60 protein-coding genes and 1 other RNA gene (2 of these 61 cut by a window edge) are annotated in these 54,048 nt (G+C 61.2%); 29 read left to right on the plus strand and 32 right to left on the minus strand.

The genetic code is table 11. The features are described 5' to 3' along the window. From BLW69_RS02905 to BLW69_RS02915, 3 genes are all read right to left on the minus strand, one after another. Window positions 1–826, minus strand: partial view of a 5'-nucleotidase C-terminal domain-containing protein gene (locus BLW69_RS02905; RefSeq protein ID WP_092659831.1) — the 5' end (the start) only. The gene continues 1,355 nt to the left of window position 1, outside the view; 826 of the gene's 2,181 nt are visible here — the first part of the coding sequence; it begins with the start codon at window positions 824–826; the stop codon falls past the left edge of the window. Window positions 827–1,048: 222 nt separating this feature from the next. After that, window positions 1,049–1,411, minus strand: a complete 363-nt coding sequence (gene omp10 / locus BLW69_RS02910; protein WP_062460929.1) for an outer membrane lipoprotein Omp10 — start codon at window positions 1,409–1,411, stop codon at window positions 1,049–1,051. A gap of 286 nt (window positions 1,412–1,697) precedes the next feature. Further along, window positions 1,698–3,146 (minus strand): homospermidine synthase, encoded by a 1,449-nt coding sequence (locus BLW69_RS02915; RefSeq protein ID WP_092659833.1) that lies wholly within the window; start codon window positions 3,144–3,146, stop codon window positions 1,698–1,700. Between the two features lie 313 nt (window positions 3,147–3,459). Here BLW69_RS02915 and BLW69_RS02920 point away from each other — a divergent pair, with 313 nt between their 5' ends. Beyond that, window positions 3,460–3,669: a hypothetical protein gene (locus BLW69_RS02920; RefSeq protein WP_092659835.1), complete on the plus strand. Its 210-nt coding sequence runs from the start codon at window positions 3,460–3,462 to the stop codon at window positions 3,667–3,669. Window positions 3,670–3,675: 6 nt separating this feature from the next. On the opposite strand, the gene BLW69_RS02925 is transcribed toward BLW69_RS02920, so the two are convergent. Next, window positions 3,676–4,566, minus strand: coding sequence for a LysR family transcriptional regulator (locus BLW69_RS02925; RefSeq protein WP_092659837.1), 891 nt, complete (start codon window positions 4,564–4,566; stop codon window positions 3,676–3,678). Window positions 4,567–4,678: 112 nt separating this feature from the next. Between BLW69_RS02925 and BLW69_RS02930 the strand changes: the two genes are divergently transcribed. Beyond that, window positions 4,679–5,398 carry an SDR family oxidoreductase gene (locus BLW69_RS02930; protein WP_092659839.1) on the plus strand — a complete coding sequence of 240 codons (720 nt, stop codon included), beginning with the start codon at window positions 4,679–4,681 and terminating at the stop codon, window positions 5,396–5,398. A gap of 89 nt (window positions 5,399–5,487) precedes the next feature. Then, a complete protein-coding gene (locus BLW69_RS02935) occupies window positions 5,488–5,745 on the plus strand; it encodes an Atu4866 domain-containing protein (protein WP_244508765.1) in 258 nt (85 codons plus the stop codon). A 10-nt stretch (window positions 5,746–5,755) separates the two neighbouring features. Here the strand turns inward: BLW69_RS02935 and BLW69_RS02940 are convergent, their stop codons facing one another. Continuing rightward, the gene (locus BLW69_RS02940; protein ID WP_162759472.1) at window positions 5,756–6,409 is read right to left on the minus strand and encodes an aminotransferase class IV family protein; all 654 of its coding nucleotides are present in this window, start codon (window positions 6,407–6,409) and stop codon (window positions 5,756–5,758) included. Window positions 6,410–6,445: 36 nt separating this feature from the next. Next, window positions 6,446–8,290, minus strand: coding sequence for a M3 family oligoendopeptidase (locus tag BLW69_RS02945; RefSeq protein ID WP_092659843.1), 1,845 nt, complete (start codon window positions 8,288–8,290; stop codon window positions 6,446–6,448). A gap of 190 nt (window positions 8,291–8,480) precedes the next feature. Between BLW69_RS02945 and BLW69_RS02950 the strand changes: the two genes are divergently transcribed. After that, window positions 8,481–10,064, plus strand: a complete 1,584-nt coding sequence (locus BLW69_RS02950; RefSeq protein ID WP_062460905.1) for a sigma-54-dependent transcriptional regulator — start codon at window positions 8,481–8,483, stop codon at window positions 10,062–10,064. Window positions 10,065–10,259: 195 nt separating this feature from the next. Beyond that, a complete protein-coding gene (locus tag BLW69_RS02955) occupies window positions 10,260–12,239 on the plus strand; it encodes a peptidoglycan L,D-endopeptidase MepK (RefSeq protein ID WP_244474091.1) in 1,980 nt (659 codons plus the stop codon). On the opposite strand, the gene BLW69_RS02960 is transcribed toward BLW69_RS02955, so the two are convergent. The 4 genes from BLW69_RS02960 to BLW69_RS02975 form a co-directional block, all read right to left on the minus strand. After that, entirely contained in the window at window positions 12,223–13,491 is a 1,269-nt protein-coding gene (locus tag BLW69_RS02960; protein WP_092659845.1) for a flavin monoamine oxidase family protein, read from the minus strand. The genes BLW69_RS02955 and BLW69_RS02960 overlap by 17 nt on opposite strands. A gap of 94 nt (window positions 13,492–13,585) precedes the next feature. Further along, on the minus strand, window positions 13,586–13,858 hold the full coding sequence (locus BLW69_RS02965; RefSeq protein WP_062460899.1) for a DUF2312 domain-containing protein: 273 nt from the start codon (window positions 13,856–13,858) through the stop codon (window positions 13,586–13,588). Between the two features lie 97 nt (window positions 13,859–13,955). After that, window positions 13,956–14,264, minus strand: coding sequence for a DUF1244 domain-containing protein (locus BLW69_RS02970; protein WP_062460896.1), 309 nt, complete (start codon window positions 14,262–14,264; stop codon window positions 13,956–13,958). A 23-nt stretch (window positions 14,265–14,287) separates the two neighbouring features. Continuing rightward, window positions 14,288–15,085 (minus strand): N-formylglutamate amidohydrolase, encoded by a 798-nt coding sequence (locus tag BLW69_RS02975; RefSeq protein WP_092659847.1) that lies wholly within the window; start codon window positions 15,083–15,085, stop codon window positions 14,288–14,290. A 281-nt stretch (window positions 15,086–15,366) separates the two neighbouring features. On the opposite strand from BLW69_RS02975, the gene BLW69_RS02980 reads away from it, so the two are divergent. Together BLW69_RS02980 and pyk are read left to right on the plus strand one after the other, a co-directional pair. Further along, window positions 15,367–15,750: a DUF1036 domain-containing protein gene (locus tag BLW69_RS02980; RefSeq protein WP_082472039.1), complete on the plus strand. Its 384-nt coding sequence runs from the start codon at window positions 15,367–15,369 to the stop codon at window positions 15,748–15,750. Then, complete coding sequence (gene pyk, locus BLW69_RS02985) at window positions 15,750–17,189, plus strand: pyruvate kinase (RefSeq protein WP_062460890.1); 1,440 nt, start codon at window positions 15,750–15,752, stop codon at window positions 17,187–17,189. The genes BLW69_RS02980 and pyk overlap by 1 nt, the downstream gene beginning before the upstream one ends. A 62-nt stretch (window positions 17,190–17,251) precedes the next feature. Here the strand turns inward: pyk and BLW69_RS02990 are convergent, their stop codons facing one another. From BLW69_RS02990 to BLW69_RS03015, 6 genes are all read right to left on the minus strand, one after another. After that, window positions 17,252–18,289, minus strand: a complete 1,038-nt coding sequence (locus BLW69_RS02990; protein ID WP_092659849.1) for an alpha/beta fold hydrolase — start codon at window positions 18,287–18,289, stop codon at window positions 17,252–17,254. Between the two features lie 9 nt (window positions 18,290–18,298). Then, window positions 18,299–18,952: a tetratricopeptide repeat protein gene (locus BLW69_RS02995; RefSeq protein WP_092659851.1), complete on the minus strand. Its 654-nt coding sequence runs from the start codon at window positions 18,950–18,952 to the stop codon at window positions 18,299–18,301. 107 nt (window positions 18,953–19,059) lie between these two features. Next, the gene (ykgO, locus tag BLW69_RS03000) at window positions 19,060–19,185 is read right to left on the minus strand and encodes a type B 50S ribosomal protein L36 (protein WP_003497670.1); all 126 of its coding nucleotides are present in this window, start codon (window positions 19,183–19,185) and stop codon (window positions 19,060–19,062) included. 144 nt (window positions 19,186–19,329) lie between these two features. Continuing rightward, on the minus strand, window positions 19,330–20,403 hold the full coding sequence (locus BLW69_RS03005; protein ID WP_092659853.1) for a 5-(carboxyamino)imidazole ribonucleotide synthase: 1,074 nt from the start codon (window positions 20,401–20,403) through the stop codon (window positions 19,330–19,332). An 8-nt stretch (window positions 20,404–20,411) separates the two neighbouring features. After that, window positions 20,412–20,909, minus strand: coding sequence for a 5-(carboxyamino)imidazole ribonucleotide mutase (purE, locus tag BLW69_RS03010; protein WP_062582383.1), 498 nt, complete (start codon window positions 20,907–20,909; stop codon window positions 20,412–20,414). Between the two features lie 21 nt (window positions 20,910–20,930). Further along, complete coding sequence (locus BLW69_RS03015) at window positions 20,931–21,134, minus strand: YdcH family protein (RefSeq protein ID WP_062461867.1); 204 nt, start codon at window positions 21,132–21,134, stop codon at window positions 20,931–20,933. Window positions 21,135–21,363: 229 nt separating this feature from the next. Here BLW69_RS03015 and BLW69_RS03020 point away from each other — a divergent pair, with 229 nt between their 5' ends. Then, window positions 21,364–21,540: a YdcH family protein gene (locus tag BLW69_RS03020; protein WP_082471995.1), complete on the plus strand. Its 177-nt coding sequence runs from the start codon at window positions 21,364–21,366 to the stop codon at window positions 21,538–21,540. Between the two features lie 118 nt (window positions 21,541–21,658). Here the strand turns inward: BLW69_RS03020 and BLW69_RS03025 are convergent, their stop codons facing one another. Then, window positions 21,659–21,916: an ArsR/SmtB family transcription factor gene (locus BLW69_RS03025; protein ID WP_062460875.1), complete on the minus strand. Its 258-nt coding sequence runs from the start codon at window positions 21,914–21,916 to the stop codon at window positions 21,659–21,661. 107 nt (window positions 21,917–22,023) lie between these two features. Beyond that, complete coding sequence (locus BLW69_RS03030) at window positions 22,024–22,809, minus strand: sulfite exporter TauE/SafE family protein (RefSeq protein ID WP_092659855.1); 786 nt, start codon at window positions 22,807–22,809, stop codon at window positions 22,024–22,026. A gap of 136 nt (window positions 22,810–22,945) precedes the next feature. Between BLW69_RS03030 and BLW69_RS03035 the strand changes: the two genes are divergently transcribed. Then, on the plus strand, window positions 22,946–23,599 hold the full coding sequence (locus BLW69_RS03035) for a thiamine phosphate synthase (protein WP_062460869.1): 654 nt from the start codon (window positions 22,946–22,948) through the stop codon (window positions 23,597–23,599). Next, entirely contained in the window at window positions 23,599–24,735 is a 1,137-nt protein-coding gene (locus BLW69_RS03040; RefSeq protein ID WP_092659857.1) for a tetratricopeptide repeat protein, read from the plus strand. Before BLW69_RS03035 ends, BLW69_RS03040 begins: the two co-directional genes overlap by 1 nt. Before the next feature lie 23 nt (window positions 24,736–24,758). Here the strand turns inward: BLW69_RS03040 and BLW69_RS03045 are convergent, their stop codons facing one another. Continuing rightward, window positions 24,759–25,115 (minus strand): hypothetical protein, encoded by a 357-nt coding sequence (locus BLW69_RS03045; protein WP_062460866.1) that lies wholly within the window; start codon window positions 25,113–25,115, stop codon window positions 24,759–24,761. Between the two features lie 208 nt (window positions 25,116–25,323). On the opposite strand from BLW69_RS03045, the gene BLW69_RS03050 reads away from it, so the two are divergent. From BLW69_RS03050 to BLW69_RS03065, 4 genes are all read left to right on the plus strand, one after another. Next, window positions 25,324–26,124 (plus strand): inositol monophosphatase family protein, encoded by an 801-nt coding sequence (locus tag BLW69_RS03050; RefSeq protein ID WP_062461861.1) that lies wholly within the window; start codon window positions 25,324–25,326, stop codon window positions 26,122–26,124. 154 nt (window positions 26,125–26,278) lie between these two features. After that, window positions 26,279–27,349 (plus strand): flagellar motor protein MotA, encoded by a 1,071-nt coding sequence (locus tag BLW69_RS03055; RefSeq protein WP_092659859.1) that lies wholly within the window; start codon window positions 26,279–26,281, stop codon window positions 27,347–27,349. A gap of 3 nt (window positions 27,350–27,352) precedes the next feature. Next, window positions 27,353–28,384, plus strand: a complete 1,032-nt coding sequence (locus BLW69_RS03060; RefSeq protein ID WP_062582385.1) for a peptidoglycan -binding protein — start codon at window positions 27,353–27,355, stop codon at window positions 28,382–28,384. Window position 28,385: 1 nt separating this feature from the next. Continuing rightward, entirely contained in the window at window positions 28,386–28,607 is a 222-nt protein-coding gene (locus tag BLW69_RS03065; RefSeq protein ID WP_062460856.1) for a hypothetical protein, read from the plus strand. Here BLW69_RS03065 and BLW69_RS03070 read toward each other — a convergent pair whose 3' ends face one another. Together BLW69_RS03070 and BLW69_RS03075 are read right to left on the minus strand one after the other, a co-directional pair. Next, window positions 28,608–29,882, minus strand: a complete 1,275-nt coding sequence (locus BLW69_RS03070; protein WP_092659861.1) for a glucoamylase family protein — start codon at window positions 29,880–29,882, stop codon at window positions 28,608–28,610. Continuing rightward, the gene (locus tag BLW69_RS03075; protein ID WP_092659863.1) at window positions 29,882–31,678 is read right to left on the minus strand and encodes an ABC transporter transmembrane domain-containing protein; all 1,797 of its coding nucleotides are present in this window, start codon (window positions 31,676–31,678) and stop codon (window positions 29,882–29,884) included. The genes BLW69_RS03070 and BLW69_RS03075 overlap by 1 nt, the downstream gene beginning before the upstream one ends. 188 nt (window positions 31,679–31,866) lie before the next feature. On the opposite strand from BLW69_RS03075, the gene rpmE reads away from it, so the two are divergent. After that, window positions 31,867–32,088 carry a 50S ribosomal protein L31 gene (gene rpmE / locus BLW69_RS03080; protein WP_062460846.1) on the plus strand — a complete coding sequence of 74 codons (222 nt, stop codon included), beginning with the start codon at window positions 31,867–31,869 and terminating at the stop codon, window positions 32,086–32,088. A 65-nt stretch (window positions 32,089–32,153) separates the two neighbouring features. After that, complete coding sequence (locus tag BLW69_RS03085) at window positions 32,154–32,690, plus strand: P-loop NTPase family protein (protein WP_092659865.1); 537 nt, start codon at window positions 32,154–32,156, stop codon at window positions 32,688–32,690. A gap of 56 nt (window positions 32,691–32,746) precedes the next feature. On the opposite strand, the gene BLW69_RS03090 is transcribed toward BLW69_RS03085, so the two are convergent. The 3 genes from BLW69_RS03090 to BLW69_RS03100 all read right to left on the minus strand — a co-directional run bounded on the left by BLW69_RS03090 (window position 32,747) and on the right by BLW69_RS03100 (window position 35,188). Beyond that, the gene (locus BLW69_RS03090) at window positions 32,747–33,259 is read right to left on the minus strand and encodes a protease adaptor protein RcdA (RefSeq protein WP_062461855.1); all 513 of its coding nucleotides are present in this window, start codon (window positions 33,257–33,259) and stop codon (window positions 32,747–32,749) included. Between the two features lie 441 nt (window positions 33,260–33,700). Next, entirely contained in the window at window positions 33,701–33,892 is a 192-nt protein-coding gene (locus BLW69_RS03095; RefSeq protein ID WP_062460843.1) for a DUF1192 domain-containing protein, read from the minus strand. 18 nt (window positions 33,893–33,910) lie between these two features. Continuing rightward, on the minus strand, window positions 33,911–35,188 hold the full coding sequence (locus BLW69_RS03100) for an MFS transporter (protein WP_092659867.1): 1,278 nt from the start codon (window positions 35,186–35,188) through the stop codon (window positions 33,911–33,913). 207 nt (window positions 35,189–35,395) lie between these two features. Between BLW69_RS03100 and BLW69_RS22665 the strand changes: the two genes are divergently transcribed. After that, on the plus strand, window positions 35,396–35,560 hold the full coding sequence (locus BLW69_RS22665) for a hypothetical protein (RefSeq protein ID WP_092659869.1): 165 nt from the start codon (window positions 35,396–35,398) through the stop codon (window positions 35,558–35,560). On the opposite strand, the gene BLW69_RS03110 is transcribed toward BLW69_RS22665, so the two are convergent. The 5 genes from BLW69_RS03110 to BLW69_RS03130 all read right to left on the minus strand — a co-directional run bounded on the left by BLW69_RS03110 (window position 35,561) and on the right by BLW69_RS03130 (window position 41,955). After that, on the minus strand, window positions 35,561–36,478 hold the full coding sequence (locus tag BLW69_RS03110; protein WP_092659871.1) for a PhzF family phenazine biosynthesis protein: 918 nt from the start codon (window positions 36,476–36,478) through the stop codon (window positions 35,561–35,563). Between the two features lie 232 nt (window positions 36,479–36,710). Next, window positions 36,711–37,607, minus strand: a complete 897-nt coding sequence (locus tag BLW69_RS03115; protein ID WP_092659873.1) for a fructose bisphosphate aldolase — start codon at window positions 37,605–37,607, stop codon at window positions 36,711–36,713. Window positions 37,608–37,881: 274 nt separating this feature from the next. After that, on the minus strand, window positions 37,882–39,081 hold the full coding sequence (locus BLW69_RS03120; RefSeq protein ID WP_092659875.1) for a phosphoglycerate kinase: 1,200 nt from the start codon (window positions 39,079–39,081) through the stop codon (window positions 37,882–37,884). A 118-nt stretch (window positions 39,082–39,199) separates the two neighbouring features. Beyond that, window positions 39,200–41,026, minus strand: coding sequence for a potassium/proton antiporter (locus BLW69_RS03125; RefSeq protein ID WP_062460829.1), 1,827 nt, complete (start codon window positions 41,024–41,026; stop codon window positions 39,200–39,202). Between the two features lie 368 nt (window positions 41,027–41,394). Further along, window positions 41,395–41,955: a histidine phosphatase family protein gene (locus BLW69_RS03130; protein ID WP_092659877.1), complete on the minus strand. Its 561-nt coding sequence runs from the start codon at window positions 41,953–41,955 to the stop codon at window positions 41,395–41,397. A gap of 191 nt (window positions 41,956–42,146) precedes the next feature. Here BLW69_RS03130 and BLW69_RS03135 point away from each other — a divergent pair, with 191 nt between their 5' ends. Continuing rightward, the gene (locus BLW69_RS03135) at window positions 42,147–42,380 is read left to right on the plus strand and encodes a hypothetical protein (protein ID WP_092659879.1); all 234 of its coding nucleotides are present in this window, start codon (window positions 42,147–42,149) and stop codon (window positions 42,378–42,380) included. A 130-nt stretch (window positions 42,381–42,510) separates the two neighbouring features. Here the strand turns inward: BLW69_RS03135 and gap are convergent, their stop codons facing one another. Next, window positions 42,511–43,521, minus strand: a complete 1,011-nt coding sequence (gene gap / locus BLW69_RS03140; protein ID WP_062460824.1) for a type I glyceraldehyde-3-phosphate dehydrogenase — start codon at window positions 43,519–43,521, stop codon at window positions 42,511–42,513. A 74-nt stretch (window positions 43,522–43,595) separates the two neighbouring features. Continuing rightward, window positions 43,596–45,572, minus strand: coding sequence for a transketolase (tkt, locus tag BLW69_RS03145; protein ID WP_092659881.1), 1,977 nt, complete (start codon window positions 45,570–45,572; stop codon window positions 43,596–43,598). Window positions 45,573–45,891: 319 nt separating this feature from the next. Between tkt and BLW69_RS03150 the strand changes: the two genes are divergently transcribed. From BLW69_RS03150 to ssrS, 3 genes are all read left to right on the plus strand, one after another. Continuing rightward, window positions 45,892–46,164, plus strand: a complete 273-nt coding sequence (locus BLW69_RS03150) for a DUF4164 domain-containing protein (RefSeq protein WP_062460818.1) — start codon at window positions 45,892–45,894, stop codon at window positions 46,162–46,164. A gap of 10 nt (window positions 46,165–46,174) precedes the next feature. Then, window positions 46,175–46,546 (plus strand): cell division protein ZapA, encoded by a 372-nt coding sequence (locus tag BLW69_RS03155; RefSeq protein ID WP_062460814.1) that lies wholly within the window; start codon window positions 46,175–46,177, stop codon window positions 46,544–46,546. A gap of 99 nt (window positions 46,547–46,645) precedes the next feature. After that, a non-coding RNA gene (ssrS, locus tag BLW69_RS03160) (6S RNA) lies at window positions 46,646–46,804 on the plus strand. A 96-nt stretch (window positions 46,805–46,900) separates the two neighbouring features. Here ssrS and BLW69_RS03165 read toward each other — a convergent pair. Beyond that, a complete protein-coding gene (locus BLW69_RS03165; protein ID WP_062460811.1) occupies window positions 46,901–47,179 on the minus strand; it encodes a BON domain-containing protein in 279 nt (92 codons plus the stop codon). A gap of 223 nt (window positions 47,180–47,402) precedes the next feature. Here BLW69_RS03165 and BLW69_RS03170 point away from each other — a divergent pair, with 223 nt between their 5' ends. The 8 genes from BLW69_RS03170 to BLW69_RS03205 all read left to right on the plus strand — a co-directional run. Further along, a complete protein-coding gene (locus BLW69_RS03170) occupies window positions 47,403–48,902 on the plus strand; it encodes a sensor histidine kinase (RefSeq protein WP_174196153.1) in 1,500 nt (499 codons plus the stop codon). Beyond that, a complete protein-coding gene (locus BLW69_RS03175; protein ID WP_062460808.1) occupies window positions 48,899–49,342 on the plus strand; it encodes a response regulator in 444 nt (147 codons plus the stop codon). Before BLW69_RS03170 ends, BLW69_RS03175 begins: the two co-directional genes overlap by 4 nt. A gap of 9 nt (window positions 49,343–49,351) precedes the next feature. Further along, window positions 49,352–50,383 carry a sensor histidine kinase gene (locus tag BLW69_RS03180; RefSeq protein ID WP_062460805.1) on the plus strand — a complete coding sequence of 344 codons (1,032 nt, stop codon included), beginning with the start codon at window positions 49,352–49,354 and terminating at the stop codon, window positions 50,381–50,383. Window positions 50,384–50,638: 255 nt separating this feature from the next. Further along, window positions 50,639–51,919, plus strand: coding sequence for a hemolysin family protein (locus BLW69_RS03185; RefSeq protein ID WP_082476442.1), 1,281 nt, complete (start codon window positions 50,639–50,641; stop codon window positions 51,917–51,919). 13 nt (window positions 51,920–51,932) lie between these two features. Further along, on the plus strand, window positions 51,933–52,535 hold the full coding sequence (locus BLW69_RS03190) for a 5-formyltetrahydrofolate cyclo-ligase (protein ID WP_244508730.1): 603 nt from the start codon (window positions 51,933–51,935) through the stop codon (window positions 52,533–52,535). An 11-nt stretch (window positions 52,536–52,546) separates the two neighbouring features. Further along, window positions 52,547–53,371, plus strand: coding sequence for a TIGR00282 family metallophosphoesterase (locus BLW69_RS03195; protein WP_062460799.1), 825 nt, complete (start codon window positions 52,547–52,549; stop codon window positions 53,369–53,371). Between the two features lies 1 nt (window position 53,372). After that, entirely contained in the window at window positions 53,373–53,711 is a 339-nt protein-coding gene (locus tag BLW69_RS03200) for a hypothetical protein (protein ID WP_062582412.1), read from the plus strand. A gap of 142 nt (window positions 53,712–53,853) precedes the next feature. Then, window positions 53,854–54,048: the start of an MBL fold metallo-hydrolase gene (locus BLW69_RS03205; protein WP_092659883.1), read on the plus strand. The gene runs 669 nt beyond the window's last position; the window shows 195 of its 864 coding nt (coding positions 1–195); it begins with the start codon at window positions 53,854–53,856; the stop codon falls past the right edge of the window.

The raw sequence follows: 54,048 nt of genomic DNA on the forward strand, positions 1-54,048 counted from the left end.
CGATCGGAATATCGACGCCAGCAGGGCTTTTGACGATGGTCGGGTAGGGGCCGGATGCCTTGGGGTCGGTGCTGGACAGGTAGGTATGGCTGTGGCCGCCGACGATCACGTCGATGCCGGCAACGGCTGCCGCGATTTCCTTGTCCTTGACGTAGCCGACATGGGAGAGGAGCACGATCTTGTTGATGCCCTGCGACTGAAGGTCCGCTACGGCATTCTTCACATATGTGATCTCGTCCTCGAAGGTGATGTCGGGACCCGGCGAAGAGGTCTCGCTCGTATCTTTCGCGAGAACGGAGACGATGGCAACACGCTGGCCGCCGAAATCCTTGATCACGTAACCCTTGTACTTGTCGGCCAGCGGTGTTCCAGCCTTGGCGATGGTATTGCCGGAAATGATCGGAAACTTCAGTGCGGTAATGAACTTCAGCAGTTCCTGCGGGCCGTCGTCGAACTCGTGGTTGCCGATCGCCATCGCATCGAAGCCGATGCCGTTCATGAATTCGGCAACGGGTGCGCTCTTGTAGGTGCTGTAAAACAGCGAACCCTGAAACTGGTCGCCGGCGTCGAGAACGAGAACGTTCTTGCCCTGCAACTCGCTGCGGCGGGCGTCGATGGCCGACTTCACGCGCGCAATGCCGCCGAAGCATTCGTTCTTTTCGGTCTCGGCCGGCGTGCAGGTGGAATCGTATTTGTTGATCGGCTCGATACGGGAATGCAGGTCGTTGATGTGGAGAATGTTGAGTTCGAAGTCGGCCATTGCGACGCCGCTCGAGAGGGCAATGACCGATGCGGTCACGATCCCCAATCCGATAGTTCTCATCATCATCTCTCTCCTTTTATGATTGCGCGCGTGTGGGCGTGCATGTTCCCGATTTTTGTATCACGCCATGGTGACGATCGTTGTGCAGCGCATGTTTTCACCAAGCAAAACTGGTTTCAAGGTAAATGTGACAGGGCCAGAGCTATTCGCCCTCGCGCACAACGCGAAAGGCCCCGCATCAAGCGAGGCCCTCCCTAACTCTGGAATGACTGTGAAGCTGGGCGATCAGCTGCGGCGGGCGAGCGAAAACTGCGCGCCGCTATCCTGCGTGCAGTTCAGCTGGCTCTGGGTGACCAACGAGCAGTTGACGCGCGACTGCGTCTTGCGCACCAGCGAGGTCATGTTGATCTCGACCAGCGTCGGCGAGAGCTTGTTATAGGTGCCGGAGGCGAGAAGCGCGTTGCTGTCGCTTGCACGGGTGTTGAACGTGCCCGCCTGGAAGGTGGAGACGATACCGTTCGGATCGACCCATGCGCCCTCGACGCCCTGCGGCTGCACTGGTGCTGATACCATGCGTGGCGGCGGAGAAGAGACGCAGGCCGTGAGGCTGGCTGCCGCAATGAGCACGAGGCCCGTTTTGAAGTTCATGATCTGTCTCCCGCGATTCGGTCCGGCTTGTGGTCTGCAACCATGCCTTCTGGAGCCTATGTAAAGCAAGACTGCGGATTGGGAAGACTGGGGAAAGGCAGGAGTTTTCGCTTTGTGAAGAACGGGCGCGGGTGTGGCTTTTATACGCTCCAGCCGGTTCTTCCCGTCATGGCCTGGAAGAGGCCGCAAGTTGCCGCCGCAAGGTGCGATCGAGGCGGCGTTCCGCGCCGCGCAAGCGGGAGAGGGGGGTGGGGTCCGCGGCTGACGCGAGCCCCCTCATTGATTCCTAGCGAACCAGGATGTTCTTGAACTGCCAGGCGTCCTTTTCGTCGATGTCTTCCGGGAACAGACCCGGGCGACCTTCGAGCGGGGTCCAGTCGGTGTAGTGACCTTCGACCGGGCCGAGATACGGCATCTGCACTTCGAGGCAGCGCTTGTAATCCACCTCGTCGGCTTCGACGATGCCGGCCTTCGGGTTTTCGAGTGCCCAGACCATGCCGGCGAGAACGGCGGAGGTTACCTGCAGGCCGGTTGCGTTCTGGTAAGGCGCGATGCGGCGGGTTTCTTCGAGCGACAGGCGCGAGCCGTACCAGTAGGCGTTCTTCTCGTGACCGTAGAGCAGCACGCCGAGTTCATCGACACCGTCTTCCAGTTCATGCTCGTCGAGCACGTGCAGGACGGGCTGCTGAGTGCCGCCATTGCCGAACATTTCGTGCAGCGACAGAACCGCGTCATTGGCCGGGTGATAGGCATAGTGGCAGGTCGGACGGTAGACGACTTCGCCGTCCTTTTCGACGGTGAAATAGTCGGCGATCGAGATCGACTCGTTGTGGGTAACGAGGAAGCCGTATTGCGGACCCGGCGTCGGGCACCAGGTGCGAACGCGGGTGTTGGCGCCCGGCTGTTCGAGGTAGATTGCGGCCTGGCAGCCCTTCTTGTGCTTCTTGGCGTTCTTCGGCATCCAGTTTTCGTGGGTGCCCCAACCGAGTTCGGCCGGCTGCAGCCCTTCCGAGATGAAGCCTTCGACCGACCAGGTGTTCCAGAACACGTTGAGCGGCTTGGGGTTCTTGGTGCGCTGGGTGTCGCGCTCGGCAATGTGAACGCCCTTGACGCCCAGCTTCTTCATCAGCTTAGCCCAGCCTTCGCGGTCGTGCTGGTCCGGCTCGTCGAATTTGAGGCCGGTGTCATTGGCAAGGTTGACCAGCGCCTGCTTGACGAACCAGGAAACCATGCCCGGGTTTGCGCCGCAGGTGGAAACGGCCGTGGTGCCGCCCGGGTTCTTCTTCTTCTCGTGGCGCACGGTCTCGCGCAGCGCATAGTTGGTGCGCTCGGAGTTCTTCATGCTCTTGTCGAAATAGAAGCCGAGCCAGGGTTCGACGACCGTGTCGATATAAAGGACGTCAAGCTTGCGGCACATCTTCATCAGATCGAGCGAGCCCGTGTCGACCGACAGGTTGACGCAGAAGCCCTGGCCTTCGCCTTCGGTCAGAAGCGGCTTCAGCAGCTCCTTGTAGTTTTCCTTGGTGACATGGTCCTTGATGTGACGGATGCCGTGCTTCTTGAGGATCTCCATGTCGGAGGGCTCTTCGCGCGGGTCGATAACCACCATCCGGCTCTTGTCGAACTTGAAATGGCGTTCGATCAACGGCAGCGTGCCGCGGCCGATCGATCCGAAACCGATCATCACGATCGGACCGGTGATTTCGCCATATACCGGATAGGTCTCGTCTTTCATCGTATTCTCCCTATGGGTCGACTGCTCTTCCACCGCCGCAGCCTGCATTTTGCAGGCGTAACGGACCCGTGTGACATGCATCTGATGCCCGGCCTAGATCACAAAATTTCGTCACAATAAAGGGGTCGCGTTTGAGGCGTACGGTGGAATAACGGTCCCGAGGTTGTTTTCGCCCGACCGGCGCGCCGGCCGCCCAAAATGTGGTTTCCGCTCGGTTGGTCCGTTTTGCGTGGATAATGCTAAATCTAGCACCTGTCCCTTGGATCCGTTTTCGCGCACCCTAAAATCTGCTGGGAACGACCAGGGGAATGTCATGTTGAAATTCGGTTTGCGTTTGTCGCCGAATAGGTCAGGGCGCGGGGGCATCGGGGCGATCGTGGTGCCGTCGACGCTTAGCAGGATCCGGCGCGGCAATGCGTCGATGGCACGTGCTTTTCCGGCGTGGGGATTGTGGGTCGTGTTCTGGCTGGTGCTGGCGCTTGGGTGCACCATGGCGGTGGCTGTCGCCCGGTCGCCCGCCTGACATCACTCATCTGGTCCCTTGCAGGTGATCCACCAGAGCGCGCAGTTTTGGCGCCATGTTCCGCCTGCTCGGATAGTAGAGATAGAAGCCCGGAAACCACGGGCTGAATTCTTCGAGCACCGGCACCAGCTCGCCCGTGGCGATCGCCGGGCGGAAGCTCTCTTCCATGCCAAAGCTGATGCCCGCGCCGGCAATGGCCAGGCGAACCATCAGCGCCATGTCGGTCGTGGTGATGGTGTCAGAAACGGCGACCGAGAATTCCTTGCCGTCTTGCGAAAACTCCCAGCGATAGGGCGCCTGATGGACGGAGGCCCGCCAGCCGATGCAACGGTGAACGCCAAGTTCGCGTGGGTGAGCCGGGGTGCCGTAGCCTTTGAGGTAGCCCGGCGAGGCGACGGCGATCTGGCGCTGGTTTCCGGAAACCGGCACGGCGATCATGTCCTGCGCGATGACTTCGCCGAGCCTCACGCCCGCATCATAGCCCTCCGCAACGATATCGAATTCTTCGTCGGTCACAGTGATATGCAATGTCACCTCCGGATGTTCCTCGGCGAAGGACGCGAGCACGGGGCCGGATAGAAAGCTCTCGGCAATCGAGGAGACCGCAAGGTTCAGGCGGCCGCGCGGACGTCCGTGCAGGTTTGCTGCCGCCTCGGTGGCGCTGCGCATCTCCGACAGCGCTGGCGCGACCTCGGAATAGAGCCGCTCACCCGCCTCCGTCAGGGCAACGCTGCGGGTGGTGCGTGCAACGAGCGCGATGCCGAGCGTCTCTTCCAGCCGGCGGATCGTCTGGCTGACGGCCGAGCGGGTGACGCCGAGGCGGTCGGCGGCGGCACGAAAGCTTTTTTCTTCTGCAACCAGCGTGAAGACGGCGAGCGCATTGTAATCAGTCAGCATTGGTTAGAATTCCTTGCCACTGTGGAAACACCTGGGCGGCTTATCGCGACAATGGAGGAGGAATAGGGTCCTTGCAATCCGCAGGCAAGCGGAGAGCGAAGGAGCTAATCACATGGACAAGGTTGTTCTCATAACCGGCGCATCGAGCGGGATCGGTGCAGGTATCGCCCGCGAACTGGCAAAAGCCGGGGCGACACTGATGCTGGGCGCCCGCCGCACGGACCGGCTGGAGGAGCTCGCCTGGGAACTCCGGGACTTGGGCGCCAAGGTCGCGACACGCAGGCTTGACGTCACCGATCGCGCCGATGTGGCGGCGTTCGCGCAAGTGGCGGAAGACCAATTCGGCCGCGTCGACGTTATCGTCAACAATGCGGGCGTCATGCCGCTATCGCTGATGTCTTCGCTCAAGGTCGACGAGTGGGACCGGATGATCGACGTGAATATCAAGGGCGTGCTCTACGGCATCGCTGCCGTGCTGCCTCTGATGATGGCGCAGGGTTCCGGCCAGATCATCAATATCGCATCGGTCGGCGCTCTCAGTGTTTCACCCACGGCTGCAGTCTATTGCGCCACCAAATACGCGGTTCGGGCGATCTCCGACGGTCTGCGGCAGGAGCATGACAACCTGCGCATCACCTGCATCCACCCGGGCGTGGTGGAAAGCGAGCTTGCCGACACGATCACCGATGCCGCGGCCGCCGAAGCCATGAAGACCTACCGCGCCATTGCGCTGCAGCCGGATGCGATCGGTCGCGCCGTGCGCTTTGCGATCGAGCAGCCCGACGATGTCGATGTGAATGAGATTGTCGTTCGCCCGACGCGGGCGCAGTGAACGGTACGGCTGCCATGAACCGCCGCCATCTCCTCCTCGTTGCCGCCGCGTCTTTCGGCGCGGCGCTTCCTTCCCATGCAGAGGACATCATGGACAACAAGATCCAACCCGCGAGTCATCCCTACGTCGGAATGTGGGTAACGGCAGACGGACATATCCGCCACGAGCTGCAGCAAGATAACCGCTATGATGAAGCACGCGGCTCTCGCAAAAGCGCGTATCAGGGCCGGTATCTCGTCACCGGCGATCACATCGATTATTGGGACGATACCGGGTTCACCGCCGATGGCGACTTCATCGACGGCGTGCTGCATCATGCGGGCATGGTGCTCTACCGGGAACAGTAGGGGCTTCGCTTCAGACCAGTTCGGCCCGGATCAGGCCGCGCAGGGAATTGCCGACGAACAGGCGTTTCCCGGCAAGGTCGGTCTGTTTCACAAGGCCAGACTTCGCGCGGCCCTCGCGGATCAGATCGCCGCGCAGGATCCCCGCAAGCAGACCGGATGAGATCGGCGGTGTCGTCAGCGTGCCGTCGGCCTGCTCCACGAAGAGATTGGTGCGCGTGCCTTCGCAGACCTCTGCGCGTTCGTTGAGCAGGATCACCTCGTCCACATCTTCAGAGAATTCGGCGCGGGCGGCGTCATAGACTTCGCGGCGCGATGTCTTGTGGCGATACATCGGATCATCCGAGGGCAGGCGCGTCTGCGCGATCCCGATCCGCCAGATCGCATCCTTGGCAACGGGCGCGAACGGCGTGGCGACGATCTCGACCTTGCCGCGGAACGTCATTTCCAGCCGCACGCGAAGCGGCGTCTCTCCTTCGACCGAGGCCTGGAGCTGTTTCATCAGGTCTGGCGGGGCCGGGCGAAAGCCCAGGGCATCGGCCGAACGGTTCAGCCGACGCAAATGCTGGTCGATCCGGGTAAAACCGGAACCCGGCTCCCAGCGCATGGTTTCGATCAGCGAAAGATCCACCGGTTTTGCACCGCGACCCTTGGCCTTCACAGACATCGCAACCCCTCCGACCTGCGTTTGACCGTCCGTTGATCAGACAGCCTTGTCCAAAGCTTCCAACTCGTCGATCAGACCTTCGATCATCGACAGGCCCTTCGACCAGAAGGACGGATCGGTGGCATCTAGGCCGAATGGCTTGAGCAATTCCGAATGATGCTTGGTGCCGCCTGCCTTCAGAAGGTCGAAATACTTGTCCTGGAAGCCGGGGGCGGCGTTCTGGTAGACCGCGTAGAGCGAGTTCACCAGGCAGTCGCCGAAGGCATAGGCATAGACGTAGAAGGGCGAATGGATGAAGTGGGGGATATAGGTCCACCACGTCTCGTAGCCTTCCGAGATCCGGATTGCCGGGCCGAGGCTCTCGTTCTGGACGGACAGCCACAGTTCGCCGATCTGCTCCGACGTCAGTTCGCCCTGCTTGCGGGCCGTGTGGATCTTGCGCTCGAACTGGTAGAAGGCGATCTGGCGGACGACCGTATTGATCATATCCTCCACCTTCTGGGCGAGCATCGCCTTGCGTTCGCGCTTGTCCCTGGTCTTTTCCAAGAGTGCCCGGAACGTCAGCATCTCGCCGAACACGGAGGCGGTTTCGGCAAGCGTCAGCGGTGTCTGGCACATCAGCGCGCCCTGGCCGCCGGCGAGAACCTGATGCACGCCGTGGCCAAGCTCATGGGCAAGCGTCATCACGTCGCGCGGCTTACCCATATAGTTGACGAGAACGTAAGGGTGCGCAGACGGCACGACCGGATGCGCGAACGCGCCCGGTGCCTTGCCGGGCCGTGCCGGCGCGTCGATCCATTCCTCGTCGAAGAAGCGGGCGGCGATGGCGGCCATCTCGGGCGAGAAGGCGCCGTAGGCGGATAATACGGTGTCCTTTGCTTCCGGCCAGGAAATGAGGCCCTTCGGCGTTTCCGGCAGCGGCGCGTTGCGGTCCCAGTAGTTCAGCTGGTCGACGCCGAGCCATTTCGCCTTCATCGCGTAATAGCGGTGCGACAGGCGCGGATAGGCCTGCGTGACAGCTTCCGAGAGCGCGTCGACGACCTCGCGTTCGACACGGTTCGCCAGGTGACGGCTGTCGGCGATATCCTCAAAGCCGCGCCAGCGGTCGGAAATTTCCTTGTCCTTGGCGAGCGTGTTGGTGATCAGCGTGAAGACGCGCAGGTTCTCGCCAAAGGTTTTTGACAGTGCTACGGCCGCCTTGGCGCGGGTTTCCGGCTCGGGCTCTACCAGCATGTTGAGCGTGATTTCGAGCGGTTGTTTTTCGCCATCTACCTCGAAGCGAAGTTCCGACATGGTTTCGTCGAACAGGCGGTTGAAGGCGGCGGCCGACGTCATCGACTTCTCGAGAAAGAGCTGCTCGAGCTTGTCGTCCAGCTGGAAGGGCTTATCCATTCTCAAGTCCACCAGCCAGGGGCGGAAATGGCCGGTTGCGGGATCGCGGTCCATCGCCGCATTGATGACCGCATCGTCGATCCGGTTCAGTTCCAGCGCGAAAAACAGGAGATGCGAGGAGAGATCCGTCAGCTTTGTCTGGATGTCGCCGTAGAACTTGCCGTTTGCCGGGTTGGACGTGTCCGAAAAATAGGTGAGGCCGGCGAACGAGCCGATCTTGCCGAGGAGGTCGTCGAGCGCGTCATATTCCGACAAGGCCTCGCCAAGTCCGCCGGCACCGGTTTTTGCGGCAGCGTCTGCAAGCTTGCCCTTCCACTTTTCCTCGAAAGCGAGCGACAGCGTGCGCGCCTTTTCCAGATCGGCCACAAATTCTGGGGCATCCTTGGCAGCGTAGAGATCGGACAATTTCCAGACTGGCAGGAGACCGAGCGCGGGGTCGGCGGGCGAAGCAGCGGGCGACGCGCCGGAAAAAGCAGGAGAGGCGGTCATGGTGTGCCAGTTACGGAAATTTCTCACGGTTTTCTCCTGTCGACGGCGATCCTGTGCCAGAACCGACTGTTTTCCCCCTCGGCCGTTAAAATGCAAGCTTTTCTCAAAAGGGGATGTTCAAGCCTCTCTGACACAACTTGCAGCATAAGAGCCCATCAAGGGTGCACGATGAACGTTGCAGGAGCCGAGCATGATTGCCCATGTCCTAGTCGTAGATGACGATCCGATCCAGCGCCGCCTCTTGAAGAATGCCGTCGAACGGTTCGGACATGTCGCCCATCTCGCCGAGAACGGCCTCGTTGCTCTCGACTTTCTCCAGAACCTCAGCGGACCGGTCAATGTCATCGTGCTCGACCTGATGATGCCGGAAATGGACGGGCTGAGCTTTCTTTCAACCATCCGCAGCATGGGCATCGATACGCCCGTCATCGTGCAGACCGGCCAGGGCGGCATCGAGACGGTGGTGGAAGCCATGCGCGCCGGTGCCTTCGATTTCGTGGTCAAGCCGGTTTCGCCGGAACGGATCGGCGCGTCGATCGGCAATGCCCTCAAGGTTGGCCAGAAGGAAACCAAGTCGCGCACCGGTCGCCGCCGCGCCGGCATCGTCGGCTTCAACGATATCGTTTCGGCAAGCCCGGACATGCTGCGCGTCATCGATCTGGCCCAGCGCGCCGCGCATTCCAACATTCCGGTGGTGCTCGAAGGCGAATCGGGCGTCGGCAAGGAAATGGTGGCCCGCGCAATCCAGTCCGCGAGCGACCGCGCAGGAAAGCCGTTCATCACCGTCAATTGCGGTGCGATCCCGCACAATCTTGTCGAGAGCATCCTGTTCGGTCACGAGAAGGGCGCGTTTACCGGCGCCTCCGAGCGGCACACGGGCAAGTTCGTCGAGGCTGACGGCGGCACGCTGTTCCTGGACGAGATCGGTGATCTTCCGCTTGAAGTTCAGGTGAAGCTTCTGCGCGCCGTGCAGCAGGGCGAAATCGAGACTGTCGGGGCCGGCAAGGTCCAGAAGGTCAACGTGCGGCTGATTTCGGCGACCAACAAGGACCTGATCGAGGAAGTCCGGGCAGGGCGGTTCCGCGAGGACCTCTATTACCGTCTCAACGTCTTCCCCATCACCATCCCGGCGCTGCGTCGCCGCAAGGAAGACATTCCGCATCTGGTCCGAGTTTTCGCCGAGCGCTTTTCGGCGGAACAGAAACTCGAACGCAGTGTCGGGATCAGCGCCAGCGCGATGGCACTTCTGACCGCCTACGACTGGCCGGGCAATATCCGCCAGCTGGAAAACGCGATCTTCCGCGCCGTGGTTCTGACCCAGGGCGACAAGCTGACGGACGAAGATTTCCCGCAGATTGCAGCTCAGCTGCCGGAATTCCGCAGCGAAGAATTGGCCGCGACCGGCGCTGCTGTGCAGCCTTCATCGCTCGAGATGGATCCGCGTCCGCGTCTGCGGCACGAGGCCGTTGTCGATGGTGGCTTCCCGATCCCGGTACGGTCCGCCATGCATACCCAGCCGATGCGGCCCGATCCGCGCGCGCTGCTGGCGGCCGCCTATCCGGCTTCCGACAACGTCATCGTCAGCACGGACGACACCGGCGAAGTGCGTAAACTGGCCGACGTGGAAGAAGAGCTGATCCGTTTTGCACTGAAATTTTATCGCGGACAGATGAGCCAGGTGGCGCGCAAACTCGGCATCGGACGCTCGACTCTCTACAGAAAACTCAAGGATTATGGCATCGATCCCGACGATCCGCTGAAGGAAGCGGCCTGAATCCGCGCGAAATCGGGATTTTTATGACGATAATCTTCGCGCAAGCCTCTTCCCCTAACCTTGTCAATCTCTCATTAGCAATTCATTGACTATACGAGAGGTGCTTGTGCTTGTGTGACACATTTGCCATGCTGTCACCGCATTTAGCAGTCAGATGAGACGACGAGGGTAGTTGTCGACAGGACGGGGAACGCTTTGCCGTATTTCAAAGTTCAGAAAACGCCTTCGGGTGTGCGCTCTGACGATGACCGTGCGGCGCGCGTTGGCGCCGGATCTGGTCGTCTTGCAGGGATCAGATCGTCGATCTTCAAGCGGATCGCCAAGCGTTTCGTCGTGGCGTCGACCCTTGCTGCAATCGCATTTACGATTCTTCCAGCTTCGGTGCACGAGGCAGAGGCCGCTGGCGATACCCGCAGCCTGAAGCTCTATTTCGTCCACACCGGCGAGAAGGCCACCATCACCTACAAGCGCAATGGCCGATTCGATCCGCGCGGTCTGGCACAGCTCAACCAGTTCCTCCGCGACTGGCGCCAGAATCAGCCGACGAAGATGGATCCGCGCCTGTTCGACCTGGTTTGGGAAGTCTACCAGCGCTCCGGCGCCACCGATTCCATCCACATCGTCTCCGCTTTCCGTTCGCCGACCACAAACGGCATGCTGCGCGGTCGCTCGCGCAAGACCGGCGTCGCGAAGAACAGCCAGCACATGCTCGGCAAGGCGATGGACTTTTACATTCCGGGCGTGAAGCTCTCGACCCTGCGGGCGCTCGCCATGCAGATGCAGGTGGGCGGCGTCGGCTTCTACCCGACTTCCGGTTCCCCTTTCGTGCATCTCGATGTTGGCGGCGTTCGTGCCTGGCCGCGCATGACCCGCAAGGAACTGGTTCAGATCTTCCCGAAGGGCAACACGCTGCATCTCCCGGCTGACGGCAATCCGTTGCCGGGCTACGAGGTCGCTCTCGCCGATTACAAGAAGCGCGTTGGTTCTGACTCGATTGCGATCGCCAGCACAGCCGGCGGCTCGATCCGCGGCGAAGCACCCAAGCGTCGCGGGTTCCTTGCCGCACTGTTTGGCGGCGGTGGTGCCGACGAGGTCGAAGACAACGAAGACATGAAGGCACCAATGGTCGCCAGCCGTGGAGCACCGCGTTCCGCTCCGGCTGCCGACGATGGCGAAGAGGCACCGGTCGCGACTGCACGGGTTGCGCCGACGCCGACTGCGCCGACGCCTACTGCACCGACACTCGTTGCTGCTGCTGAGCCGGTCGAGCCGGCGATTGCAGCGCCTGTGCCGCTGTCACGGCCGGCCTTCCGTTCCGATTCCAGCACCGCGGGTCCGGGTGGGCTTGCCACGGCGCTCTATCAGCCGACCCGCAATGCGGCGCAGGACGCGCTTGCCATGCAGACGGCTGCTGCAGCCGATGTGCAGCGGGCTGAAAATTTCGCCGATCTGTCCGGTTACGCCATTCCGGTTCCGACCCTCCTTGGTCCTCGCGGGCTGAAGGGTGATGCGGAAACCAGCGTCTTGACTGCCTCCATAGAGCCGGCGCCATTCGAAAACCTTGGCTCCGTGCCAGTTCCGATCCACCGCCCGGGTGCTCCAGCAGCGCCGCTCGTTGCATCGCGCCCGCAGAGCGATCAGCAGAGCCTTACGCCGGAACTGGTGGCAGCGCTGTCGCGAAGCGTCGAAGCGCCGGTTGTTCCGGCACCGCAGGCGGCGCCAGCAAGAGCGCCAGCCCAGGCCGTCGCCGTGTCGGCACCGGTGCCGATGGCCGCGCCTGCGCAGCGCCAGATGGCGGCTCTTTCGCCCAAGGTGATCCAGCCGTCCGCCAAGCAGATGCAGTTCGGCGACGGGTTTGACGCGCCGCGTCCTGCAACGGCGTCGCTGGGTACCATGCCGAGCTACGGCACAGCCAAGAGCGGCCGCGCTGGCAAGCCTGCGACTGCACAGGGGCAGGCCAAAGCTGGCAAGAACGGCTTGACCGGTGACATGGTGGCGAAATGGGCAGTGAACAACAATCGCGCTGAAGGTCAGAACCCGGTTTCGATGAAGGCGCCTCGCGTGGTCAGCCGGACGCTCGATCGTGATTATTCGGCCGGTTACACAAGCAGCGGCTTCAAGCCTGTGAGTGCTGCCGTCGCCATCGATCCCAACCGGTTCAGCGGCCAGGACTGAGTTTCAGGACTTTGGCCGCCACCTGTTTGCCGGCGACGATTGCCCCCTCGACGTAGCCCGGGAAAGACGGCGACAGTTCCGACGATGCGAAATGTACCGGCGGCATGCCGGTTGTCAGGGTCGCTTCCGCGTCGGTAGCGTCGAGACTGGTGATCACGTCACTATAGGCGCCGTCGCTCCAGCGGTCGTCGACCCAGTCACGCATGCGAATGTCCAGACTGTGTCTGGCCTCGTCGCCCAACGCCTCCGCCAGTTTCTCAATTACGAACGTTTCAAGCTCACGGGCGGGCTTGTCGTGCCACGTCGCCGCCAAAGGTCCGCTAACGAAGACGATCAGTCCGGCGTAACCGTCGCGACTGGCGTCGCAGGCAAACAGGCCTTGCGGATCATTCCACATGGTCATGCCGCTAAGATCCCGGTCTCGCCAGAAGGGTCGCTCAAAGCGGATGTTGAGCTTGATGACCATGCCAGGGCTCCACGCATCCAGTGCTCTTGTTAGATGCGGCGGGAGTGCTGGGGCGTAGGACAGGCGGCGCGCCATGATGGGCGGCACGGCGAGCACGACCTGCGCTGCCGTCATTTTTCCCGTGCCGGTCATCACCGTGACGCCGCCACCGGAAATGGCAAGCTCAGTGACAGGCATGCCAAGCCTTAGCCGATCGCCGAGTGTTTCCGCCAGATCGTCGGCCAGCGCATGCATCGTGCCGGCGAGAAACAACTCGAGTTCGGACGTGGTGTTGGTGATGCGTCTGTCGTTTGCCGCGAGATAGGTGAAGGCAATCTCCTGCGGCGCGCGGCACCAGAGGCCGGTCACCATGCGCAGAAACCCCTGCCGTATATCGTCCAAGACCGGCTGTCTCTGCGCCCAGTCGTAAGCCGTCAGCGTTCTGAGCGCCGGATCGGAAAGATCGCTCGCGATCATCGTCTCGCGCAGTGCATCGACGCCGTTCCAGATCGCTTCTGCCCGCCCGCGGGGGACTTCGGGAAGGTATGTGGTGTCGCCCTCGGCATAGGTCTTCACAAAGGTCCTGCCGAACTCTCTTGCCAATGAGACCACTTCCGGCATGTCGCGGCAAAAAAACTGTCCGCCTGCATCGACGGCCGTGCCATCCTCAAAAACCTGCGCCTCGACGCGCCCGCCGACGCGCTCCTGCGCTTCGAGCAGAACAACGTTCACGCCCGCTTTCATCAGCTGCGTTGCAGCAGTCAGACCGGTAAAGCCGGCGCCGACGACGATGACATCATAATCCATGACCGATTCCGAGCGTCTCTGAGGAAGATGCGATGCTTGCGCCCATGAAAAAACCCGCCGTGGCCGGCGGGTTCCTTGTCGTCTTCGAAATTGTTTAAGCTGCGTCCTGTTCGGCCGGGCTTTCGATCATGCCGAGGGCGGCCAGATAGGTATCGAGGATGAGGTCCTCTTCCATCCGCTCCTGATCGTCCTTCTTGCGAAGGGCGATGACCTTTTTCATGATCTTGGTATCGTAGCCCATGCCCTTGGCCTCGCCATAGACATCCTTGATGTCGTCGGCGATGGTCTTCTTCTCTTCTTCCAGTCGCTCGATACGCTCGATAAATGCGCGGAGCTGGTCGCGGGCGACGCCATGGGCATCAGACATCGGGGCCTCCTGATCTTGATCTGTGTTGATTGGCTGTCACCTGCCGAAAAGCGGCGGCAAGGTCAAGGCCCAAATACGCGGGCCTTGTCCGTGGGCTTCAGCCATGGGTCGGCTTGTTGCCCTCGAATGCGGCTTTTTGAGCGCCTGTGGATTCTGCCTGGTGCAGATTTTTCCAGTCCTCGTAGGGCATGCCATAGACGATCTCGCGGGATGCATCCTTCGTGAGCGCAAGGCCTGCCTCGTCGGCTGCGTCCTTGTACCAGTTGGACAGGCAGTTTCGGCAGAAGCCGGCCATGTTCATCAGATCGATGTTCTGGACGTCGGTCCGCTCGCGCAGATGTGACACGAGGCGACGGAAGGCTGCAGCCTCGAGCTCGGTCTGCTGTTCCTTGGAAAGTTCGGTCATCGTGACCTCCTTTGTCTGAACGCTCACGCGGGGTAGGGGCCGGTGCGCGACGGAAAGATTTGATACGCATGCAATGTGGGGTCGGCATTGAGCGTCGTGAAGATCGGCGCCAGTCTTTGTGCCCAGTCCTCGATGCCTTGCTCGTCGCCGATAAGGTCCTGGCGCACTTCGAGCAGGGTGTGGGGAATGCCGGGGATCATGCAGTGCCGGTACATCGTGTCGCCCTTCAAGGCGCCGTCATAGGGTTCGTTGTCGCCGACGACGATATCGCCGGGAAGGCGAAGCTGCTCGATCAGCGGCACCACGACACGATCGTCGGTATCCCACAGCACGCCCGCATGCCAGGGCCGCGGCGTTTCGCGCCAGTACGGCGTGAAGGAATGCAGCGACAGTACAAGCGGTGCCCGGCCGGACGCGCTGGCTCTTGCAATCGTCTGCTCGACGGCGCGGTGATAGGGCCGGTGGTAGGTAGCAAGCCGAAAATCCCATTCTTCCTGGGTGATCGGGTGATTGCCGGAAACGATGGCGCCGTCGGAGATCTTCATGATCAGCGTCGGATCGTCTTCGCCGCGGTTCGGATCGATCAGCAGGCGGGAAAAGCAGCCGAGCACGGCCGGCACGTCCAGAATGTCGGCCAGCCGGCGGGTCAGTCCCTCGATGCCGATATCGAAGGCGATGTGGCGCCGGAATGCGTCTTCTGGCAGGCCAAGATCGCCGTAGCGGGCGGGCAGGCGGTTCATCGCGTGGTCGGCGAGAAGAACCATCCCGCCGTCATAATCGCCGTCTATGATTTCGAACGGTTGGAAGTCGTCTGTGTCCATCGGGGCTTGTACCATTGTTTTGCGCAGCCTGTCCCGGTGATATCTCGGCCGTTTCCTGCCATGGTCGCCGCGGACAAGGCAAGCGGCCCCCGGCGGGCGTTCAGAATATAATCGATTAGATTGCGTTGACTTTCAAACCCTGCCGCGCGAGAAAGTGCATCACGAATAACCATGGAGTCCTGACGGAAACCGTGTCGAAAAAATCCCTTAGAACATATCTTTCCGCCCTGTTTTCTGTGCCTGCCGTGGCATCCGCGCTCTGCGTCAGTGCGCCGCTGTTGATGGCGTCTCCGGCACTTGCGGATTTCCGCGTCTGCAACGGAACCCAGAACCTCGTCGGCGTGGCGATCGGCTACCGTGCCAAGGATGGCTGGAACACCGAAGGCTGGTGGCAGGTACCCGCATCAACCTGCGCGACGCTGATCGAAGGCGAGCTGCAGTCCCGCTATTATTATCTCTATGCCGAGGACGCGGCCCGCGGCGGCCGCTGGACCGGCGGCGTCAACATGTGCGTCGCCGAGAACGAGTTCAAGGTCGTCGGCGTCGACGACTGCTTCACCCGTGGCTTCCAGCGCATGGGTTTCAAGGAATATGACACGGGCCGTCAGGGCAGCTGGATGGTCCAGCTTTCAGACACGTCCGGATCCCAGGAAGGCCAGAATTGATGAGGCGATACCGCAAAGTTAAGATCCTTGCCACACTCGGCCCGGCATCCTCCGACGAGGAAATGATTGCCAAGCTGCACGAGGCAGGCGCGGATCTTTTCCGCATCAACATGAGCCATTCGAGCCATGAGATGATGCGGACGCTGATCGAGCGTATTCGCTCCGTCGAAAAGAAATCCGGTCGCCCGATCGGCATCCTCGCCGACCTCCAGGGTCCGAAACTGCGCGTCGGCAAGTTTGCCGATACCAAGGTGACGCTGGTCCCAGGCCAGACGTTTACACTCGACAATAACGAGGCTCCCGGCGACGAGAACCGAGTCTTCCTGCCGCATCCCGAAATTCTCGAATCGGTGAAGGTCGGCGATCGCCTGCTGATCGATGACGGCAAGCTGGCGCTGCGGGCCGAAAAGGTTGACGGCACGTCGATCACCTGCACCGTCGTGGCCGGCACCGGCATTTCCGACCGCAAGGGTGTGAGCCTTCCCGATACGCTGCTCGCCGTCGGCGTGCTCACCGACAAGGACCGCGCCGATCTCGATGCCGTGCTTGAGACCGACGACGTCGACTGGGTCGCTTTGTCCTTCGTTCAGCGACCGGAAGATCTCGCAGAAGTTCGCAAGATTGCCCGCGGCCGCGTCGGCATCATGTCTAAGATCGAAAAGCCGCAGGCACTCGAGCGGATCGACGAGATCATCGATCTCTCCGACGCCGTCATGGTGGCCCGTGGCGATCTTGGCGTCGAAATGCCGATCGAGGCTGTTCCCGGCATTCAGAAGCAGCTGACGCGCGCATGTCGCCGCGCCGGCAAGCCGGTCGTGGTCGCGACGCAGATGCTGGAATCGATGATCAGCGCGCCGGTTCCGACCCGCGCCGAAGTTTCCGACGTCTCGATTGCCGTGTTCGAAGGTGCCGATGCGATCATGCTGTCGGCCGAATCGGCGTCCGGTCAGTATCCGGTCGAAGCCGTTTCGATGATGGCGTCGATTGCCCGCAAGGTGGAAGACGATCCGCTTTATCCGAGCATCATCTATGCGCAGCGCGCGACGCCGGAAGCAACCGGTGCCGACGCAATCTCGCTTGCTGCCCGCCAGATTGCAGAGACGCTGCGGCTTGCCGTGATCGTTACCTACACATCGTCGGGCACAACAGGCCTTCGCGCTTCGCGCGAGCGTCCGAACGTTCCGATCCTGGCACTGTCGCCGAGCGTCAAGACCGCGCGTCGACTGTCGATCGGCTGGGGCATGCACTGCGTCGTCACCCACGACGCGACTGACCTCGACGACATGGTCAACAACGCCTGCCGCATCGTCGCCTCCGAAGGCTTCGGCAAGCCAGGCGACCGGATCATTATCTCGGCCGGCGTGCCACTGGGCACACCGGGCGCCACCAACATGCTGCGCATCGCCTATATCGGCGCAGATGGACAGAGTGGGGTGTAAACCCGCTTTCAACAGTGCGAAATATGAAAGGCCGTCGGAGTGATCCGGCGGCCTTTGTCGTTTCAGGTCTTCTCGATCGAGAAATCCATGTCCGGCATGGGCTCGTCGACCACCTGCGCCAGTCGCGCCTCGACCCTGCGGGCAACGGACTGCAGGTCGCGGTGGTGGCCTGCGAGCTTTTCGATCCCGGCTATGGCGAGATCGGTCGCGAGGTAATCCGGCTTGTGGCCGAGGCCGCGGATGACGACCAGTTCGGCACCGGCGACGGCGGCCGTCAGCGCCTTCGCATGGATATCCATCGAGACGATCTTGTCGCTGTCGCCGTTGATTATCAGCGTCGGTGCGGTGATCTCGCTGTAGCGCGGTGCGACCCTGGTGACGTAGTCGTTGAGATTGGCGACGTCGATCGCGTTGTTGCGGAAGTTCTCGGGCCGCAACACCAGTGCGGTGGCGCCGCCGTCCAGATAGCGGTCCGGACGGGGGTTGGGATGGAAGACGGCATGGGTTGCCTTCTCCATCAGCACCAGCCCGGCAGGCAGCGCCAGGAAGCGAGTAAACAGGCGTCCGAGATAAGGGCGGGCTGCGAGATTGTAGTACCAGTCGACGCCGCCCGGCCAGGGATGGGTGGCGGGCGCGAGAAGAAGCAGGCCTGCCGTCTTTTCCGGATGGTAGAGCGCGAAGGATGTGGCGATCGCACCCCCGAAGGAATGGCCGACGATGATCGCCTTCTCGATGCCGTAGCGATCCATGAGGCGAGCAATCGTGTCGGCCTGACCATCCGGGAAACCGTTCTCGTCTCCGCCACGCTCGGAATAACCGTGACCGGGACGGTCGACGAACAGCATTTCGGCGCGCCCTTCAAGCGGCCTGCGGAACGCTGCTTCCTGGTCCTTCAGATTGCCGCTGGCGCCGTGGATGAAGACGATGGGGGGAAGGTCGCCCTCGGCTGGGGCAGCGACATGAAGGGCGTTGATACGGATATCGCCGAGATCGGTGAGTTCACCGTCGTTCGGCAGGTTGGCCTCGATCGCTTTCGCCTTCCAGGCCGTGAAGCCGAAGCCGAATGCGATGAGAGACAAGATAAGAGGTACAATCCCCATGGCGGCCCATCAGGTTCGGTTGCCGGCGATCTTTTCAGATAGCTTGGTCACAGCCTCCTGCGCCTCGCGATCGGCGGGGTAGATGTCGAGATAACGCTCCCACGCATTCAGCGCCTGGCTGTCCCGTCCGGCTTCGGTGAGGATACCGGCAAGACCGGCAAGCGCGCCGAAATGGCGAGGCTCGCGTTTCAGCACTTCGGCAATATCGGCCATCGCCTTGCGCTGGTCGCCCATCGCGTAATGCATTGTGGCGCGGCGGTTCCAGCCTTCGACATAGGCGGGATCGATGAGAGTGACGCGGTCGAGGAAGTCGAGGGCGGCGGCGTTGCGCTTTTCCTTGGCGGCTGTGGCCGCCCAGCCCATCAGGAGATTGACGGTGGGACTTCCCGACTCACCCATGTTCATGGCGATCTGCGTGGCGATGCCGCGCGCCTTTTCCGGATTGCGCTCACGTTTCAGTGCCACAAATAGTGGGTCGACCCTGGCGTTGATAGGCTGGCCGGCATTCGGTGCTGCCTGCGTACCTCCCTGCGCCGGACTTTCCAGCGGTGGAGCGGGAGGCATCGGTTGGGATGGCGACATGGGCTGGGGCAGCGTCTGCGCAAAGGCAGGCACCGCAACACACACAGCAAGGATCACGAAGCTTGAACGAAAATAGCGCATGCGGATAAAGTAATCCGCATGCGCCGAAGGTCAAACCCGAAATTTCACGCTACCGACAATTTGATCGTCTCAGGCGTGCCCGGACAAAACGTCGATATCAGCGCAAATCAGCCCTGGCGGGCCTTGAAGCGCGGGTTCTGCTTGTTGATGATGTAAACGCGGCCCTTGCGGCGAACCAGACGGTTATCGCGATGACGAGCCTTCAGCGCCTTGAGCGAGTTCTTGATCTTCATTGTACTGGTCCAGAAGTCTGTGGGCTCAAAGAGCCGCTTGTCTCTATCAATCGAAAGCGTGCCGCCTATCTGTCGACGAGGGGCGCGCTCAGGTTGGCGTGCAGATAACCCGTGGCTGGATGCGTGTCAACCTTGTGACGCACTTTATGACCGGGTTTTCCGCCCCTTCAGCTCCGTGACATGGCCCATTTTCCGGCCCGGACGGGATTCCGTCTTGCCGTAGAGGTGGACCAGCACGTCGGTCCTGGCGAGCCAGCCGGGAACGTCGAGGATGTCGTCGCCGATCAGGTTGGTCATCACGCAATCGGAATGACGGCGCGGATCGCCGAGGCTTGCGCCGGCCACCGCGCGGATATGCTGCTCGAACTGCGAGACCACGCAGGCAGCCTCTGTCCAATGGCCGGAATTGTGCACGCGCGGTGCGATCTCGTTGGCAATCAGGGTGCCATCGGCCATCACAAAGAATTCCATGCCGATCACGCCGACATAGTCGAGGGCAGCGAGGAGCTTTTCGGCGGCACTGCGCGCGGTCTGCGCGGTCGTGTCTGGAATGGTCGCGGGCAGGGTGGAGGTATGAAGGATGCCGTTGCGGTGGATGTTCTCGGCCGGATCGTAGCAGGAGACCGTGCCATCCTTGGCACGCGCGGCGATGATCGAGATTTCGCGCTCGAAGGGCACGAAGCTTTCGAGAACCATCGGCACCGAGCCGAGGTCCGCATAGGCGCCATCGGCCTTGTCGTCGCTGGAGCGGAACACGCGCTGGCCCTTGCCGTCGTAGCCCATGCGGCGGGTCTTCAAGACACCCTTGCCGCCGAAGTCTGCAAGCGCTGCTTCGAGATCGGACTGGCTGTCGACGGAATGAAACCTTGCGGTCTCGATGCCGCAGCCGTTGAGGAACTGCTTTTCAACAATCCTGTCCTGCGCCACTTCCAGGGCCTTGGCCGGCGGGTAGACTGGAACCGACTGCTGCAGGAACTCAGCTGCCTCGACCGGTACGTTTTCGAATTCGTAGGTCACGACGTCGCAGCGGCTGGCGAGATCGGCCAGCGCCGTCCTGTCGTCGTAGGCCGCCGTGATCTGTTCGTTCGCGACCTGGGCGGCCGGGCAGTCGGCCTGCGGCTCAAGGATGATGATGCGGTAGTTCAGGCGTGCGGCAGCGATCGCCAGCATGCGGCCGAGCTGGCCGCCGCCGATTATGCCGATGGTGCGGATCGTCATGATGTTTCTCAGGGTGCTTCGTCGATGGGATATTCGGCGACCGATGCGGTGTGGTGCGCGCGATAGGCGTCGAGCCGGTCGGCGAGGTCATCGTCGGAAAGGGCAAGCACCGCTGCAGCAAGAAGGGCGGCATTGATCGCGCCGGCACGGCCGATGGCCAGCGTGCCGACGGGAATTCCGGCCGGCATCTGGACGATCGAGTAGAGGCTGTCGGTGCCGCTCATCGTTTTCGACTGGACGGGCACGCCGAACACCGGAAGCGGCGTCAGGGCCGCCGTCATGCCCGGCAGGTGGGCAGCGCCGCCGGCACCGGCGATGATGACCTTGAAGCCCTCGTCGCGGGCGCTCTTGGCGAATTCGTACATCCGGTCCGGCGTGCGGTGTGCCGAGACGATCCGTGCTTCGTAACCGATGTCGAGCGTATCAAGCGTGTCGGCGGCGTTCTTCATGGTCTCCCAGTCGGACTGGCTGCCCATGATGATGGCGACTGCGGGTCTTTCTGACATTCCAGGCCCTTTAAGGTGAACTCAAGCGATGATGTCGGGAATGATCTGGTCTTCGATCTGGGTCATCCGGTCCTTGATGGCCAGCTTCTTCTTCTTCATGCGCTGGATGCGAAGAGCCTCACAGCCGACCTTGATCATGGCATTGATCGCGGCGTCGTAATCTTCGTGTTCCTGGCGAAGTTTCGCGAGTACCAGCCGGTTATCCGCCTGTTCCTGATCACGCATGCTCAGTCCCCATTCTTTACGCCGGCTTTTTGCAAACCCCGGCTTCATCCGCAAGCTCCTACCATCAAACCGCGTTAACTGGAAGTTAGCCGACGCCACGAATTTGCCGCTGAGAGACCATGATTTCTCCTTCGACAAAGCGGACCAACCGTGTCACACTTCTGTTGCAAACCTGAAGCCTTGGCTCAGAGGAGTGCCAAGGCAGGTACCTAAGGAAGGAACATGCCACATGACCGTCCAGGCGCATATCGCATCGCTTGAAAAGAAGCACGGCGACCTCGAAGAGGAACTCCAGTCCGTTCTCGCATCTCCATCCGCCGACGATCGTGAGATCGCAGAGCTCAAGCGCCGCAAGCTGCGCATCAAAGACGAGGTGGAGCGGTTAAAGACCGACACCCGTCATTAGGCGATCAAAAGCGCCACGCGCCTCACGTACATTCGTGAGAGGGTGCCCACAGCGGCACGATAAATTCCAAGACTAAAAGCAACAGTTCTGGTCGTAACGTCACAGTCGCGGCCAGAATTCACGTCCAGAACTGGTCGAGCCACAGGTTGAGCCGGGTGAAGCCGCTGCCGTTCACGGCATAGATGCGCCGCGTTCCCTCTGGTGTGACAGTGACGAGATCGCTGTCCAGCAGTGCTTTCAGATGCTGCGAGACGGCCGGCCTGCTGATCGGCAGCCCTTGTGCAAGTTCATTCACGGTTTTCGGCGCGCGTCTCAGCTCTTCGAGGAGATGGCGCCGGTTCGGGTCGGCAATGGCTGAAAACGGATCGAGTGTCATAGTTTGAAGCTAAGCATAACTTGACGAAGCAGCAACCGTTTTCGTGTCTCGCGACCGGCGGAAGGCCTTATTGTAATTGGGTTTTTTATGATGTTCGGATGGACCGGTCAGATCGGCAGGCCGTCCCACAGAAGCTTTACGCCGGCAACGAGCGCGAGCGCGTAGGTCATCGGATAGAACACTTCCGACTTCAGATGCTTGACGATCGCGGCACCGAGCATGGTCGAGACCAGGGCTGCCGGCAGCAATGTCGCCGAGATCGTCAGGTTTTCGGCCCCCAATGCGCCAAGAAGGAAATAGGGGATGATCTTGACGGCGTTGACGATGGCGAAGAAGCGGATGCTGGCCCCGGTGTATTTCTTCGGATCCAGCTTCATCGGCAGAACGTAGATCTGGAAGGGCGGGCCTCCGGCATGCGCCACGAAACTGGCATAGCCCGACAGCGCGCCCCAGAACGTGGCGGCCGCCGGACGATGCGGCAGTGCGGCGGCCGGACGGTTCTTATCCGGGCCGTAGACCTGCCAGAAGTAGCGGAGGGCGAAGAAGATGGTTGCTGCCGCAATGACGATCCGCAATGCGTCGTCGGAGACATAGGCCGATGTTGCCCAGCCGAGCGCGATGCCGATGACACCGCCCGGCAGGATCATCAGCAGGGTTTTACTGTCGTTGAAATGGCGCCAGGACCAAAGCGCCACGATATCCATCAGGATCAGGATCGGCAGGAAGATCGCCGCCGCTTTGACCGGGTCGACGGCAAGCGACATCAGCGGCATGCCCATCAGGCCGATCGCGCCGCCAATGCCGCCCTTGGAAAGCCCGACCAGCATCACGGCGGGCACCGCTGCTGCAAAGAAGGCGAGGCTGAGCGTATCGGAGGAAAATATGTCTGGCATGGGCACTTCAGGCTTGCACCGTTGAGGCGGGCAGATGGGATGAGCGGTTGATTGCGCAATCCTTCCGGTCTATCGAATCATTCAAGAGAAAACGAGTGCGGATCGCCGGGTTGCGGTTCGCTGCATGGGAAGAAACATGAAGAAACAGGAAGAGCGTTGCCGTCTGGTGCTGATCGTGCCGCAGGATGCGGATGCGAAAGCGCAGGCGGACCGGTTGGAGAAGGCGCTTGCGGGCGGCGATGTCGCCTCGGTGATCCTGCCGCAATACGATGAAGACGATACCGCGTTCCAGGACCGCGCCGAACTCATGGTGCCGATGATCCAGGCTGCGGGTGCCGCAGCGCTGATCGCCGGAGACAGCCGCGTCGCAGGTCGCGTCAAGGCAGATGGCCTGCATATGGCCGGTTCGATGGAAGAGCTGGAAGAAACGATCGAGAAATTCAGCCCGAAGATGATCGTCGGCGCCGGTGGTGCATCCGAGCGTCACACGGCGCTCGAAGTGGGCGAGCGCCGCCCCGACTATATTTTCTTCGGCAAGCTCGATGGCGACATCAAGCCGGAGGCGCATCCGAAGAACGTCGCGCTTGCGGAATGGTGGGCTTCGATGGTGGAAATTCCCTGCATCGCCATGGGCGGCACGGACATTTCCTCGGCGCTCGAGGTTGCCGAAAACGGAGCGGAATTCGTGGCTTTGAGACTGGCTGTCTTCGATCATCCCGAAGGACCGCAGGAAGCAGTTCGACTGGTCAACGCCGATCTGGACGAAAAAGCGCCACGGTTTGAGGCTTGATGGTCTCCATGCCATCGATTCGTCGCGCCTCATCCACCGTCCTGATGCTTGCCGCCAGCCTTTCGGCGTCGGCCGTCTTGCCGCATCCGGCAATTGCGCAGGTGCAGCAACCCGGTGCGGTGGAGCAGGAGGGGCCGACGGCGGCGCAGTCGCGTCAAGTGGTGACGAGACCGGTCGCGCCGGATGCAATGGGCGTCGAACGCGGTGCACAGCCCGATGGCATCGTGCCGTCCGCCGGTGTCGAACTCTATCAGCGCATGGGCGTGACCTTGCCGCCACTGCCGCCGGAGAAGCCCTATACGGGCCCGATCGACGAGGCCTATGGTGCGTTCCAGCGCGGCTTGTACGTCAAGGCGCTCGATGTCGCACTGAAGCGTGCGTCGGCCGGCGATGCGGCGTCGCAGACGCTTGTCGCCGAAATGATGAGCAAGGGGCTCGGCATCAACCGCGACGCAAAGACCGCGGCCTTCTGGTACGGGCAGGCTGCCGAGCGCGGCGATCCTGCCGCCATGTTCCAGTATTCGCTTCTTTTGATGAGCGGCCGTTACGTGCCCGCCGACAAAAAGAAGGCCGACGACTATATGCGCAAGGCGGCGGAAGCCGGCAATTCGTCGGCGCAGTTCAACTGGGGCCAGATCCTGGTGTCGGACAATCCGGGCGACAAAGGTTTCAAGCTGGCGTTGCCATTTTACGAGCGGGCGGCAAAGCAGGGCGTGGCGGATGCGCAATATGCGGTGGCCCAGCTCTACGTGAACATGAAGGGCGTGCCCGAGGAGAAGAAGGCCGAGGCTCGCCGTTGGCTGGAGCGCGCGGCGAAGGCCGGGTTCGACACGGCGCAACTCGACATGGGCATCTGGTTCGTCAACGGCGTCGGCGGCGAACGCAACTACGACAAGGGCTTCGAATGGCTGCGGATTGCGGCCCATCGCGGCAATGTGGTTGCCCAGAACAAGCTCTCGCATCTCTATATCGAGGCGCTGGGGACACGACCGAACCCGGTCGAGGCCGCCAAGTGGTATGTGCTTTCAAGGCGTGCCGGGTTGCAGGATGCGGCGCTTGAGGATTTCTACCTCGGTATCAACGACGAGCAGCAGCGCCAGGCGATCGACGCGGCGAACCGCTTCCGACGCCAGTAGTCAACCGCCAGTAGTTCGAGTGGTCAGGCGGTTGCCTTCATCGCCGCCAGCGTGAACAGGGCGTGGCGGATGATAAAGCCGTGGGCAAGCGCCAAGATCAACAGCGTTACCAGCCAGACGATCAGGTAGATGCCCGGCGAGGCCTTGATACGGCCGCCCATGCGGGGGCCAAGTGCGAACATGGCTGTCACGAAGAGCGCGCAGGCCGGCAGAAGCAGCAGCGCGATCATGGCCGGTGCCGTGCTGGTCGGTGTGCCGGTCAGGGTGAAGTGGATCGGCAACTGGGTATCGGCCGGCAGCGCCGAGATCAGACCCAGCGACAGCATGGTCATCACGCCCACAAGTCCGAGGCTGATGCCGAATGGCAATGCGATCTTCACGGTGATACTCCTAAAATCTCGATAGCCGGCGTTCTGGCAGATCGCAGGCAGGCGGGCAATGTCGCATTTTGTCCGTTCACGCGGGGTTTGTCGGCTTCGACTTGAATTTCCCTTGGTTTTGTGGTCTTGAACCGGCCAATCAAGACAATTCGCCACAGACACGTCCCGGCTGATGCATGTTCGGGACCATACGATCAGGATTTCCCGCATGGCCCGCTCAGCCCTTCTCAACGTCATGGTTCAGGCCGCCCTCAAGGCAGGCAAGTCGCTCTCCAGGGATTTCGGCGAAGTTCAGAACCTGCAGGTGTCGGTCAAGGGACCGGGCGATTTCGTGACCCAGGCGGATCTCAAGGCGGAAAAGATCGTCCATGACGAGCTGATGAAGGCGCGCCCGACCTACGGCTTCCTCGGTGAGGAAAGCCAGGAGGAGAAGGGCACGGACGGCGCCCATCGCTGGATCGTCGATCCGCTCGACGGCACGACCAACTTCCTGCACGGCATTCCGCAGTTCGCGGTGTCGATCGCGCTGGAGCGCAATGGCGAAATCGTCGCCGGCGTGATCTTCAACCCGGGCACCGACGAACTCTATACGGCAGAAAAGGGCGGCGGCGCGTTCCTGAACGACCGTCGCATTCGCGTTGCCGCACGCCGGGTCCTGTCCGATTGCGTGGTTGGTTGCGGCGTGCCGCATCTCGGCCGCGGCGATCACGGCAAGTTCCTGGTCGAACTGCGCCATGTGATGGGCGAAGTGGCGGGCGTTCGTCGCCTTGGCGCTGCGTCGCTTGATCTTGCCTATGTCGCTGCCGGTCGCTTCGACGGTCACTGGGAAATCGGTCTTTCGCCGTGGGACATCGCTGCCGGCCTCGTTCTCATCCGCGAAGCGGGCGGCTTTGTCAGCGACATCAAGGGTTCGACCGATATGTTCGGCACCAAGAGCATTGTTGCCGGCAACGAGCTGATCCAGAAGGCGCTGCTGGAAGTTTCCAATCGTCCGGTTCCGTCGCGCTGATTGCTGATGCGGTGACGGCCGGAGTGCTGCTTGTCATTTGAAATGGCGAGGAAAAAACTTCGGCTTGTTCCGGTCTTTGCACCGTGGCGACACTTCAATTCGTCGCAATTTTGCTCTAGCCTCCGCGCGACGCGACCCAGAGGCGAGGCTTATTATGGCGAATGCGACAGTGGACGATCTGGACGAAACTGAAGCTAACCGCCGCCGTTTTACCGAAAAGCTTTCCAACCCGGCTTCCTTCCTCTGGACGATGCTGATCTTCCTGATCATCGTCGGTTTTGTCTGCTCGATCCTGTACCGCCAGGCCGCACAAGCGTTCCAGACCAATCCGGGTCTGAACGGTCTAATCCTCGGCGTCCTGTTGATCGGTATCGTTCTGGTTTTCCTGCAGGTCATCGGCCTTATTCCGGAAGTGCGCTGGTTTAACTCGTTCCGCGCTGCCGGCACCGTCGACAAGGTGGGCCGCGAGCCGAAACTTCTGGCGCCGATGCGCTCGCTGATCGGTGGTCGCCGCAAGACGGCGCTTTCGACCGCAACCTTGCGCTCCATTCTCGATTCGATCGGCACCCGCCTCGACGAATCTCGGGATACGTCCCGTTACCTGATCGGGCTCCTGGTGTTTCTCGGCCTGCTTGGCACGTTCTGGGGCCTGATCGGCACGATCGGCTCGATCAGCGACGTCATCGGTGCGCTCGATCCGGGCGCCGGCGGCTCCAACGACATTCTGTCGGCTATCAAGACCGGTCTTGCGCAGCCGCTTGCCGGTATGGGCACGGCGTTCTCCTCGTCGCTGCTCGGCCTCGCGGGCTCGCTGATCCTCGGCTTCCTCGATCTCCAGGCAGGACGTGCCCAGAACCGGTTCTATACGGAACTCGAAAATTGGCTCTCATCGGTGACCGATACGGGATCGGACGCGCCGGTTGCGGCGGCAGGGCTTTCAGCTGGTTCCTCCGGCGAATTCAAGACGCTTGCCGACGAGCTGCGCAAGATTGCGGCGGCTCAGGGCAGAACCGGCAGCGGTGATGTCCAGCAGAACGAGAAGTCGCTTGCTGCCATGGCAAACCTTGCCGAAGGCATTCAGGGGCTGGTCAAGAACATGCGCAACGAGCAGCAGATGCTGCGCGACTGGATCGAGGCGCAGCAGGAAGAATCGAAGGCCTTGCGGCGCACGCTGGACCGGCTCTCCGACAAGATCGGTCAGTCCGACAAGATCGGGAGCAAGTAGACCATGGCGCTGGGCAAGAACCGTCGCCGCCAGCACGGCGTGGACTACTGGCCGGGCTTCGTCGACGCGCTGACCACGCTTTTGATGGCGATCATGTTCCTGCTGACGGTGTTCGTGCTGGCGCAGTTCCTGCTCACACGCGAGATTTCCGGTCGCGACGAGGTTCTGAACCGGCTGAACAGCCAGATCGCGGAACTGACAGAGCTTCTGGCGCTGGAAAAGGGCAACAATCAGGATATCGAAGACCAGCTCGCCAACCTGCAATCGTCGCTGGCGGTTGCTGAAAGCGACCGGTCGCGGCTGCAGCAGCTTCTCAACCAGGGCAGTGGTGCAAGCGACGCGGCCAATTCCCGCGTGACCACTCTGACGGGTGAACTCTCCAACGAGCGGCAGGTCAGCGCCCGGGCGATGAGCCAGATCGAGCTTCTCAACCAGCAGATCGCGGCGCTGCGGGCCCAGATCGCCGCCGTCGAACAGGCACTGCAGGCGTCGGAAACGAAGGACGCCAACTCGCAGGCGCAGATTTCGGATCTTGGTCGTCGCCTCAACGTGGCGCTTGCGGCCCGCGTACAGGAGCTCAATCGCTACCGCTCCGACTTCTTCGGGCGTCTGCGTGAGATTCTCTCCGATCGCGAAAACATCCGCATCGTCGGCGATCGGTTCGTGTTCCAGTCGGAAGTTCTCTTCCCGATCGGCGGCAACGAACTCGATGCTGCCGGTCTCGTGGAGATGGACAAGCTTGCCGCCGCACTGCTCGATCTCGCCAAGGAAATTCCGGCCGAGATCAACTGGGTGCTGCGGGTCGACGGACATACGGACAACGCGCCGCTTTCCGGCACCGGGCGCTACCGCGACAACTGGGAGCTTTCGTCTGCGCGCGCGACGTCCGTGGTCAAGTATCTGATCTCGAAGGGCGTGCCGGCCAACCGCCTGGTGGCCGCGGGCTTTGGCGAGTTCCAGCCGATCGCGGCTGGCGATACGCCGGATGCTAGAAACCAGAACCGCCGCATCGAACTGAAGCTTACCGAACGCTGACATGACCTACAGCAAACCCGACATCGACGCGATCGCCAAGGCGGTGGCAGATACGCCTCGCCGCGACAATACCGCCTATCACGAGGCGATGGCGCAGGCGCGGCGGGCGTTCGAGGAGGCGCAGGCTGCGTTCGGCGAGCAATCGGTGCAGCTGAAGATGAAGACCAAGATCAAGCGCAACGGTGATCATGTCGTCAAATGGACGTTCAAACGCGCGAAGTGATCAGGTGCCGACGTTTTTGTGCTTAGGCGGAGTGGCCGGATAGCGGAATCCCAGCCGGTCGAGGCCGCGGCGCACTTCCGGAGCGGCCATGAACAGTTTCCACAGCAGACCCGAGCGGTGGTTCTCGATCATCGCGACGATCGGACCCTGGTCGATAGCGATGTAGGTCGATGCGACCCAGCCGGTCTTTGGCGCAAACGCGTCGGCGAAGCCGAAGCGATTGACCAGCCGTCCGTTCTCATAGGCAAGGAGGGCGCGCAAGGCTTCTTCCGCATGGCCGGGCACGAAGGGAAAGCTCGACAGTGCTGCAGACGGTGCAATCGCGCCGAAATCGACCAGCGGCGAATTGGCGGCGTAGCCGGCCTGGGCTTCCGATGCCGTCAGACCCCAGACGCCGGCTGCGGCATATTCCGGCACGGTCAGGCAATAGGCGCGGTTGATCCGTGAATGCGCGACCGCCTGGCGCCAGTAATCGGCGTAGCGATCGGACAGGCCGCGTGGATTGAGCGCACAGAAGGAATATTGCGACAGGAACAGCGGCCCGCCCATGGGTTCGCCCAGCGGCAGCTGTATGCCGAAATATTCCTCGCCGTTCTTCATGGCGCCGTTGCGTGCCCAGCCGCAGTGATAGTTCTGCGGATCGATCGGAAACGTGTCCGAGCCGGCGGCAAAGACATAGGTTGAAAGCGCCTCGTTCCAGCCGGTGATCGGCAGGTTCATCGCCCATTCGTTGATTGGGCTCCAGTGCCAGTAGATCGGGCCGTCGGTCTTGCCGCGGGTGTACCAGGTCCACTCGACCTCGTCGAACAGCCGGGTGATCGCGGTGCGCAGCGATTTTTCGGAAATGGTCTCTGCCGCGAAATATTCCCGGGCGCAGATCAGGCCCTGAAGGAGAAGCGTCGTTTCGACGATGTCGCCCCCATCATCCAGCGCCGAAAACGGGATCATTGCGCTGGTAGCGGGATTGATGAAGTGAGAGAACGCGCCGTGGTAGCGCGGTGCCAGTTCGAGGCTCTCGACAATCGTGGTGATGCGAACCAGCGCCTCGTCGCTGGTGATCCAACCGCGTTCGCAGGCAACCAGGATTGCCATCAGACCAAAGCCCGTGCCGCTGATCGAGATCGCATCGATGCCGGGCGTGCCGTCGAGAAGGCATTTGTCGTAGGGGAGGCCGCTCTGCGCATGAGCACCATCCCAGAAATACCGGAAGGTGCGCTGCTGAACGTCATCGAGCAGACTATCCAGATCTGCGGAGATGATGGGGGTCGCGTCCATCAGATCGCGCTGACGGAAGTTTGCTCGAGATCATGGAATTGCAGCCGCGCGAGCTTGGCATAGAGACCGCCAGCCGCCACCAGGCTCTGGTGCGTGCCTTCCTCGACGACGCGACCATTTTCCAGAACGAGGATCCGGTCGGCCTTCAATACGGTCGCAAGGCGATGGGCGATGACGAGCGTGGTGCGGTTGCGCATCAATCCGTCGAGCGCCTTTTGCACCAGTGTTTCGCTTTCCGCATCGAGCGCCGAGGTGGCTTCGTCGAGCAGCAGGACCGGAGCATCCTTCAGGATGGCGCGGGCGATAGCAATCCGCTGGCGCTGGCCTCCGGACAGAGTGATGCCGCGTTCGCCGGCGAGCGTGTCATAGCCGTTGTCGAGCTTCGCGATGAATTCGTCTGCTTGGGCAGCGATTGCTGCGGCACGCACGGCCTCGCGGGTCGCGTTCGGTACCCCGAAGGCGATGTTGTCGTGGATGGAGGCTGCAAAGATCGTCACGTCCTGCGGTACGATCGCAAGCCGTGAGCGGATGTCTTCAAGGGTCGCATGGCGGAGGTCGACGCCGTCGAGGCGGATCGATCCGGCTGTGGGATCGTAGAAGCGCAGCAGCAGCGAAAAGATCGTGCTCTTGCCGGCACCGGAGGGACCGACGATGGCGACAGTTTCTCCCGGTGCCACATGCAGGGAAAGCGCATTGAGCGTGATGGCGCTGACGCGTGCCGGATAGGCGAACGAGACGCTGTCGAACGCGACATCGCCGAGCGGGGGTGAGGGGAGCGCTTTCGGGTGTTCCGGGTCACGCACGGCGGACACTTCATCCAGCAGCTCGGACAGCCGTTCGGCGGCGCCGCCTGCAGACGACAGTTCGCCCCAGACTTCCGACAGTGTGCCGAGCGAGCTTGCCGCAATCACCGAATAGAGCACGAACTGGCCGAGCGTGCCCGGTGTCATCGTGCCGGCAAGCACGCTCTGGGCGCCGTACCAGAGGACGCCGACGATCGAGCCGAAGATCAGCACGATGCCGAAGCCGGTCAGAAGCGCGCGGGCGCGGATCGACTTGCGGGCGGCCTCAAAGGCATTCTCGACTGTGTCGCTGTAGCGCGAGGTGGCGACAGCCTCGCCGGTGAAGGCCTGAACGGTGCGTGTGGCGCCGATCGTTTCGGCTGCATATGCCGAGGTCGCGGCCAGCATGTCCTGTGCGGCGCGCGACCGGCGGCGCACCGAGCGGCCGAAGCCGACGAGCGGAAAGACGATCAGCGGGATGGCGCCGAGTGCCAGAGCCGAGAGTTTGGGGCTCGTATAGACCATCATGCCCATCGCTCCGAGACAGAGGATGGTGTTGCGCAGGGCCTGGGACGCGGCAGAACCGAAGGCGGACTTGATCTGGGTCGTATCGGCGGTCAGCCGCGAGACGATCTCGCCGGACTGGTTGACGTCGAAGAAGGAAGCAGACAAACGCGTCACATGCGAAAAGACCTCACGGCGAAGATCCGCCACCACGCGCTCGCCGATGGTGATCACATAATAGTAGCGCATGCCGCTTGCGATCGCGAGAAGGACCGCCAGAACGAACAGCATGACAAAATAGTTGTTGATGAAATGTCCGTCGGAGGATGCGAATCCATGATCCACCATGCGGCGGACAGCCAGCGGCAGCGCTAGTGTGGTGCAGGCGGCAAGGACGAGAAAAAAAGTCGCGCCGGCGACCATGGCTCGATAGCGGGAAAGATAGGGGAGCAGTCGGGAAAGCGGCTTGAGACTGCGGTTTTTCTTCTGATTTTCTCGGCTTTCGGCCATGTCGTCTCCATGGCCCCCGGGCAGCGGAATCTCAGCCTTTCGGGGACTTGTACTTGCGGCGCCCTTCCTGTATAGGCTCCGCATCCAATTGGGAAGCCGTGACCGCGCCGGTTTGCGGCTTCATTCATTAAAGACGGTTCTTGCTCGCGCAATGCGACGAATGGACCTCGCAGAGCAGGAATATCGACATGAAGGCTGGCATCCATCCCGACTACCACAAGATCAAGGTCGTCATGACCGACGGTACCGAATACGAGACGTTCTCGACCTGGGGCACCGAAGGCGCCACGATGAACCTCGAAATCGACCCGACGTCGCACCCGGCCTGGACCGGCGGCAACCAGCAGATGCTGGACCGCGGTGGCCGCGTTTCCAAGTTCAACAAGCGTTTCGGCGGTCTCGGCCTCTAATCGCTTTTTGCATTTTGACAAAAGAAGCCTGGCGAAAGCCGGGCTTTTTTGTTTTTCTAGAAGGCATGGAGGAGAAGGCAAACTGTCTGTCCAAGCTGCCGCTTCCGCTCTGCCGCGTGCTCATCTTCGGCAATGGCGGATCGGGTAAGACGTGGCTTGCGACAAGGATGGGGGAGGCGCTCGGCCATCACCCGATTCATCTGGACGACGTCCACTGGGAGCCGGGACGTTACGGCATCGCCCGTGACAGGCAGGTCGTTGACGACGACGTTTGCCGGATTGCAGCACAGGATGTCTGGCTGATCGAGGGCGTCTATGGCCGGCTTGCCAGTCTCGCCATCACCCGGGCAACGACGCTGATCTTCCTCGACATCGCCGACGACGTCTGCCTCGAAAACATTCGCCATCGCGGTCTTCAGGGTGGGGGAAGCGTTGCGTCCTTCGAAGAGCTACTCCATTGGGTGGCGGGCTATCGCTTCCGACACAACAACTGGAATTCATTCGATTCGCATGACCGGATGTTCAGCGCCTTCGAGGGCCCGAAACACCGGCTTGACTGTCGTGACAGTGTCAACGCCTATCTGGCGTCGCTATCTCTATAGTCCCAAACGCAAAAAGGCAGGCCAATGCCTGCCTTTGGACTGTCGCCGTTCAGATCTCAGCCACCAAATGCGGTGTGAAGCAGGTTCTGCTGGGCGCGGACACTGTTTTCGTTGTCGGAGATGACAACGGCTTCCGGGGCGCGATAGATTTCGCGGTCCAGAAGAGCGACGCGGTTCTGCAAACGAAGCGAGCGTTCGACAAGATCACGGAAGCTTTCCGGCAGATCGAGCCAGCCCGGAGCATTGCGATCGACATTGAAGCCGTCGAGACGCACCTTGCTCTTTTCCGAAAGAACCTGATCGCGGCTCATCTCGCCGTTGTTGACGGCACGCTGAAGCAGAAGCCACGATGCCATCTGCATCAGGCGAGTTGTCAGACGCATGGATTCAGCTGCATACAAAACTGAGGCCATGCGCGGCAGAACCTTGGATGCAGCACGACCCTGACCGTCCAGATAGCTTGCTGTCTCTTCAACAAGAGCCATGCCCTCGGAGTATAGTGACTTGAACTGGGCAGAGCTTGCGGCGCGGCCCGCAAAACTCACTGTGTTCAATCCCTGCTCGGACATCGAATTCATTCCTGCTAATGCTTTCTTACTCAGGCAATGGCGAAGTGGCTCAAAAAGTTCCATCTGGCCCGCTGAATGAAGTGAACATGATCCTTATACTGGAAATCCGCAAGGCGTTTCTTAATGAAAGGTTAATACCCACAGGAACCGGTAAACGCCCTCGATCTTCTTGAAATGAAACAGATCTTGCGAAAGCGCAAGTCCCCTGAAAATGGCCTTTGGCACGGGTTTTTGATTGCTGCGTGAGCTTGTACGGACTGACAGCCAAAAAAAAGAGCCGCAAAAGCGGCTCTCAAGGTAAAACAGGGAGAAATCAGACCATTCGCCGAGCGGTGAAACTGTCTGAGTCCGGCAGAACCGAACATCGCTATATTCTCTGTTAATGATTAATGTTTGCTTAAGATTGGTCGTGGTTTTGCGGTTTATTCTTAGTCCGGCACATCAGGTCCGGAAAAAGCTGTCAGCGGCCTTGCGACCCTCAGCCTTCCTCGCCTTCTCTGCTTCCAGTCTCGCGATCTCTTCCTGCAGGATGGTGATGCGCGTCTGCAGTTCGTCCGCAGAGAGCAGCGAGAGATCGGCGCCGATCTCGTGAGCTGCGGGTTTCTTCGGGCGGTCGTCGTCGAGAAATGACATTTCAAGGCTCCTTGGCCGTTATGGCGTCGTCTTCTGTTCAGACGCGGCTGCATCCTTGGGTCTTGCGCGCGGATCGAGCGAGAGGCCCTCGGGTGTCGCGAGTGGTCCGTTGGTTCCTGTCACCGTCGTGTAGGCATCGCGTTCGCCGGCAGGGACGGGTGCGCGCTGCCGGCTTCGGACGATCGCATAGACGGTGATCATCAGATGGGCGACAGCCGTGACGCCGAACAGGGCGTGCGGGCCGGCCCAGGTCATGACAGGACCTCCGAGCGTCGGGCCGATGATCGTCCCGATGCCGTAAAGAAGCAACAGGCCGCCGGAGACCTTTACGAAGTCCTCGGGCTGGGCGAAGTCGTTGGCATGGGCAACGGCGATCGGGTAGAGCGCATTTGCGGCGGCGCCATAGGTCGCGACGAGGATAACGATCGTGTAGACGTTGGTCGGCGCAACCAGCACAACGGCAAGGCCTGCCAGAGCACTGACGCCGGAGAGGACTGCAAGGACATGACGGCGGTCCAGCCTGTCCGACAACCGGCCCGCCGGAAACTGCATGATCGCGCCGGCAAAGATGGTGATCGAGACCATTGCGGCGACCGATCCCTTGTCGAGGCCGACCTTGGTGGCGAACACGGCGCCGAGGGTGCCATAGGCGCCGTTGGCGATGCCGACCAAGAGAATGCCTACGCAGGAGATCGGCGAGTTTCGAAACAGTCCCTTGAGATCCAGCCGCGCGCGTTTCAGCGGTTGTGGTGACGCAGCCTTGGACAGCGTCGTCGGCAGGGCGGCGATCGAGTAGAGGATGCCGCAGACCATGAACAGCGTCGGCAGCGTCACATCGGCAAACGGCACCATCAACTGGCCACCGACAACGCCGAACAGGGTGATGGAGATATAGAAGGAAAAGATCGTGCCCCGGTTTTCCGGTGTGGCACGTTCGTTGAGCCAGCTTTCGATGATCATCGACGTACCGGCAGTGCAAAAGCCGGTGATTGCCCGCAGGATGAGCCACGCGACGTCATCGACCAGCAGGCCGGTCATAAGCACGTTGAGGCAGATCAGGGCCAGAAAGCCGGAGAAGGCGCGAACGTGCCCGATGCGGCGCACGACATTCGGTGCCACGAAGCAACCGATGACGAAGCCTGAGGCCCAGGTTGTGCCGAGCAGGCCGAGAACCTCGTTCGAGTAGCCTTCGATCGAGCCGCGCACCGGCAACAAAAGACCCTGCAGGCCATTGCCGAGGAACAGAAAGAGCGTACCAGTGAGGAGGGCGAGAACGGGAAGGAGATTACGGCTCATCGTCTATACTGTCAGCTCTCTTCGTGGTCGGTGATCCGCCCTGCCGTGCCGGAGCGATGTTGCGCAGACCGGCACAGGACGTTAACGAAGGTAAGGCAGATCAGAGATCATGACGCAACAGACCCCGATTCTCCTCCCGGTCTAACTGTGGTGGAGAGCAAAAATGTCCAGCCTGTGGCGAGCCTTTGAAACAGTGACGAAAGACAGATGACAAAAACAATCTCCGTCCTGTTGATGCTGGCCATGGTCGTGCAGATCATCAAGCCATTGAACCTCCCGGGCCTCAGGCGCCGGATGGATTTCTGGAAGCTGGCGCTGGTCGCCTTCGCGCTCTGGTCCGTGGCACTGCTGCTGCGCGAGTTCGTCGGCTGATTACAGCTCGATCCGGCCGCTCATCACCTTCACGCAGCTTCCGCTGATCCGCACATCGGTGACGCGACCCTGTCTTTTGACCATGGCGAGCTCGATCACGCTGCGGCGGCCCATCTCCACACCCTGTTCGACGGTCATGCGGATATCGGCGTCGGTTTCAGGGTCAAGCATCGCAAGGAACGCGCCGAGCGCTGCAGACGCGCTACCCGTTGCCGGGTCTTCCGGCACATTGTCGAGCGGTGCGAACATGCGGGCACGGATATGCCGGGGATCCTTGGCATCACGGACATAGAGAAACAGCGAAAACTCCATCTGATCGCCCGGGCTGATCTCGGCCGCGCGATGGAATGACGTGAGATCCGGCCTGGCCGCGGCGAGCGCCTGCAGGCCGTCCAACTCAGCAACTGCGAATGGCAAGCCGACCGATGCGAAGACGGGTGCGTGATTGTGCATGACGACATGCTCGACGCCGATGGATGCGCAGTCGGCGATACGTTCGGGTTCGATCTCGGCGCCCAGTTCGAGTGGCCGCGGTGCCCGGATGGTTGCGCCGACAACCACATCGCCCTTCCGGATCAGGTCGATCTCGACCAGTCCGGCGATTTCCTCGAAGCGGAGCGTGTTGCCTAAAGCGTTGCCGAACAGGTCGGGCAGGTTTCCAAGGACGAAGGCAGTTCCGACATTCGGATGGCCGGCAAAGGGAACCTCTGTCGTCGGCGTGAAGATGCGCACGCGCGCCGTGTTGGCTGGATTGTCCGGTGGAAGCACGAACGTGGTTTCGGAATAGCCGAACTCCGTTGCGATCGCCTGCATTTCATCGCCCGAAAGGCCGCGGGCGTCTGTGATGACCGCAAGCGGATTGCCGAAGAAGCGTTGGTCGGTAAAGACATCGACGGTGACGAAATCGGCAACAGGCATGGACAGGCTCCCCAGTTAAGAACCCAACTTCTAGAGCCTGCGATCTCCCATCACCAGACAATGGTTTTGATGGAAGACATCAATCCTGATTGTCTGGGCAGGGTCTGGAAACGAGAAAGGCCGCACCCCCCGGTGCGGCCTCTTCCTCCCATGAAAAGCGCCAGAGCTATTAAAGCTGAGGCGGCCTTTTCCAGGTTCGTGTTCCCGATGCCGCAGCATCTGGGTTAGAGCATCAGGCCTTGTTGACGCTCGCGGAATAGATCCCGTCGATGGTTTCAGCCAGGCTCGCGTCGAAATCTGCATCGCTCATCGAGACGCGCAGGTTTTCGGTGAGCGCGCGTGAGAAGCTCGCGATCATGTCGCGGTTGTGGCTCAGCTTTTCGCAGGCATCGACGCGGCTGTAGCCGCCGGACAGGGCAACGAGGCGAACGACCGACTTGTGAGCGGCGAGATCCGCATAGAAATCGGCGACCGTTGGGATCGTTACCTTCAGCATCACGTCTTCGCCCGGACCGAGCGTGTCGAGCTGCTGGGCGATCTCGTCGCGCAGGATGGTCTCGGCTTCAGCCTTGGTCGGGCTGTTAATGAGGATCTCCGGTTCGATGATCGGAACGAGGCCCTGTGCGATGATCTGGCGCGCGACTTCGAACTGCTGCTGCACGACGTCAGCGATGCCGGCCTTGTCGGCAGAGGCAATCACCGAGCGCATCTTTGTGCCGAAAATTCCCTTTTCGCGGCCGCGGATCAGGAGAGCGTCGAGATCAGGCATCGGCTTCATCAGCTGCACGCCGTTTTCTTCGGCAGCAAGGCCCTTGTCGATCTTCAGGAAAGGGACGACGCCGCGCTTTTCCCAGAGGTAGGAGGGAACAGGTTCGCCATCGACATCGCCATCCATTGTGCGCTCGAACAGGATGGCGCCGACAACCTTGTCGCCTGTAAAGGCCGGTGCCTTCATGATGCGGGCGCGCATGGCGTGCATCAGGCGGAACATCTCTTCGTCGCCCTGGTATTCGGTTTCGGCAATGCCGTAGAGCAGCAGCGCTTTGGGTGTCGAACCACCGCTCTGATCAAGCGCCGCAATAAAACCGGGCGCCGACCTGACTTTGTCCAACATCTTCGCGTCTACCATAATCGCTCCTATCCCTCACAATGGCGCGTTGCGCGCGTGTGCCCATTCAATCTTCGGAGAGCCCCGATATTGGAGAGCATATCCGAAGTTCTCTCCCGCCGATAACAGAAGTTCTTTTAAAGGGAAATGATGCTCTAAGCCATTGAAACGATTGAAATCGTTTCAATCGTTTAAAATATTGAATTTCTTTAAATCCGCCTTGCCGATCGGGCGCGGAAGCCTATCTCCCGCGCCTCTGAACCCATCGGGGGTTGCGTTCTGGAATGCCGGTCGGTCAGGCCTTGGTCAGCACCGAAACGCCGGGCAGTTCCTTGCCTTCCATCCATTCCAGAAAGGCGCCGCCTGCGGTCGAGACGTAGGAGAAATCGTCGGTCACGCCTGCATGGTTGAGTGCTGCCACCGTATCGCCGCCACCGGCGACTGAAACCAGCCTGCCGGCCTTCGTCTCAGCGGCTGCGAATTTTGCAGCGGAGACGGTCGCTGTGTCGAACGGGGTGATCTCGAAGGCGCCGAGTGGGCCGTTCCAGACCAGCGTCGAGGCCTTGCCGATCCATTCGTTGACGGCTTCGACGGATTTCGGGCCGACGTCGAGCATCATCGCGTCAGACGGGATGGCATCGATCGCGACGGTTTCGTTCGCGGCATTCGCCTTGAATTCGCGGGCGACGACGCCGTCAGTCGGCAGCACGATGGTGCAGCCGGAAGCTTCGGCTTCCGCCATGATGGCGCGGGCAGTGTCTGCCAGATCATGCTCGCAGAGCGACTTGCCGACATCGATGCCCTGCGCGGCAATGAACGTGTTCGCCATTCCGCCGCCGATCACCAGCGCATCCACCTTTTTCACCAGGTTCTGCAGCAGATCGATCTTGCTGGAGACCTTGGCGCCGCCGACGATGGCAACGACCGGGCGCGCAGGCTCGCCGAGGCCCTTTTCCAGCGCTTCGAGCTCAGCCTGCATGGTGCGGCCGGCATAGGCGGGCAGGCGGCGGGCAAGGCCTTCCGTGGAGGCATGGGCGCGGTGGGCGGCCGAGAAGGCGTCGTTGACATAGATGTCGCCGTTCTTGGCCAGTTCTTCGGTAAAGCCGCTGTCGTTCTTTTCTTCGCCCGTGTGGAAGCGGGTGTTTTCGAGAAGGAGAACATCGCCGTTCTTCATCGAGGCGACAGCATCCTCGGCTTCCGGGCCGATGCAGTCGGAGGCGAACAGGATCTTCTGACCGAGCACCTGATTGACGGCCATGACGATCTGGGACAGCGACATGTCGGCGACCGGTTCGCCCTTGGGGCGGCCGAAGTGGGCGAGCAGGATGACCTTGGCGCCTTTCTTCGACAGTTCCGTTATTGTCGGAGCAACGCGCTCGATACGGGTCGCGTCCGTCACCTTGCCGTCGCTCACGGGAACGTTGAGGTCGACGCGGACGAGAATGCGCTTACCTGCGATATCGGTGAGGTCGTCGAGGGTCTTGAAGGCCGGCATGGTACTGATCCCGTTGCTTGATAAAGGGTGGCGGGACCATACTATTCTTGTCCGACGGCGCAAGGCTGTCGTCTCAACGAATTAGCCTTTGCGCCGGTTGCCGGATGGCGGCCGGGGTTCAGGCGGAGGGGCGGCCGGGCACCGGCTTGCCGCGATACTTGCGGATCTGGTCCCTTATCCGGTGTGCGATTTCGCGCATATTGATGAAGATCGGCAGCTTGGTTGCAGGCTCCACCGGTTCCAGCGAGACGCCAATTTTGGTGACATGGTCCAGCTCGTCGGTTTCCCGCACGATCAGCACGATCGAGCCGAAGCGCATGCGGTCGGCATATTCCGTCTTGCCGCCCAGCCTGGAATGCATCAGTTCGCCGATCGTCATTGCCTGCTCGGTTGCCGAGAGCAGGCCCGGACCATAGGCGAGGTCCAGTTCGGTTGCGGGCCGTGTCGGCGAGATGGCGAAGGCGCCGAAGAACTCGGCATCGTCATCATCGACAGGCACGCGGCTCGCAAACAGCCGATCGAGCAGTTTCGTGTAGTTCGGCGTCACGAACAGATAGACCTGATCGTTCTCCCGCAGGCGTCCGGCATACTGGTAACGGAGGCTGCGGCCGTCGCGGATGACCAGCGACGGCATGGCCCAGCGGGGAATGCGTTCGCCGGACAGGATCGGGCTGTCTTTCAGGACGCGGTAAGAGATCAGTTCATGGGTCGCCTTGCCGGGAAGGTCGAGTTCCAGCTTGTCGACGGCGCCGATCCGCGGCGGGATGATCAACCCGAGATACCGCGCCACCGGCTTGATCGTCCAACCCTGGAGAAGAAGCGAGACGAGCACGATGATGAAGGTGACGTTGAAAAAGACGGACCCGTTTTCGGCGCCGGACAGGATCGGCGTGATGGCGAGCAGGATGGAAACCGCACCGCGCAGGCCGACCCAGGAGAGAAAACCGATTTCCTGCTGCGTGAAGTCATAGGCCATCAGGCTGATCCACACGGCAATCGGGCGGGCGACGAAAATCAGGAACAGCGCCAGACCGATCGCCGGCACGAGCAGGATCGGGAACTGGGACGGCGTCGCAAGCAGGCCGAGCACCAGGAACATGATGATCTGCGCCAGCCACGTCAGCCCCTCGTTGAAGCGGGTGATCTGATGCTTGGCAAACATCTTGCGATTGCCCGAGTAGATGCCGGCCACATAGACCGCAAGAAAGCCGCTGCCGCCCATCGCGCCGGTGAAGGCGAACACGAGCAGGGCAAGCGTCAGGACCAGGATCGGGGCCAGACCCCGATCGGAGGTGAAGCGGTTCAGCACCCAGACGATCATCAAGCCGCCGAGCAGGCCGAAGATCACGCCGAGACCCATTTCCTCGAGGAACATGACGGCGAAATGCAGGTCGAGGCCGCCGAAGCCCTGGCCGGTGGCCAGAAGTTCGGACAGCGCGATCGTCAGGAAGATCGCCATCGGATCGTTGGTGCCGGATTCCACTTCGAGCGTCGAGCGCACTTTGTCGCGGATGTTGATGCCGCCGATGCGCAGCAGGAAGAACACCGCGGCTGCGTCAGTCGAGGCAACGATCGACCCGAGCAGAAAGCCTTCGAGCCAGCTGAAGCCCAGGAAATACTTCGCCGCGACGCCGAAGACGCCGGCGGTCAACAGCACGCCGACGGACGCGAGCGTGAGCGCCGGAACCGCGGCTATTCGGAAGGAGTGGAGCGAGGTGCCGAAACCACTGTCGAACAGGATGATGGCGAGCGCCAACGACCCCAGCATGAAGGTGAAGGAGTAGTTCTCGAAGCGGATGCCAAGACCATCGACACCGGCCAGCAGGCCGATCGACAGGAAGACGAGAAGCAGGGGGGCGCCGAACCGGAAAGCAAGCAGGCTGGAAAAGGCCGCAGCCAACACCAGAACCGTGCCGACCAGCAGGATGATGTAGAAAGCCTCCAAAGTCCCCGTCCTTCCTCTCGCCGCCGTTTACGGAAATCCATTCATCAGCAGGCCCGGCGATTGTCGGATCCTGTGCCGCTGCCGCGATGCGACAAGATAGCCATGGAGCAGATCCCGGTCAGTGGCCGGGCGATTCGATGTGCATATTCAAATAGACGGGAACAAATCCGGCAAGAGAAGGGCCGGGGCTAAGAAAAATCACGCCGGTGCGAAGTGAATGGTTGGCGCAGGCCGGTCCGGCAGCGACCTCGGCCACGATGGCGTCATTGTCGGTCAGCACGTCGTGAAGGTTGGTTTGGTCGCGGACACGCCGAAGAGCTGCTCGCAGCGCAGGTCTAAGGAGCGAAAAGCATTTCCCTTCGCTGCTATTACTCAGCGGCGACCCTGCCGATCACCGTCAGTGGATCGGCCGCACGTGCCGTGACGAACAGGAGTTCGCCGCTGGCAGGAACGATGTTGGTAAGCCCGGTTATGTTGACCTGGTGGGTGACCAGCACAACCGGCCGGCCGGGCGGCAAGCCCGTCATCCAGGCGCGCAGGGCCTGCGTCTGCGGCCTGCCATCTTCGGGACTGCCGAAAAACGAGTTGAGCAGCGGCTGCGGCTCGACCGGTCCAAGACCAAGACCTTTAGCGGTATCGAGGCAGCGGCACCACTGGCTTAAAAAAAGCCGCGCCTGCGCCACGCCGTTCTCCTGGAAGAGCGTGCCGATACGGCCCGCCTGAGCGATGCCCTGCGCGGAGAGATTGCGCTGCGTGCTGCAGTCCCCGATCGCAAAATTCGCTGGATCGCCGGTTCCGGGTGCAATCGCGTGACGAAGCAGCACCAGAGCCGCGCCAGTGCGAAGCTCTGCCCAAGGATCGGATTGCGCCCTTGCATTGCTGGTCAGGGCAAGAGCGGAGGCGATCAGCAACTGGCGTCGCAGAAACATGGCGTATTTCCAGGTGGTGCTGGCGTTTGTCTGTCCAAAGCCAATACGTGCAATGATACTGCGTGGTTTCCACCCTCACGAAAAATAACATCCCTCGGATGGGGTATCTGCTGACGCCGGCAGTCATGATCGCAATTGGGTCGTGCCAGAAAGTGTGCTAAGCGCCGGCGAAACAATGACTGGAGCATACCATGAGCGAACCGACCGTAGCCGAAGCGACAAACCGCATTTATGAATCGCTTCAGGCCAACAATGCCGATCTCGACACGCATATCGCAACCCTCAAGGCAGCGCTGACCCAGGCTGGCCAGAAGGAAGCTGAGTTCGACCCGGCGCGGATCGTGCAGAACAATCGTCAGGGCCGCAAGCTGATGCAGGCCTATTTTCGCCAGCGCGGCGTGACGGTGAAGTTCACAGCGTCCTGAGGATTTTCGCGCGGGCGACCTCTCTCCCGACCATGTCCTATAACGCAAAACCCCCTCCTTTTAAGGGGAGGGGGTCAAAAGCCTGAGCGTCAGGACCGATCCTCAAGGACCGGCATGCACGTTTCAGTGATTAGATCAGCTTGCCCATCGCAACTGCGGTGTCCGACATGCGGTTGGAGAAGCCCCACTCGTTGTCGTACCAGGTCAGGATGCGCACGAACGTGCCTTCCAGAACCTTCGTCTGGTCGAAGGCGAAGATCGAGGAGTGGCTGTCGTGGTTGAAGTCGCGGGAAACCAGCGGCTCGTCGGTGTAGCCGAGGATGCCCTTCAGCTTGCCGTCGGCGGCAGACTTGATGGCGTCGTTGATTTCGGCAACCGTCGTGGCGCGCTTTGCGACGAAGTTGAAGTCGACGACCGAGACGTTCGGGGTCGGAACGCGGATCGACGTGCCGTCGAGCTTGCCCTTGAGTTCCGGCAGAACGAGGCCGACGGCCTTGGCTGCGCCGGTCGAGGTCGGGATCATCGACAGAGCCGCTGCACGGGCGCGGTAGAGGTCCTTGTGCATCGTGTCGAGGGTCGGCTGGTCGCCGGTGTAGGAATGGATCGTCGTCATGAAGCCGTGGTCGATGCCGACGGCGTCGTTCAGCACCTTCACGACCGGAACCAGGCAGTTCGTGGTGCAGGATGCGTTGGAGATGACCAGGTGGTCCTTGGTCAGCTGATCGTCGTTGACGCCGAACACGACCGTGAGGTCGGCATTGTCGCCGGGAGCCGAGATGATGACGCGCTTGGCGCCGGCCGTCAGGTGGGCGGCGGCCTTGTCACGGGCGGTGAAGATGCCGGTGCACTCAAGTGCGATATCGACGCCCATTTCGGCGTGCGGCAGCTGGGCCGGGTCACGCACCGCGGTCACCTTGATCGGCTTGCCGCCGGCAACGATGATGGTGTCGCCTTCGACCTTGACGTCCGCCGGGAACTTGCCGTGGATCGAGTCGTAGCGCAGAAGATGGGCATTGGTCTCGACCGGGCCGAGATCGTTGATCGCGACCACTTCGATATCGGTGCGGCCGGATTCGACGATCGCGCGCAGGACGTTGCGGCCGATACGGCCAAAGCCGTTGATGGCAACCTTTACAGTCATAGGGTTCTCCCGAAAAAATAGTTTGGCAGCTGGACGGGGCGGGCGGTGTGACCGTCGCCCCGTCGTTTGAATGATCAGGCGAGCTTTGCTTCGGCCGCAGCGACGATGGCGTCAGCCGTGATGCCGAAGTGCTTGAAGACATCCTTGGCAGGACCCGAAGCGCCGAAGCCCTTCATGCCGACAAACGTGCCTTCCGGACCGATAAAGGCATCCCAGCCTTCACGGACGGCTGCTTCAACCGCAATCTTGACCGGCGAGTTGCCGAGGATTTCGCGGCGATAGTCGTCCGGCTGTTCGAAGAACAGTTCGGTGCAGGGCACGGAAACGACGCGTGTGCTGGTGCCCTTTTCCTCGAGTGTCTTTGCCGCCGCAATCGCCAGTTCGACTTCCGAACCGGAAGCGAAGATGGTGACCTTGGCATCCGCATTGCCCGACAGCGTGTAGGCGCCGAGCGTGCAGAGGTTCTTTTCCGAATATTCGGTGCGGGCCGGTGCAAGGTTCTGACGCGTCAGCGCGAGAGCCGACGGACGATCCTTGGTTTCGAGCGCGATCTGCCAGCATTCTGCCGTCTCAGTGGCATCGGCCGGGCGGAACACCATCAGGTTCGGGATGGCGCGAAGGCTTGCCACCTGTTCGACCGGCTGGTGGGTCGGGCCATCTTCGCCAACGCCGATCGAGTCATGCGTCAGGACGTGGATGACGCGGATGCCCATCAGGGAGGCGAGGCGGATCGGCGGACGGCAATAGTCCGAGAAGATCATGAAGCCGCCGCCGTAGGGGATCAGACCGCCATGCAGGGTCACGCCGTTCATGGCGGATGCCATGCCGTGTTCGCGGATGCCCCAGTGCATGTAGCGGCCGGAGAAGTCCGTCGGCGTGATCGAGACCATCTGGCTGGTCTTGGTATTGTTCGATGGCGTCAGGTCGGCGGAGCCGCCGAGCGTTTCCGGCACGAAACCGTTGATGACTTCCAGAACGTCTTCTGACGCCTTGCGGGTCGCAACGGTCGGCTTGGTTTCAGCAAGCTTCTTCTTGAAGTCGTTGATGGCGGCGTCGAAACCTGCAGGCAGGTCACCGGCAAAGCGGCGGTCGAATTCGGCCTTGTGGGCAGACGCTGCAAGGCGGCCTTCCCACGCCTTGACGGCTTCCAAAGAGCGGACGCCGGCTTCGCGCCAGTCGGACAGGACGTCGTTCGGGATGACGAAGGGTTCGTATTCCCAGTTCAGGGCCTTGCGGGTCGCTGCAATTTCCTCGGCGCCAAGTGGCGAGCCGTGAACCTTGTGGCTGCCGGCCTTGTTCGGCGAACCGAAGCCGATCGTGGTCTTGCAGGCGATAAAGGTCGGACGGTCGGACTTGTGAGCCTGCTCGATCGCGTCTGCGATGGCGGCCTGATCGTGACCGTCGATCTCGATCGTGTTCCAGTGCACGGCCTTGAAGCGGGCGATCTGGTCCGTCGAGTCGGACAGCGACACGGCACCGTCGATGGTGATCGAGTTGTTGTCCCAGAACAGGATCAGCTTGTTCAGCTTCAGGTGGCCGGCAAGTGCGATCGACTCGTGGGAGATGCCTTCCATCAGGCAGCCGTCGCCGTTGATCACATATGTGTAGTGATCCTGCAGGTCGGCGCCGAATTCTTCGCGCAGCTTGCGTTCGGCGATTGCCATGCCGACGGCGTTGCCGATGCCCTGGCCGAGCGGACCGGTGGTGGTCTCGATGCCGGTCGCATGGCCGTATTCCGGATGTCCGGCAGTCTTGGAACCGAGCTGACGGAAGCCCTTCAGGTCGTCGATGGACATGTCAGGGTAGCCGGTCAGATACAGTACCGAGTACAGCAGCATCGAGCCGTGGCCGGCCGACAGCACGAAGCGGTCGCGGTCGGGCCAGTGCGGCTTGGTCGGGTCGAATTTCAGGTATTTGGTAAACAGGACCGTTGCGACGTCAGCCATGCCCATGGGCATGCCCGGGTGTCCGGAATTCGCCTTTTCGACGGCATCCATGGCAAGGAAACGGATCGCATTGGCCATCCGGTCGTGTTGTTCGCGAGAAATCATGGCTAATCCACTATCGTCCGAGTGTCGGTCAGGCCCTATGATCGGGCCTCGTCAGGAAGCGTCCGATCCATATCAGGTGGGGCGCGCAAGTCAACAAAAGGCGGGCCACCGGCGGCACATAATGATCGGGTTTAGCACAGTCTGCCTGCTATTTCGGCAGGGCCGCCGAGTGCCCTTGATCAGCGACGATCCACAGTTCGATGCGGTATCGTCTGCGTGTTTTATTGACCGGCTTTCAAGCGGTGAATAGTCTACGGCGCTTGTTGGCGAGGCGCTGCCGTACGATTCGGCGCCGATCGCGACCTCACGGGATATACGCATGCCGGCAGAAAAGACGGTGGATCTGGCGCTTTCGGAACTTCGGGCTGCGATAAGCGGGCTGGAGAATGCCGTCGATGTGCGCATCGAGCAGCAAAGAGACCAGGGCGAGATGGAAGGCGAGGTCAAGCGCGTGCATGCCGATCGATCGCGCCTGGCGCAGGAGCTGGATCAGTCGCAGTTTCGGGCCAATCGTCTCGAAGAGGTCAACCGCGAGGTTTCCCGCCGTCTGGTGACGGCGATGGAGACGATCCGCGCGGTTCTGGACCGGTAAGGAAAAAGAGATGGCCCAGGTAACGGTAACGATCGACGGCAAAGCCTATCGGATGGCTTGCGAAGAAGGTCAGGAACAGCACCTGACAGACCTCGCCGACCAATTCGACCGCTATGTCGGACATCTGAAGGGCCAGTTCGGCGAGATCGGTGATCTTCGCATCACGGTCATGGCCGGGATCATGATCATGGATGAGCTTTCCGAGCTGACCCGCAAGGTCGGTGCGCTCGAAGGCGAGGTGCAGTCGCTGAAATCCAACCGCGCCGGTGCCGCTGAAAACCAGAGCCGCAGCGACGAGCTTGTCGTCTCCGCCCTGAGCGAGCTTTCATCCAGGCTGGAAGGCCTGACCGCGAAGCTCAACGGCCGTGTGCCGGCGAACTAAGACCGTCTCACGCCGGTGTTCAGCGTCGCTGAAAGCCTGCAGAAAAAAATGCCTCGCGATGCCACTGGCGCGCCATCGACTTCAGCCTTATATTGAAAATGCGTTCTGCGCTTCTCGACAGGAACCACAATCCCTGGGGCCATACTCGATCCAAAGGGAGCTGTCCCTGGCCAGGCCCGTGGGCTTGGACATATGGCGCCCACCTACGTTTGTAGGCACCCAGGATCGTAAAAATCCATCGGTCGCCGCGGATCGCACCTTACAGAATTCGGGCTCGATCATTCATAATGGTCGGGCCCAAAAACGAAAAACCCCGCTCAAGGCGGGGTTTTGCACGTCTAGTCGATGGGATGCTTACGAGCGCTTTTCGATCGAGCAGACCAGAACACGGGAGAGAACGCGCTCATAGCCGACGATTTCGCGGGCGATCCGCATAACGCGGGCATGGTCGCCACTGGAGCTGACAACGCCTTCAAGAACAATGAAGTCGCCGGTCACGTCGACGGTGAGATTGCTGCTGTCGAAGTTGGGGAGGTAACTCAGTTCCGTTTCGATAGCGGTCTTTTCCATCATCATGCCGTGGTCATGGGCAAAGGCGAATGAAGCGGTAGGCTGAAGGCTGCTCAAGAACATTGTCGAAACTCCCAACATGAACGTCTGATGAATGAACTGTTGTCTTACGTTTATGTTCCGAATGTGTCCGCGCTTTTTCTAATTTCTTTTTCCAGTACACGAGTTCGTCAGATTGCCAGTCCGGTTTTCCCCTGATGTGGCATCAGGCGCCCCTGTCTGACGCTTGACAATGGCCGCGCCGTTTCCGAGTAAGTCTGCGTGTTTTCAATCGGCGGACTTCTTCATGCCCAACGCAAAAGCCACGTTCGCCCGCTCGTCGCTCCTGATGCTCGTCATCGGCGCGGCCATCCTGCTCGGCATCGTGATGTCTTCTTTCTTCCTGGCGCAGATGACCAGGACCTATTTCGATGACGTCACGAAGCTGAGAGCATTGCGCGCGACCACTGCCGATCTGCTTTTGCTTGTGCAGACCGCCGAGACCGGACAGCGCGGCTACCTGCTGGTGCAGGATCCGCTGTTCCTCGAGCCCTACCGGACATCCATCGGTGCGCTGCCGCTCCAGCTGCAGAAGGTGGAGCGGACGGCGGCCAATCAGGACATCGTCAGCGTTCCGCTGGACGAGATCCGCAGCCTGATCGCGCTAAAGACCAATGAGATGCAGGCGACGCTGTCGCTCGCAAGTTCGGGTCAGGTCGAGCAGGCAGTCGCCATCGTTCGCAACCAGTCGGGCCTCGAGGCCATGCAGAAATTGCGCGCCCTGCTTGGCGGCGTGATCGGCGAACTGGATGGACACCTGATTTCCGGCATTGGCGAGATTCGCGGAAGTTCCGAAAAGCTGCAGTGGTTTACCGTCGGCGGCGGTATCCTGATCATTCTCGTTCTCGGCGGCGCGATTGCCATCGTCTTCCAGCATGTCCGCCAGCTTCAGAAGGCCCGTGCCGAGGTGGAAACCTTGAATGCCGGGTTGGAGGAGCGGGTCAACGAGCGTACCGAAGACCTCATCCAGGCAAACCGCGAGATCCAGCGATACGCCTATATCGTCTCGCACGATCTGAGAGCGCCGCTTGTCAACATCATGGGCTTTACCAGCGAGCTGGATAGTTCGCTCAAATCGATCTCCGCCTACGTGCTGGCCGATGACGTCAAGCCGAGCGAACTTCAGGTGAGGGACGCCCGGCTTGCAGTCGAGGAAGATCTTCCAGAGGCAATCGGTTTTATCCGTTCGTCGACCAAGAAGATGGATGGCCTGATCAACGCCATCCTAAAGATCTCCCGCGACGGTCGGCGTGAGCTGAAGCCGGAGAGGATCGACCTGAGCGAACTGCTGGAGGCAACTGCCGCGAGTGTCTACCATCAGGTCAACGAGGGCGGCGGCGAAGTGGCGATTTCCACGTCGGCCGCAAAGACCCTCGTCACCGACCGGTTCTCGCTGGAGCAGGTTTTCGGTAACCTGTTCGACAATGCGGTCAAATACCAACATCCCGACCGGCCGCTGGCGCTGTCGATCACATCAACGCCGCTCGGGCGAAGCTTCGTCCGGATCGAGGTTGCCGATAACGGGCGCGGCATTGCGCCGGAAGACCACGAACGGGTGTTCGAGCTGTTCCGCCGTTCCGGCGTGCAGAACCAGCCCGGCGAGGGCATCGGCCTTGCGCATGTGCGATCATTAGTCAGAAATTTAGGTGGCGAGATTACGATCACGTCAACCTTGGGCGGCGGTGCGACATTCATCATCCGTCTGCCCACCGATCTGTCCCAATATGTCAGGAGTCATGGGTCATGAATGCTGCCGGCAAAGAAGTTACCATCGTTATGGTCGAGGACGACGAGGGGCATGCGCGCCTCATCGAAAAGAATGTCCGTCGAGCAGGCGTCAACAACGAGATCGTACCGTTCACAAACGGAAACGCGGCGCTCGATTATATTCTCGGCGCTGACCGCCTGGGAGCGGCTAATGCGGATCGGTATTTGCTGATCCTTCTCGACCTCAACCTCCCCGATATGTCGGGTATTGACATACTTGAGAAGGTGAAGTCCAACCCTCACTCGAAGCGACTGCCTGTGGTCATCTTGACCACGACCGACGACGAGCGAGAGATCCAGCGGTGCTACGATCTCGGTGCCAACGTTTATATAACGAAGCCAGTGGATTATGAGAGTTTCGCGCACGCCATCAGACAGCTCGGTCTGTTCTTTGCCGTGATGCAAATTCCCGGACAATGACGAGACGTGATGCAGCACACCATTCTCTACGTCGATGACGACCTTGCCCTTGCGCGGCTTGCCGTGCGCAATCTGGGTCGCTTCGGCTATCAGGTCGTCCATGCCGTGGATCTGTCCGCGGCAATGGAGACCGTTGAGAAGGGTGGCGTGCACGCAGTGGTTCTCGACCACTATCTCAGCACCGGTACCGGCCTCGAAATCCTTCACAGGCTGAACGAGATGGGGGCGGGGCTCCCGGTCATCTACGTCACCGGTTCGAGCGATGCGACGATCGCGATCGACGCATTGAAGAACGGTGCGTCCGACTATGTCATCAAGACGGTGGGCGACGAGTTCTGGCCGCTGATGCAGAGCGCGATCGGCCAGGGGATTGCGACCGCCGAGCTTCGCCGCGCCAAGGAGCGCGCCGATCAGGAGATCCGGCTTGGCAAGGAACGCGCCGAGGTGCTGTTGACGGAAGTCAACCACCGCGTCGCCAACAGCCTGGCGCTGGTCGCCGCGCTGATCCGTCTCCAGGTGTCGAGCAGCAAGAACGACGACGTCAAGGCGGCCCTGTCGGAGACGCAGGCGCGCATCTCCGCGATCGCCGGCATGCACCGCAGCCTCTACACGTCCGACGACGTGCGCCAGGTGGAGATGGACAAGTATCTCGGCACTCTGGTCAAGGAAGTGCAGGGTACGGTCAACGATCACCAGAGCGCGACGATCCTTTTGCAGGCCGACGAACTCTCGCTGAAGTCCGACCGGGCCGTCTCCGTCGGGATGATCGTGACCGAACTTCTCACCAATGCGCTGAAATATGCCTATCCGCCGGGCGCTGAGGGCGAGGTGCGTGTGCTTCTCAAGCGGCAGGATGATGACAAGGCGCTGCTTGCGGTTGAGGACGACGGCGTCGGCTGGAAGGAAGGCGACATGCCGAAGGGCACGGGTCTTGGCAGTCGAATCGTCAAGTCGATGGCGGCAACGCTTGGTGCTTCCATCCAATATGTGCCGCGCGAAAGCGGCACCCGCGCCGAACTGCTGATCGACCTGACGGCGTGATTTCTCCCTTTCCGACCGGACGCTGGCAAGTTCCACAGTGACGGCCATTGCATTGGACGCATGCTGACCCTATGATTTCCACCGCGAGCGAAGGTGCATAGCTCCGAGAACCCCCAAGGATTGCGGGCGGTTTTCCGAACTGTGCGCGAAGCAGCGCCGACGCGCCCATAGGGTGCGTTCGATAACGGTTCTCGTTGAAGTGGGCCGTGGCGTCAGTTTTGCAGGCAGGATATTGTTCCAGATTAAGAGCCCCTTTTGTTAACCGAAATATTCATCGTCGTTGCACTCACCATTCTCAATGGTGTCCTCGCAATGTCGGAACTTGCCGTCGTGTCCTCGCGTCCCGTGCGTCTCCGGGTCATGGCAGAGCAGGGAAATCGTGGCGCAGCTGCCGCCATCAAGCTGGCTGAAGATCCAGGCCGCTTCCTTTCCTCCGTTCAGATCGGCATCACTCTTGTCGGCGTTCTCTCCGGTGCGTTTTCCGGTGCAACGCTCGGCACCCGTCTGACCAACTGGCTGTCCGAGCAGGGTATGCCGCAAAACTTCGCCGACTGGCTCGGCGTCGGCGGTGTCGTCGTGGTCATCACCTATATGTCGCTGATTGTCGGCGAACTCGTTCCGAAGCAGATCGCATTGCGGGCGCCTGAGCTCGTGGCCGCCAAAGTTGCGCCGGCGATGAAGATGGTCGCGACAATCGGTGCCCCGGTCGTGTGGTTTCTCGACATCTCGGGTCGGTTTCTTCTGGCCCTTCTCGGCCAGAGCGGGGAATCGAACGAGAAAGTCACCGACGAGGAAATCCGCACCGTGCTTGCCGAAGCGCATAGCGCGGGCGTGATCGAGACCGAGGAATCGGCGATGATCTCCGGCGTCATGCGACTGGCCGACCGTACCGCGCGCGGCCTCATGACGCCACGCCGCGATGTGGAGGTGCTCGATACCGAAGATGAGCCGGAAGAGCTTCGTGCGCAGCTGCGGGCGACGACACGCTCGCGTCTGCCTGTACGCAAGGGCTCGTCCGACGAGATCCAGGGCGTGCTCTTCGTCAAGGACGCCTATGAATTCATGGCCGGCGGCAGGGGCGGCGATCCCGCCTCGCTGATGCGTGAAGCGCCTGTCGTTTCCGACCTGACCGGCGCGCTCGACGTCATTCAGGCTTTGCGCAAGTCACCGGCACATATGGTTCTCGTCTATGACGAATACGGCCATTTTGAAGGTATCATCACCTCGGGCGACGTGCTCGAAGCCATCACCGGCGTGTTCCAGGAGGACGAGGTTGAAGAACCCGCCATCGTTGCGCGCGACGACGGATCCTACCTCGTTGCCGGCTGGATGGCGGTTGACGAGTTCTCCGCGCAGATGGGCGTGCCGATCGAGGATGACCCGGGTTACGAGACCGTTGCAGGCTTCGTTCTCGACGAGCTGAAGCATCTGCCGGAACTGGGCGAGAAGTTCACAACACGAGGCTGGACCTTCGAGGTGATCGATCTCGACGGACGTCGTATCGACAAGCTGCTGCTCAGCCGCGCACCAGACTGACGGCACGGGACCGATGAGCGAGGCTTTTTCCGACAATCGCATGCGCAAGACGGAACTGCGGCGCCAGAGCCTCGCCGCGAGAGACGCTCTGTCTGTTTCGGATAGGGTCGAAAAGAGCCAGGCGCTTGCCGTTCATGGCGCCGGGGCAATCGAGTTGCATGCCGGAGCGATCGTGTCGGGCTTTCTGCCGATCCGATCCGAGGTGGATCTCCATCCTCTGATGGCATTGCTGCGGGATCGCGGCGGGCGCATCTGCCTGCCCGTCGTCCTCGACAAGGAAATGATCGTGTTTCGCGAACTGACGCCTGAGACGGTGCTTGTACCCGGTACGTTCGGGACATCGGGTCCCGGGCCCGAGGCGGAAGAACTCGAGCCCGAGATCATGCTCGTGCCACTGGCCGCATTCGATGCGCGCGGCCACCGGATCGGCTATGGCGGCGGATATTATGACCGGGCCATTCACCGTTTGCGCGAAAAAGGCTTGAACCCGCGGTTGATCGGCATTGCATTCGACTGCCAGGAAGTGGCATCAGTGCCTGAAGAACCTCATGATATGAAGCTCGATGCCGTCTTGACCGAAAGCGGCTATCGGCCGTTCGCGGGTATGCCCGCGTAGATTGGACAAGCATGCGTCTTTTGTTTCTGGGTGACATGGTCGGCAAAACCGGCCGTACGGCGGTTTGGGACAAGTTGCCGGGGCTGGTGTCCGACCTGAAACTCGACTTCGTGATCGTCAACGGCGAGAATGCCGCTGGTGGCTTCGGCATTACCGAGGAGATCTTTCTCGAGACGATCAATGCCGGTGCCGACGTTGTCACCACCGGCAACCATGTCTGGGACCAGAAGGAAGCCGTCGGCTTTGCCGGTCGCCACGACCAGTTCCTGCGGCCTGCCAACTATCCTGCCGGCACGCCCGGCAAGGGATCTGGCATCTTCTACGGCCGCAACGGCGCGCGCATCCTCGTCGCCAACATCATGGGCCGGGTCTTCATGCATCCGGAACTCGACGATCCCTTCAAGTCCGCCGAGGCGATCCTTGCCGCGGCCCCGCTGAAGGAACAGGCGGATGCCATCATCTTCGACTTCCATGCGGAAGCCACCAGCGAAAAGCAGTGTTTCGGGCATTTCGTTGATGGTCGTGCGTCGCTCGTCGTCGGCACGCACACGCATGTGCCGACCGCCGACTGCCAGATCCTGAACGGCGGCACCGGCTACATGTCGGATGCCGGCATGTGCGGCGACTACGATTCGTCGCTCGGCATGGACAAGGAAGAGCCGCTCAACCGCTTCATCTCGAAAATGCCGAAGGGCCGTTTCGAGGCGGCAAACGGTCCCGCGACAATCTGCGGTCTCGGCATCGAGATTTCCGACACGACGGGACTGGCCGAGAAGATCGAGCCGCTCCGGATCGGGCCGCGGCTCGCGGAGACCATTCCGAGCTTCTGGCGGTAGAATGGTTCGGGCGCTGCTTCTGTTTGCGGTTCTGATGCTTCCGGTTTTCGGGGCATCGGCACAGCAAAGCGTCCAGCCTTCAGCCGGAACGTGGGCTCAGAAGAAGTGCAGTTTCTACGCCAAGGCCTGGCAAGACCTGCTTTCCATGTCCAAAGATCGGGACATTACCCGCGCCTTTATCGATGGAAACAATGCTTTCATTGCAGCCGGCTGCTCCAACGGTGCGGATGTGTGCCCGTCGTCCAAGGGTGATATCGATCTTGCCAATCGCCTCACCATGGCCGCGATGAACTTCGGGACAGCGAGCTCATTTCTGCCCTTCGTCTGCCGGACGCGTTGAGGCGCTAACCACTCAATGACATGATTGTGAGACGACCACGGCGCTTCGTCGCTGGACGCTTCGCCATGCTTGCCGCATCCTGAGGCCCGGAATGGCATGAACGCATCGGCTCGATTTTTCGCAACGCGGTTCGGGGTGTGGCATGAAGCTGCGAACGCTGGCATTCGGTTTTTCGGCTCTCCTCCTATCCGCCATATCGGCGCTGGCGCAGGAGGGCGGGTTGCCGGTCAGCCAATGCCAGGCGATTGCGCAGAACCTGCCGGGCGAGAATTTCCCCCATGTCGGCTATGCCAGCTTCAACCCTTCGGGTCCCGCGTTTGCGCCAGTCGTCAAACCG

It is taken from the genome of Rhizobium sp. NFR12 (genome assembly GCF_900108545.1).
GTDB lineage: Bacteria > Pseudomonadota > Alphaproteobacteria > Rhizobiales > Rhizobiaceae > Neorhizobium > Neorhizobium soli.

Excerpts from the sequence above, each read along its gene's own strand:
- omp10 (WP_062460929.1), bottom strand. The coding sequence starts at position 1,411 with ATGAACTTCAAAACGGGCCTCGTGCTCATTGCGGCAGCCAGCCTCACG.
- BLW69_RS02915 (WP_092659833.1), bottom strand. The coding sequence starts at position 3,146 with ATGAAAGACGAGACCTATCCGGTATATGGCGAAATCACCGGTCCGATC.
- BLW69_RS02920 (WP_092659835.1), top strand. The coding sequence starts at position 3,460 with ATGTTGAAATTCGGTTTGCGTTTGTCGCCGAATAGGTCAGGGCGCGGG.
- BLW69_RS02925 (WP_092659837.1), bottom strand. The coding sequence starts at position 4,566 with ATGCTGACTGATTACAATGCGCTCGCCGTCTTCACGCTGGTTGCAGAA.
- BLW69_RS02930 (WP_092659839.1), top strand. The coding sequence starts at position 4,679 with ATGGACAAGGTTGTTCTCATAACCGGCGCATCGAGCGGGATCGGTGCA.
- BLW69_RS02935 (WP_244508765.1), top strand. The coding sequence starts at position 5,488 with ATGGACAACAAGATCCAACCCGCGAGTCATCCCTACGTCGGAATGTGG.
- BLW69_RS02940 (WP_162759472.1), bottom strand. The coding sequence starts at position 6,409 with ATGTCTGTGAAGGCCAAGGGTCGCGGTGCAAAACCGGTGGATCTTTCG.
- BLW69_RS02945 (WP_092659843.1), bottom strand. The coding sequence starts at position 8,290 with ATGACCGCCTCTCCTGCTTTTTCCGGCGCGTCGCCCGCTGCTTCGCCC.
- BLW69_RS02950 (WP_062460905.1), top strand. The coding sequence starts at position 8,481 with ATGATTGCCCATGTCCTAGTCGTAGATGACGATCCGATCCAGCGCCGC.
- BLW69_RS02960 (WP_092659845.1), bottom strand. The coding sequence starts at position 13,491 with ATGGATTATGATGTCATCGTCGTCGGCGCCGGCTTTACCGGTCTGACT.
- BLW69_RS02965 (WP_062460899.1), bottom strand. The coding sequence starts at position 13,858 with ATGTCTGATGCCCATGGCGTCGCCCGCGACCAGCTCCGCGCATTTATC.
- BLW69_RS02970 (WP_062460896.1), bottom strand. The coding sequence starts at position 14,264 with ATGACCGAACTTTCCAAGGAACAGCAGACCGAGCTCGAGGCTGCAGCC.
- BLW69_RS02975 (WP_092659847.1), bottom strand. The coding sequence starts at position 15,085 with ATGGACACAGACGACTTCCAACCGTTCGAAATCATAGACGGCGATTAT.
- BLW69_RS02980 (WP_082472039.1), top strand. The coding sequence starts at position 15,367 with ATGGCGTCTCCGGCACTTGCGGATTTCCGCGTCTGCAACGGAACCCAG.
- pyk (WP_062460890.1), top strand. The coding sequence starts at position 15,750 with ATGAGGCGATACCGCAAAGTTAAGATCCTTGCCACACTCGGCCCGGCA.
- BLW69_RS02990 (WP_092659849.1), bottom strand. The coding sequence starts at position 18,289 with ATGGGGATTGTACCTCTTATCTTGTCTCTCATCGCATTCGGCTTCGGC.
- BLW69_RS02995 (WP_092659851.1), bottom strand. The coding sequence starts at position 18,952 with ATGCGCTATTTTCGTTCAAGCTTCGTGATCCTTGCTGTGTGTGTTGCG.
- ykgO (WP_003497670.1), bottom strand. The coding sequence starts at position 19,185 with ATGAAGATCAAGAACTCGCTCAAGGCGCTGAAGGCTCGTCATCGCGAT.
- BLW69_RS03005 (WP_092659853.1), bottom strand. The coding sequence starts at position 20,403 with ATGACGATCCGCACCATCGGCATAATCGGCGGCGGCCAGCTCGGCCGC.
- purE (WP_062582383.1), bottom strand. The coding sequence starts at position 20,909 with ATGTCAGAAAGACCCGCAGTCGCCATCATCATGGGCAGCCAGTCCGAC.
- BLW69_RS03015 (WP_062461867.1), bottom strand. The coding sequence starts at position 21,134 with ATGCGTGATCAGGAACAGGCGGATAACCGGCTGGTACTCGCGAAACTT.
- BLW69_RS03020 (WP_082471995.1), top strand. The coding sequence starts at position 21,364 with ATGACCGTCCAGGCGCATATCGCATCGCTTGAAAAGAAGCACGGCGAC.
- BLW69_RS03025 (WP_062460875.1), bottom strand. The coding sequence starts at position 21,916 with ATGACACTCGATCCGTTTTCAGCCATTGCCGACCCGAACCGGCGCCAT.
- BLW69_RS03030 (WP_092659855.1), bottom strand. The coding sequence starts at position 22,809 with ATGCCAGACATATTTTCCTCCGATACGCTCAGCCTCGCCTTCTTTGCA.
- BLW69_RS03035 (WP_062460869.1), top strand. The coding sequence starts at position 22,946 with ATGAAGAAACAGGAAGAGCGTTGCCGTCTGGTGCTGATCGTGCCGCAG.
- BLW69_RS03040 (WP_092659857.1), top strand. The coding sequence starts at position 23,599 with ATGGTCTCCATGCCATCGATTCGTCGCGCCTCATCCACCGTCCTGATG.
- BLW69_RS03050 (WP_062461861.1), top strand. The coding sequence starts at position 25,324 with ATGGCCCGCTCAGCCCTTCTCAACGTCATGGTTCAGGCCGCCCTCAAG.
- BLW69_RS03055 (WP_092659859.1), top strand. The coding sequence starts at position 26,279 with ATGGCGAATGCGACAGTGGACGATCTGGACGAAACTGAAGCTAACCGC.
- BLW69_RS03060 (WP_062582385.1), top strand. The coding sequence starts at position 27,353 with ATGGCGCTGGGCAAGAACCGTCGCCGCCAGCACGGCGTGGACTACTGG.
- BLW69_RS03065 (WP_062460856.1), top strand. The coding sequence starts at position 28,386 with ATGACCTACAGCAAACCCGACATCGACGCGATCGCCAAGGCGGTGGCA.
- BLW69_RS03070 (WP_092659861.1), bottom strand. The coding sequence starts at position 29,882 with ATGGACGCGACCCCCATCATCTCCGCAGATCTGGATAGTCTGCTCGAT.
- BLW69_RS03075 (WP_092659863.1), bottom strand. The coding sequence starts at position 31,678 with ATGGCCGAAAGCCGAGAAAATCAGAAGAAAAACCGCAGTCTCAAGCCG.
- rpmE (WP_062460846.1), top strand. The coding sequence starts at position 31,867 with ATGAAGGCTGGCATCCATCCCGACTACCACAAGATCAAGGTCGTCATG.
- BLW69_RS03085 (WP_092659865.1), top strand. The coding sequence starts at position 32,154 with ATGGAGGAGAAGGCAAACTGTCTGTCCAAGCTGCCGCTTCCGCTCTGC.
- BLW69_RS03090 (WP_062461855.1), bottom strand. The coding sequence starts at position 33,259 with ATGTCCGAGCAGGGATTGAACACAGTGAGTTTTGCGGGCCGCGCCGCA.
- BLW69_RS03095 (WP_062460843.1), bottom strand. The coding sequence starts at position 33,892 with ATGTCATTTCTCGACGACGACCGCCCGAAGAAACCCGCAGCTCACGAG.
- BLW69_RS03100 (WP_092659867.1), bottom strand. The coding sequence starts at position 35,188 with ATGAGCCGTAATCTCCTTCCCGTTCTCGCCCTCCTCACTGGTACGCTC.
- BLW69_RS22665 (WP_092659869.1), top strand. The coding sequence starts at position 35,396 with ATGACAAAAACAATCTCCGTCCTGTTGATGCTGGCCATGGTCGTGCAG.
- BLW69_RS03110 (WP_092659871.1), bottom strand. The coding sequence starts at position 36,478 with ATGCCTGTTGCCGATTTCGTCACCGTCGATGTCTTTACCGACCAACGC.
- BLW69_RS03115 (WP_092659873.1), bottom strand. The coding sequence starts at position 37,607 with ATGGTAGACGCGAAGATGTTGGACAAAGTCAGGTCGGCGCCCGGTTTT.
- BLW69_RS03120 (WP_092659875.1), bottom strand. The coding sequence starts at position 39,081 with ATGCCGGCCTTCAAGACCCTCGACGACCTCACCGATATCGCAGGTAAG.
- BLW69_RS03130 (WP_092659877.1), bottom strand. The coding sequence starts at position 41,955 with ATGTTTCTGCGACGCCAGTTGCTGATCGCCTCCGCTCTTGCCCTGACC.
- BLW69_RS03135 (WP_092659879.1), top strand. The coding sequence starts at position 42,147 with ATGAGCGAACCGACCGTAGCCGAAGCGACAAACCGCATTTATGAATCG.
- gap (WP_062460824.1), bottom strand. The coding sequence starts at position 43,521 with ATGACTGTAAAGGTTGCCATCAACGGCTTTGGCCGTATCGGCCGCAAC.
- tkt (WP_092659881.1), bottom strand. The coding sequence starts at position 45,572 with ATGATTTCTCGCGAACAACACGACCGGATGGCCAATGCGATCCGTTTC.
- BLW69_RS03150 (WP_062460818.1), top strand. The coding sequence starts at position 45,892 with ATGCCGGCAGAAAAGACGGTGGATCTGGCGCTTTCGGAACTTCGGGCT.
- BLW69_RS03155 (WP_062460814.1), top strand. The coding sequence starts at position 46,175 with ATGGCCCAGGTAACGGTAACGATCGACGGCAAAGCCTATCGGATGGCT.
- BLW69_RS03165 (WP_062460811.1), bottom strand. The coding sequence starts at position 47,179 with ATGTTCTTGAGCAGCCTTCAGCCTACCGCTTCATTCGCCTTTGCCCAT.
- BLW69_RS03170 (WP_174196153.1), top strand. The coding sequence starts at position 47,403 with ATGCCCAACGCAAAAGCCACGTTCGCCCGCTCGTCGCTCCTGATGCTC.
- BLW69_RS03175 (WP_062460808.1), top strand. The coding sequence starts at position 48,899 with ATGAATGCTGCCGGCAAAGAAGTTACCATCGTTATGGTCGAGGACGAC.
- BLW69_RS03180 (WP_062460805.1), top strand. The coding sequence starts at position 49,352 with ATGCAGCACACCATTCTCTACGTCGATGACGACCTTGCCCTTGCGCGG.
- BLW69_RS03190 (WP_244508730.1), top strand. The coding sequence starts at position 51,933 with ATGAGCGAGGCTTTTTCCGACAATCGCATGCGCAAGACGGAACTGCGG.
- BLW69_RS03195 (WP_062460799.1), top strand. The coding sequence starts at position 52,547 with ATGCGTCTTTTGTTTCTGGGTGACATGGTCGGCAAAACCGGCCGTACG.
- BLW69_RS03200 (WP_062582412.1), top strand. The coding sequence starts at position 53,373 with ATGGTTCGGGCGCTGCTTCTGTTTGCGGTTCTGATGCTTCCGGTTTTC.